The following is a 57,671-nucleotide window of genomic DNA, read 5'->3' as shown; positions in this document are numbered from 1 at the left end:
AGCATAAGTTTCCTCGATAAATATAATTATGACAAAATCTCTCCAGGATAAAATTACAAGGATTGTGCTATGAGTACTGAATCAGAACAATTGGCAGCAGCAAACGAAAGGGCCGCTGCGGCCAGTGAAAAACTAGCTGCGCTCCAAGATGTGCTAGGAAATCAAACTAGCAAAGCTGGGAAGGCCTTTGGAACCATGGTCGACGCCTCAGGTAGTTTTATAGGGGCCATGAATGCTGGTGCTCAGGGAATGAGCGCCTACAGTGGACTTGTTGCTGCTGGTGGAAAAGCTCTGGGTCAGCTGGCAGGCGAGTCGACCATTGCTGGCAAAAGCCTAGGTGCTCTGGCCGGAGCATCCAGCAGTTTGATAACAGCTATCTTCAAACAGAGTGATGCACTGTTCAAGAGCTATCAAGATATCAGTCAAATAGGTGCTGCTGGAACTTCTGGCATGCAAGGCGTGTTCGACAACATGCAAAAATTTGGTTACAGCATAGAAGAGCTGCCCAAATTTGGAGCATTGCTGGCACAAAATTCAGAAGCTTTGGCTGCATTTGGTGGCACAGTAGAGCAAGGTGTCAAACAGTTTGCCAATGTAGCTGAAGGAATTCAACGATCCGGTCTGCAAACTGAATTTGAACGCATGGGCATGAGTGTTGACAGCATCAACAAAGGAACCGCAGCGTATCTCAAAACACAGACCATGACCGGTGCCAGTGCTGCCAAGACCCAGGCCGAGCTCACCGCCGGAGCAGCAGAGTACATACGCCAACAAGACATACTGAGCAAGCTCACAGGAAAATCAGCAGAAACTCTACTTAAAAACGAAGAAGCCCGCATGGCAGATCAGCGTTATAATGCTGTTCAGAGCGAACTGGAAATGAAGGCCGAAGAAGCCAGAGCCTCAGGAAACGAAGCAGCGGCCAAAGATTTTGAACGACAAAAATTACAAAATCAACAGTTGGTGGAATCAGTGCCTGCTGGAATGAAAAAAGGTGTTCAGGATCTGTTGTCAGGAGTTGCTACAACCAAAGAAGCACAGGCTGTGGCAATGACCAACAACAAAATGGCTCAACAAATTCAATCTGGCAAGTTTGAAGCAGCTGACGTAATGACGACCGGAGCACAAGAATCTGCTGCCAATAGAAAGCGTAATATTGCTCTGGGTAAAACAGGTGTTATGGATGATACATTTGGTGCTGGGATGATGCAGGCGCAAACAGACATGGCGGCCAAGGTAAGAACAGGAGTTTTAACCCCTACACAAGCAACCGCAACTGCCGAAGCAACTCAAAAAGGACAAAGAGAAACGCCAGAAGCAGCAGTGGCCAATCAGGTGGCCATACGTCAAGCTCAGCAAGAAGTAACTCGCGGCATGAACAGCATGGTGCAGGTTGGGGTACATCCTGCAACTGCTGCACTAAAATCCTTTACTGCCGGGCTTGAAGCAGTGGTAACAAGAATGCCAGGAACCGGAGACAAAACTGGCATAAGAAACACTCCAGGCCGCGGCGATGTAAAAGGCACTGGATTGCAAGGCAATCTAATTGCTCCAGAAGTAGCTCAACAAAATAAAGAAACAATGGCCAAATTTGCAGGCGCAGCCAATGCACCTGCAGCAGCCATGGCAGGCATGATTAAAAAAATGGGGCAACTTGAAAAGACTGATCCAGCTACGTTGATGGCTGTGGCAGCAAAAGAATCATCAAGAAATCAATCAGCAGCATCCGATCAATCAGCAGCTGAAACTGCTAGACTAAAAACAAAAACACAATCTGTGGTAGCTCCGCAGCCACCAGAAAAAAAATCTAATCAGTCAGAACCAGTGATACCTGATCAATCAGCAGCTGAAACCGCTAGACTAAAAGCAACAACAGCATCTGTACAAGCAGCCACACCGGCAAAGACACAATTCAGTATAAGTTCTGCTATGGCCAGCATAATTGAAAAAACCAATCTAGGCAAAACTCAGTACACAGGTCCCAACTCTACATTGCCAAGCCCTGTGGGTGATACCACTCCCACAGGACCTGCTGCTGCACCAGCAACAGCAGCCACCACCGATTCGGGCATGCTGACCACCAGCCTGAATGAACTGTTACAAAGCAACAGATTGCAACAGGCCAGCCTGGACGAACTGGTTGATCTCAGCAGAAGAAGCCTGGCCCAGGGTGGCAAGTTAGTTCAGGTTGCAAGACAATAGCGGTAAATAATGTACTATGAGATTTTATGTTTACCAGTATCTAAGAGAAGACGGTATTCCTTACTATATTGGTAAAGGAAGCGGAAAAAGAATGAATGTTAAACATTCTACAGTAGCATTGCCCCCAAAAGACCGTCGGGTGATTGTCCAGGATGGACTTACAAATGAAGAAGCTAAACAATTAGAAGCCACACTTATTCAAAAGTATAAAAGAAAAATTGATGGCGGAGTCTTAGATAATATTAAAATAAATCAATGGGCATGTGCAGTAGGGTGGAAACATTCAGAAGAAGCCAAAAGAAAAATTAGTGATGGAAATCGTGGAAAAAAACGAACACCAGAGCAACTAAAAAACTACAAAGGCACAGTAACAGCAGAACATAAAGAAAAAGTTAGATTGGCAAATTTAGGTAGACCCGACGATGGTCGATATAAAAAAATGAGTGTTACAAAAAGCAAACACAGATGGTTTACTAACGGCAAACAAACAATAATGACAGAACCTGGCCAACAACCAACCGGCTTCGTGCCAGGAAGAAAATTACATGGCTGATAACACACAAGCAACTAAGGGTACCTGGAGAAAGTATTTCAAAGTCGCTGATCTTTCTGGACAGATGAGCCCTATTTCTGGCAACAAGGAACAGGGCCTGCCGGGCTATCCCAAAAATGATGGCCGAACCTCTAATTCTTCGGAAACTGATTTCAGCTTCCGCAACTATGCCAGCCGACTGCCTGAAGTGTATTCAGGCCATCCCAATCGAATTGAACGTTACAATCAGTACGAAAACATGGATTCAGATTCGGAAGTCAATGCATGCTTAGACATTATCTCTGAGTTCAGTACACAGCTGAATGAACAAAACGACACGCCGTTTGAAGTGACCTACAACGATGATCCCACAGATCATGAAATAGAAATCATTCGCAAGCAGTTACAACAGTGGGTCAAGCTGAACCGGCTGGATCAACGCATCTTCAAACTGTTCCGCAACACTCTCAAGTACGGCGATCAGGTGTTTGTTCGTGATCCGGAAACGTTTGAAATGATGTGGGTGGACATGAGCAAGGTTGTGCGTGTGATTGTGAACGAAAATGAAGGCAAGCGTCCTGAACAGTACATTATTCGTGACATCAATCCCAACTTCCAGAATCTGACTGTGGCAGCCAAAACTACCACAGACTTCATGGTCAATCCGTCTTCAGGTGGTGGTGGATCCGGCGGCCCTGCCATGCAAGGCGGCGGCTACACAGCACCAAACTCAGCACTGAGTGGCGCTTCTAGATTTAGCCGTGCAGTGAATGAAACCTGTATTGATGCCAAGCACGTGGTTCACATGAGCCTGAATGAAGGCCTGGATGTGTTCTGGCCTTTTGGTAAAAGTATTTTAGAAAACATCTTCAAGGTATTCAAACAAAAAGAACTCTTAGAAGATGCCATGTTGATCTATCGTGTGCAACGTGCGCCCGAACGACGAGTGTTCAAGATTGACGTGGGCAACATGCCCAGCCACATGGCCATGAGCTTTGTGGAACGTGTGAAGAATGAAATGCACCAACGACGTATTCCCACATACGGTGGCGGCGGTCAAAACATCATGGATAGCAGCTATAATCCGCTGAGTATCAACGAAGATTTCTTCTTTCCGGTGGGAGAAAACGGCCGCGGAAGCACAGTAGATGTACTGCCCGGAGGACAAAATCTCGGCGAAATTGACGATTTAAAATACTTCAACAACAAGATGGCCCGTGGTCTGCGTGTGCCATCAAGCTACTTGCCCACTGGTCCAGACGACTCAGATCGCACCATGCAAGACGGCAAAATAGGCACTGCCCTGATACAAGAGTACAGATTCAACCAGTATTGCGAGCGACTACAGGCCTTGATCATGCAGAAACTGGATGATGAATTCAAGATGTTCATGCGATGGAGAGGCTTTAATATTGATGCTGGCCTGTTCCAGATCAAGTTTAATCCGCCGCAGAACTTTGCCAGCTATCGTCAAAGCGAACTGGACAACACAAGAATCACAGCATTTGCCAGCCTGGAACCATTGCCTTACATGAGCAAACGTTTCATGCTGGAACGCTTCTTGGGCTTGTCACAGGATGAGATCCAGAAAAATGACAAGATGTGGAAAGAAGAACGTGCCACACCTGAACTTCAACCCTCCCAAGGCCAGGATCTACGTGCGGTGGGTATTACCCCAGCAGGCATTGAAAGTGACGTTGCCATGGGTCAAGAAATGTCCAATATCACGCCACAAGGTGCAGAAGGTGCCGGAGCACCAGGTGGCACCATTGGCACTACGCCAGCAGCACAGCCTCCAGGTGCAGGTGCAGCAGTTCCGCCAGCAGCATAAATATCTGTATGATTCTCAATGAGCTTTACCACAAGTCGCCTGCTGCCTATCAGGATGTTGCAGCAGACAACACCCAACCTCATATTGGGCAACTTAGAAAAACCAAGCTCACTCTCAAGCAGTTGAACAAACTGCGAAAAATGAATGACACCCGAACCTTTGAGTACAATGAGAAGCTCAAAGACATTCGCACACAATACGCACCTCCTGCCGCTCCTCCAGCCTAATATAGCTGTATTAATTGACAGAAAAACTGTCATAAACAACACATTTTTCTCCAAGATTGTAAATATAGATATACGTTTTGCCGGGTGGCAAAATTACCCAATATCTTAACAGGAGCTATTTAAATGAGTAAAAATCGTTTCGAACAACTGATCGAATATGTCATCAATGATGAAGACGCCAAAGCCAAAGAACTTTTCCACCAAATCGTTGTGGAAAAGAGCCGCCAGATTTATGAAAATCTCATGCAAGAGGAAGATCTTGACGAAGACAATGCCATGGGCGAAGAACCCACTGAAATTGACACAGACATGGACGAAGGCCACGACATGGGCGGAAGCCAAACTGCCGACCTAATCGACGATGTTGAAGCTGAAGAATCGGGCATGCAAGAAGGCGAAGATGACGAAGAAATGGACATGGGCTCTGACGACATGGACAGCGACATGGGCTCTGACGATATGGGCAGCGACATGGGCGGAGACGAGCCTGCCAGCAAAGACGATATCATGAATTTAGAAGACAAACTGGACCAGTTGATGGCTGAGTTTGAAAACATGATGGGTGGCCAAGACGGCGATGCCGCTGACATGATGGGTTCTGACGACATGGGTGCCATGGACGACGATGAATACGAAACTGAAGGCATGATGGAAAACATCACCCTCAAGCAAGTTCATCCTAAAACAACCACTCAAGAAGAAGGCAACGGCAAATCAGGTCCTGTTGCATTTAACTCAGGTGCAGCTGGTATGGCCAGCAAGCCTGTGCGTATGACTGGTGACACTGCACAAGGTCGCACAGCTCCTACAGCCAAAGACATGATTGGTAAAGTTGGCAACAGCCCAAGCCAGTCTACTCAGTCTCCCAAAGCAGCTACCAAGCCGCACACAGCACAAGCTACTGGTGTAAACACCAAGAGCCCATTGCCTGGTGGACGTAGAGGTTAATTGACAATGCGTTACCTACAGGAACATCTCAACTTCAATCAGGCCAAGATTCGCGTCTTGGTCGAAGATGATGTTCACGGTGGCAAAACACTGTACATGGAAGGTGTATGTATTGAAGGCGGAGTTCGCAACGCCAACGAACGTGTGTATCCTGTACAAGAAATTTCTAGAGCAGTTGAATCTGTCAACAAACAAGTGCATGAAGGCTATTCTGTACTGGGCGAAGTAGATCACCCAGAAGATTTGAAAATCAATCTTGACAGAGTTAGTCATTGTATCGACAAAATGTGGATGGATGGACCTGCTGGTTATGGTAAGTTAAGAATATTACCTACACCTATGGGCCAGCTGGTAAAAACCATGCTGGATTCGGGTGTGAAACTCGGCGTTTCGAGTCGTGGTTCCGGCAACGTGAACGACGGCAACGGACAAGTCAGTGACTTTGAAATAGTCACTGTAGATATTGTTGCTCAGCCCAGTGCTCCAAATGCATATCCCCGTGCAATTTATGAAGGACTTCGTAATATGAAGTACGGTCATAAAGTGTTGGAAATTGCCAGAGAAGCAGGGACAGACAGCAAGGTACAGAGATACCTGACACAGGAAGTAAAACGCCTGATTCGGGATCTCAAAATTAAGGAGTAAAGCATGCTAGATGCAATCAAGCCATTGCTAGATAGCGGCCTAATCAACGAAGACGTCAGTCAAGAACTCAACGAAGCTTGGGAATCTAAACTGACAGAAGCACGTGAACAGGTCAGAGCAGAACTACGTGAAGAGTTTGCGCAACGCTATGAGCACGACAAGACAGTGATGGTTGAAGCCTTAGATAATATGTTAACAGATAGACTCTCTGGTGAACTCGAAGAGTTTGCTCAGGAGAAAATGGCAATGCGGGAAGACCGCGTGAAGTTCCAGTCTAAGATGAAAGAAAATGCCACCAAGTTCAACAACTTTATGGTAACAAAATTATCTGAAGAAATTGGAGAGTTACGTAAAGACCGCAAGATGCACAGTGAAGGACTAGAAAAACTAGAAAGCTTCATGGTGCATGCCCTGGCTCGTGAGATTCAAGAATTTACCCAAGACAAACGTGATGTAGTGGAAACAAAAGTCCGCTTGGTACGTGAAGCTCGTGGTCAACTTCAAGATCTCAAAGCAAGATTTGTAAAAGAATCTGCACAAAAAATGAGTCAAGCTGTTAGTCAACATCTCAAGACTGAACTGGGTCAGTTGCACGAAGACATTAAAGTTGCTCGCGAGAACAATTTTGGTCGACGTATTTTTGAAGCGTATGCTGCTGAATTTGGTGCTACTCATCTCAATGAGAAAGCCGAAGTTCGCAAGTTGCAAAACACCATCGCCACAAGAGAACAACAACTGTCAGAAGCTATCAAACTCAGCCGCCGGGCCAAGGTCCTGGTTGAGTCCAAAGAACGTGAAATACGTATGATCAACGAATCCAATGTGCGTCAAAACACTCTGGAAGAGTTGCTTTCTCCTCTCAACGAAGAGAAACGTGAGACCATGCGTAATTTACTCGAAAGTGTTCAAACAGCTAGACTGAAGAACGCTTTTGAAAAGTATCTACCAGCTGTGCTAGCTGAAGGCAAATCCGCAAAAGCCCGCCAGGTGATTGTGGAAAATGTTTCAGAAGTCACTGGTAATAAAACTGCCCATCGCCCAGACGACGACACTGCTGACAACAGCAATGTTATTGCCATCAAGCGCCTGGCAGGGCTGTAATTTAAATAAGGAGACTTAAATGTCACAACAATTATTGGAAGGTCGCTGGGACGAGACCAAGGAAGCATTGCTTGAAGGACTGAATGGTTCTAAGCGCAATAGCATGAGCGTTATTCTTGAGAATACACGTAGGTACTTGAAAGAGAACGCAAGTAGTGGTTCAACCGGCTCAGGCAACATTGCAACACTTAACCGTGTTATTTTGCCTGTTATTCGTCGTGTTATGCCAACTGTTATTGCTAACGAGTTGGTGGGTGTTCAGCCCATGACTGGCCCTGTTGGTCAAATTCACACTCTGCGTGTGCGTTATGCCAACACAATGAACGACACCAGTGCTGCTGCCACAAGCACAGCCGCTGGTGAAGAAGCATTGAGCCCGTTCAAAATTGCTCAGGCCTACTCTTCAGCAAGCAGTACAACAGCTGGTATTGTTGACCCAACACAGAATATCTATAGTGGTGCCAACACAACAGTGCTTGAAGGTTCCGGTGGTCGTCAGATCTCTGTGCAAATCTTGAAGCAAGCTGTGGAAGCCAAAACTCGCAAGTTGCAAGCACGTTGGACTTTTGAAGCTGCTCAAGACGCACAAGCCATGCATGGTATCGACGTAGAAGCCGAAATCATGGCAGCTCTTGCACAAGAGATCACAGCTGAGATTGACCAGGAAATCTTGTTGAGCCTGCGCTCACTGGCCACTACTGAGTTCACATACAACCAGGCTACCGTATCCGGTACAGCTACATTCGTTGGTGACGAACATGCTGCTTTGGCTGTTCTTATCAACCGTGTTGCCAACTTGATCGCTCAACGCACTCGTCGTGGCGCAGGTAACTACGCTGTTGTTAGCAGTGCTGCACTCACAGTGTTGCAATCAGCTACAACCAGCGCATTTGCACGTACCACAGAAGGCACATTCGAAGCACCTACAAACACCAAGTTTGTTGGTACCCTGAACGGCGCAATGCGTGTGTTTGTTGATAGCTATGCTAGCGATGCAACACCTGTGTTGGTTGGCTACAAAGGAAGTTCGGAAGCTGACGCACCTGCGTTCTACTGCCCATACATTCCGTTGATGAGCTCTGGTGTTGTTCTTGATCCAACAACATTCGAACCAGTCGTGAGCTTCATGACACGCTACGGATTCATAGAATTGACCAACACTGCCAGCTCGTTTGGCAATGCTGGAGATTACGTGGGCGAAATTGCCGTTTCTAATCTTAGCTTTTCTTGAGATTGGATATGTACTTGCATTAAACAAGTATGTAAACAAATCAAAAAAGGGCCGCAAGGCCCTTTTTTGTTGATTATACCTTGAACCAGCTGAGAAACTTGTGCATGCGGTCAACCACACTGTCCCAGTCACCCTGACGAGGTTGACGGAACAGTCTAGCACTGGGATACCAGGGCGAATCTTCACGACCGGTCAGCCAACGCCAGCAGTTGCCATAGGCATTGAGTGGAATCCACACAGGACGACCCAGTGCGCCAGCCATGTGTGCATTGGCAGTGTCCACAGAAATCACCAGATCAAGATGATGCATGAGTCCGGCTGTGTCTGCAAAGTTGCGTATGGTGCCCGGAAAACACACAGCACCTGCTGCTGTGATGATTGCCGTTTCTTCGTCGGTGGCATCCATCTGTAGATTGATCCACTGGTGTTCAGGATTGCGACGGATCAGGTCAGCCATGTGGGCCACAGGCATGCTCTTGTGCTGATGTATCCAGCTATCCTTGCGGCCTGACCAGCACACACCAATTCGCATGCGAGTTTTTGACCCCAGTCGACCAGCCCAGATGTTTGCGTTCACAGGATCAGCTGCAATGTACTGCAACTGATGTGCAATATTTTCCAGAGTCATGCCAATCACTCTGGGAATGTCCATCATGGCAATCCAGTAGTCAAATTCACCCAGGTCCTCACCGGGTTCATAGATGCCCACAATTGTTCCTGCCGGTTGCGGAAACAGGGGTTTGACACTGGGATTCAACAGTAATTTTATTTTCACACCGGTTGAGTGTAGATTGGCAGTGAATCGTATGAACTGTATTTGATCACCCAGCCCTTGTTCGCCTATGATCAGCAGGGTTTTGTCTTGAAGATCCTGCCCGGTCCATTCGGGTTGAACCAGTTTGGGTTTGGTGCCGTCGAGGTGTTCAAATCGCCAGCGTGATTCGTACAAGGGCCAGCCACGAGCATAGTCCCCGTTGAGTAGATAGGCCACTGCAAGATTGAACTCTGAAGTGACGTCAGCAGGATTGATGTCATGTGCTGCATGTAGAAAAGGAATGGCTCGGGCAGGATAACCCATTTCTCTCAGCACATTGCCATAGTTGTTGAATGCAGCACTGTGATTGAAATCTTCGGCAAACACCTGTGCGTAACATTTTAATGCTTGTTCAGGATGATTCTCTGTGCGATGTTGATTGCCTTGGTCAATAAGTTCTTGATGGTTCATGGGATATTTAAGAATACCGCAGCCCTACACAAAATAAACCGTTTTCGCTAAATACAAGTCAACGCAATACTGCGTTTTATGCGGTGATTTACCCTGCCGCGTAGCGACTAGAACTCGCATCGGACTTCTTTAAGGAGAAAAAAATCATGGGTCGTCCTCTTAAAATACAAAAATTATCCACCGGCTCCGGCAGTGGTGGCGCCAGCGTGGGTGTGGATCTTGGCTATCCAAACTTTGGCTCGCTCACAGTACCGGTGTTCAACTCACCGACACAAACACTCAATAACGCACAGTATGTGGGTGTGGTAGGTGGTGCAGCCCCCACAGATACTCCCAGTGCTACCAATCCTAGAGTTGTGGTCACAGTGAATATCACCTTGGCCACTGGTTCTGCAGCAGGTTCTGCCACTGGTTATATCATACGCCAAAAAGGCAGCCACAAGTACCTGGTGGGTGATGCAACCAGCCGCACTGCTCTGGTCTCGGGCAGTGCCTACATAATTGTTGTGATTGGCAACACAGACTGGACTGCTTATGGTGCTCCCAGTAGCTATGGTGTTGGCACAATCTTCACGGCCACAGCGGCCCTGGGCAGCACAGGCACAGGTAGTGTGAATCTGGTTGGTGTGTGTATACTCAGCGATTCTGGATCTCCTACCAATGGAAACATGAGCATTGCCTACATAGACAACGCCAGCTCTGATGTGTACATCAGCAAACTTACCAACCACTTTATCCTGGGCTGGGAAGGTGGTTCCAACTATGATGCAGCATCAGTCACAGGCGATCTTCGTAGCTTGGCCAACTTCTTTACAGATGAAGGCACCATGATCAAATCTGGCACCACAGGCGCTGCCAACACCGGCAGCGTCTCAGCAGGACAACAAAACCTCTTGAATCTGGCACTGGTAGAAAACACCACTTCCTAATAGATTTGGGTACTGAATCCTCTCAGCTACATACTGGGAGGATTTTTTTATGAGCGTAGCATTTGTATTGGGCAACGGCCAAAGCCGATCAGTTATTGATTTGACCAGAATTCAGCCTCTGGGACCGATCTATGGCTGCAACGGACTGTATCGAGATTTTGAGCCCGATTGTCTTGTGGCCACAGACAGACCCATTGCAGAACACATACAACGTTCGGGCTATAGCAAAAAAAATAGATTTTACACTCGCAGACCCTTGCCAGATCTGGGCGCACACCAGGTTCCAAAAAAGTATCATGGCAACAGTTCAGGTCCTATTGCATGTGCCATAGCTGCGTCAGATGGGCACAAACGCATATACTTGTTGGGCTATGACATGTCTGGCACAGCAGCCAGCAAATTCAACAATGTGTATGCAGGAACAGAGTTCTACAAGGCCGCAGATTCAGCTCCTACCTTCACAGGCAACTGGATCCGACAACTGGCCGCAGTTGCCAGAGACTTTTCTCGAACAGAATTTGTGCGTGTGTGCGGCACAACCACTGCTGAAATTACCGACTTGAAAAGCATAGATAATTTTTTGCACATTGATCTCAAAGCCTTTGTACACCGGATAAACACCGGCGAAAACCTGTAATCTCCCTACAACCTTGGCCTTGCTGGCTCTGGTAAATACAGCAAGAAACTCTACAAATGACCCAAAATGTTATTGACATTGGCGCAGTACCCGACGACGGGCAGGGCGACCCGTTACGCACCGCGTTTGCATTTACCAACGACAACTTCAGTCAGATTTTTGAATCAGGACCGGTTGGCTCAAATGTAAAAATTGCCAACAATACCATCACCACCACGGTGATAAACAGCAACTTGATATTGAGCCCTTCGGGCATTGGCAAAATTCAGGTCAACAACACACTGCTGCCACGAATCGACAATGTGTACGATCTGGGCAGCTTGTCTCAAAGATTCAACACCATCTATGTTGGCTCCGGTGGCCTGGATATCACGGGTGGCATTGTTGTCAGCGGTAATATCACTGCTGACTATTTTATCGGCAATGGATCAGCACTCACAGGCATTGTGGCCACCACAGGCAGCAGAGTTGAAAACGGCAACAGCAATATCAACATACCTGCTGCAGGTTCCAATATATTTGTCACAGTCAACGGAACTGGCAATATTGTGGTATTTTCCAATACCGGAGCCTATGTTGCAGGTGCAGTAAGTGCAACAGGCAACATCACAGGTAATTATATCCTGGGCAACGGTGCGTTGCTAACCGGAATCAATGTCAACTACAGCAATGCCAACGTTACTGCATATCTGCCCACATACACAGGTAACCTGGTAAGCCTAACAGGGCCAGTAACAACCACAGCCAATGTCACAGGCGCTAATTTAAGAACCAGTGGACAAATCACAGCCACAGGCAACATCACTGGTGGCAACGTAGACACCAACAGAGTCAACGCTGCAAACATCACTGTTGGTGGACCTGTCTCTGCAACTGGCAACATCACGGGCAATTATATTCTGGGCAATGGTGCGTTGCTGACAGGTATCAACGCCAACTACAGCAATGCCAACGTTACTGCATATCTGCCCACATACACAGGTAACCTGGTCAGTTTAACAGGGCCAGTAACAACTACTGCCAATGTCACTGGTGCCAACATTCGTGCCACAGGACAAATAACAGCCACAGGAAATATTACTGGTGGTAATGTTGACACTGGCAGAGTCAATGCAGCCACAATCACTGCAAGTGGCAATGTTTCAGGTGCATACTTCCTTGGTGATGGTAGTCAATTAACAAATTTGCCTGCAGGAAATTACAGCAATGCAAATGTCACAGCATATCTTCCAACCTATACTGGTAACCTAGTTAGTCTTGCTGGTCCAGTAACAACCACGTCCAATATCACTGGTGCTAACATTCGTGCTACAGGACAAATAACAGCCACAGGCAACGTCACAGCAGGCAATGTTGATACTGGCAGAGTCAATGCTGCTACGGTCACTGTTGCCGGGCCAGTCAGTGCAAGTGGCAATGTTACTGGTGCATACTTTTTGGGTGATGGTAGTCAGTTAACCAATCTACCTGCTGGGAATTACAGCAATGCCAACGTCACAGCATACCTGCCCACATACACAGGTAATCTGGTCAGCCTAACAGGTCCGGTCACAACCACAGCCAACATTACTGGCGGCAACTTGTTAACCAGTGGTCAAGCCACAGTCACTGGCAATATCACAGCAGGCAATATAGACGTCACCAAAGTCAATGCTGTTACTGTTACAGCCAGCGGATTAATCAGTGCTGTCGGCAACATCACCGGCAACAATCTGATTGGTACCACCGTAACCGGAACCACTGTCACTGCCACTGCCAATGTGGTTGGCGGCAATATCACTACAGCCGGACAGATTTCATCTACAGGAAACATAACAGGTGGTAATCTCAGTGTTCCTGGTGGTACAGTCTCAAGTCTCACAGTTAGTGCCACAGGAAACATTCGTGGCGGTAATCTTGTTACACCTGGATTTATCACAGCCACTGGCAACATCACTGGCGGCAATGTAGACACTGGCAATATTCATGCTGGCAATGTAAATGTTGATAGTGTTGTAAGTGCCCAGGGCAATGTGTATGGCGATACCTTTGTTGGTAACGGCTTAGTAATTTTTGGAAATGCTTCACTAGGCAATACGTCTGTATCTGGAACCATTGGTGCCACTGTTATCAGTGCTTCAGGCAATGTGATTGGTGGAAACTTACTGACCACTGGCAAAGTCAGTGCCAGCGGCAATGTGTCAGGCAACTATTTTGTTGGTAACGGTGCGTTACTAACAGGCATTACGGTATCAGCTGGATCATCACTGTTGAATGGCAACAGTAATGTTGTTGTGGCCACCAATGGCAACGTCACAGTTGGCGTAAGCGGAATCAGCAACATAGCACAGTTTGCCAACACCGGTGCATATGTCACTGGTGTTATAAGTGCCACCGGCAACATAGCAGGCAGTTATTTGCTTGGTAACGGTGCATTCATCACAGGATTACCAGCAGGATACAGCAATACTGATGTGGCAGCCTTCCTGCCAACATATTCGGGCAACTTACCAAATTTAACTGGACTGGTATCAACCACAGGCAATATTAGTGGCAATTACTTTATTGGTAATGGTAGTTTATTAACCGGTGTAACAGCATCTGGAGTAAGCGCCAACGCACTAACGGGCAACACCCTGAGTTCAAATGTATTGAACTCGAGTCTGACATCGGTTGGAACTCTAAGCAATCTGAGCGTAACCGGAAACACAACTAGTGGTAATTTATCAACTGGTGGATTAATCAGTGCAACTGGTAACATAACCGGCAGCAACTTACTCACTGCTGGATTGATATCCGCAACTGCTAATGTTACTGCTGGTAACATTAACACAGCGGGATTGATAACAGCAACCGGCAATGTTAGTGGCAATTACTTTATTGGTAATGGTAGTCAACTAACAGACGTCGCGGCATCTAGTGTGAATGCCAATGCACTAATTGGCAACACTCTAAGTTCAAATGTATTAAACTCAAGCCTAACATCAGTTGGCAATTTAGTTAGTCTAAGTATAGTTGGAAATACAACTGCAGGTAATTTACTAACAGGCGGCTTGATAAGTGCAACTGGTAACATTACAAGTGCTGCCAATATTTTAGGTGGCAATGTTGTCACAGGAGGCCTAATATCAGCAAGTGGCAATGCCACTGTTGGTAACTTAAGCACAGCAGGATTGATTACTGCAACTGGTAATATTTCTGGCAACAATATTTTTGCCACAGGACTTGCAAGTGTCACAGGCAATGTGATTGCTGGCAATATCAATACTGGTGCTATTAGACCTGTCAGCGGGCCATTAACAATTACCACTGCGTCGGGCAATTTGAATCTGCAACCAGCAGGCAATATTGTGTTGGCCAACACCTATATCAACAGTGTGGCCTATCCAGCACAAGATACTGATGCTGCAACAAAATTATATGTTGACAACATGGTGTCAACTGCTATAGCGTACCACACACCTGTATATGCAACTACCACTACCACTCTGGCTTCTAGCACAGGTGGTACAATTACATATGCTCAGCCCAACGGAGTAGCCAATGGTGTTGGGGCAACATTAACTACAACTGGCTCATTCAATCTAATTGATACCAGCAATGTTCAAACACTGGGCACACGTATCCTGGTTAAAGATCAAGCTGATGCAGTACAAAACGGCATTTACACCTGGGCCAATGCCACAGCAATTGTACGAGCCACTGATGCAGACGAATATGGTCCAGATAGTTCGCAACAGATAAGTCTAAACGATTATTTCTTTACCAGCACTGGTAATGTCAATGTTGGTGCGGCTTTTATAGTTAATGCACCGCTGGGCACTATTACCTTTGGCACAAGCAACATTACTTTTGCTCTGTTTAGTCAAACAACTGCCTATACTGCCAACGTTGACGCTGGACTAAGTCTAACTGGTACTGTATTCTCAGCCAAAGTTGATCTTAATACCACAGCATTTGATGCTGGTGGAAATATTATTGTCAAAGCCGGTGCCAATCTTACCACACCCAATATTGGTGCTGCAACCGGTGCAAGTCTAAGTTTAATAGGCAATGTCAACAGTGGAAATGTCAATATCAGCGGCTTGATAAGTGCAACCGGTAACATTACAAGTGCGGCCAATGTCACAGGTGGTAACATCCTCACTGGAGGATCAATAAGTGCAACTGGCAACATCACTGCTGATTATTTTTCTGGCAACGGTGCAGGACTTTCTAATGTTGTTGCTTCTGGCGGTGTGGGCAATACTATTACACTGGGCACACCCACAGACGGTAGCCTAACAGCCAACGTTGCTTACCCTGGATGGACCACAGATACTTTTGTTACAGATGGTCTGGACGATCTAAATCAGGTGTCATTGAACATTGCCAACAGCACCTATGTGGGCAATGCCTATATCATTGCCAATGTTTATTCTGGGCCCAGCCCGTTGACCGTGGCATTCACTAGTTTTTACATTGGTAATCCCAACAGTTTCTTGTGGCAGTTTGGAGATGGCACAGCCAACGCTACCACAGACAATGCGGTTCATACCTTTAGCAATACGCTAGGCGGAACTTTTACTGTGAACTTTACCGCCTTCAATACCAATGGAACCTACAACGGCAATGCGGCCAATGGTGCCAAAGGGTCCACTAGCAGTGCCAATATTTCAAACATTGTACTGTACACTCCGAGTCCAATACCGTCATTTACTCTGAGCAGCAACAGTTTCAACACAGGCAACACCATAACCATAACCAACACAAGTGAATATGTGGTCTGGTATGATCTGAGTTTTGGTGATGGTACTGCTAACTTTAGTGCTGGTCCGGGATTAGGCAATACCTCATTTACCAATGTAACTCATCAGTACAATTCTGTGTCATCCAACGCAGACAGTTTGTACAGTGCAGTTTTAAGTGGCACCAGCAATACCGCAGGGCCAAGCAATGTTACTGTGGTGTCATCGGCCAGCAACGTCAAAGTTTTTGCACCTCAAACCGGCAATGTGTTTGTCACAGCCAATCGGGCCAACGTGATCAACGGCCTAGGTGGTATAAGTTTCCGCAACGACTCAAATGGCACGCCAGGAAACACAGCCAGTTTTGGCGCACAACAATTGTACAACTTCAACTACGGTGACGGCAATATCAGCAACGTCAATGTGGGCACAGGTATTGCAGGTAACCCAGCAGCAGCCAATGTCACAAACACATTTGTATTGAGTGCTGCCAACCAAGCTGGCAACGTTTATCAACAGTTCACAGCCAATTTGTACTTGTACACTGGTTACAGCAGCAGCCCGGCCCAGAGTGGCAACATCACAATCACAATAGAACCTCAGGTACGTGGCAACTATATTGGAACCACAGCCAACGTTGTAACTGATGCCACTGCCAACACAGGCAATGCCAAAGTAGGATACCTATATACTGACTACAATACTTCCAACAGATCAACATTTACATTCCAGAACACCAGTCAGAACAGTAATCTGGCCAACTGGTCCTGGGGTGATAGCACATTCAGTAATGGTGTGTCAAATGTGGGCAACACGCTGCACACCTACAACAGCACTGGTGCGTTCACAGTGGCACTCACAGCCAATGGCACACCCAATGGTATAACCAATACTGCTCAAAGCAACACTATCTCCAATGTTGGTTATATTTTTATTGCTGCCAATCCCACAGCACCCACTAACCTTAGTGGATTCTCCAACTTGGCCATAGCCAATGCCAGCCAAGGAACCAGTCCGTTACTGGCTGCTGGGGCAACAGATGCTTCAGGCGGCAACATTGTGGCCAATGGTGTCAGTGTCACACGTTTTGCAACAACCACACCAATTGTTACTGCTGCTAATATTATCAATGCCAACACAGGCATCAGTTCAACTCAGTTGACAGCCAACCTGTTTGCCTATGTCAACAATGCCGCGGCTGGCAATGTGACATTTAGCAATGTGAGCAACACAGTTGGAACCTCGGGTGCATTGGTAATCACTCAAGATCGAGACTTGCACGTGGCCAATGCTGCTGTGCCAAGCTACTTCTACAAGGTGTTCAATGCCAATATTTCGTGTGCCCTCAGCAGCTTGAGTACTGGTTACAACAACTACAAATTGGTAGATTCTGTGACAGGCAACACCAACTATGTGGGATTTGTCAAAGACAATTTGAATTCAGCACCTAGCTTGATCACTGCCGGTACCACCTTGGTTGAAGCCACAGCCGGTACCTATCGATATATTTCGGGTATTCCTTACTACAACACAGGATCCCCCACAATTACCATTGCCACACTGGCAGTGGCAAATTTGTCTGGACAAACATTTAGAAGTGCAGATCCGTTTGTGTTGGCCAGCGGAACAGTGATCGAAGGATCCGGAGCCATATTATCTGCAACACAGACCAAGGCACTTGGTACAATCAACAATGCTGGTAACAGCTTCTTGACAGGAGCCAACCTAAATGCCAATGTGGGTGTTGGGTCATCCTACACACTTGGCAACTTGACTGCCAATCTAACAGGAGCCAACAACAGCGTGGCCACTTTGCAGGCCAACATATTCAACGTGATTGGAACCAGTGCCACAGTGCAGTTGCCAGCAAATATACAGATGCACGCAGGTGCAAACTCTGGTATAAACGAACAGGCAATAACTTGTACGCCCACTGCCAACACACAAGCAGCCATACGAATAGTGATGAGCACAGCAGGCAACACTCCGGTGTTTTCTAATTCAACCAATTTTTACACTGCCAATGCTTGGTCTGGAGTACAAACCATTGCTGGAACACCAGAAGCTGTGGTTCGATACGGGGTGCTCAAACAGTATGCAGTTGATCTCAGCACAGGATATTTGCCAGTAGGACCAAACTTGTCAGTCATTGGCGGTCGCACCAGCACACAGTACTTTACTTTTGCATTTGCAAGACCAAGTCTGGCAAACTTTGATATTAGATTAACCACAACCACAGGTGTTGCGGGCGTATGGTTGGCTGCACCCGGAACCACAATAGACAAAAGCGGATTCTCGTCACCCACACCAGGGTTCCCAGGACCTACCAGTACCATCAACGGATGGCTGGAAGCATCTACTCAGTATGCTGGATCAGGAGTTCCTGGTGCAGCCACCGGCACCGGCGGCAACGGTTCAGATGGTTGTGCCGTGACCGGGGCGGATGTAATTCCATTAAATACAGCAATCTCTAACGTAGCTTACACAATGACCCTAGGATCTCAAAACGCCGCCAACAGCACTGGTACCAATATTCTAATTAGAATTGCATTAGCGGCCGGACAATCTATTACAGATCTGCAGATAGGAGTGGCATCTTAATGGCTGCTTCGTTCAACGAATCACAAAAGATTGACTACCTTTGGAAAAAGGTCGGCTACGGTGTAACCAAAACAGCCGAGCCCTCTTCCAAAGAAGCCTTCAACGAAAGCATTGCCAGTCCGCTGCTGTATCGCGGCGACCTTATCTGGACACAGAGTGGAGACATACCTGCTTCACCGCCTGCCAATACCACACCACTGGTGCAGGTGTACAAGGATGGCGGCGGAGCCGGATACAGTCCTGCAGTACAATGTACAGAAGACCTAACAGCACCTGACAATCAAACCTGGAAAACAAACTCAACCAATTGGATTCCCACACAGTTTGGTGACAACTACCTGGTACAGATATATGCTGGCGCCGCAAACATAAGCAATCCGCAAACAGCAGGTACCAAGTTGTTTGGTGCCGGTTCTGGGTCAGACGACACCTGGTTCTTTGACTATCAGTCAGGCGTACTAAACTTCAATGGTGCAACCATACCAGCAGCCATTGGTACTGGCACAGCCAACACAATTTATATTGTTGGCTACAGATACGTTGGTGAGTTTGGTGTAGATACCACATTTATCAGCAATGGTACCAGTAATGTAACTATCGCCACTGCCAATGCCAACATCACCATGAGTGTGAATGGCACGGGTAATGTGGTTGTTATTGCCAATACAGGTGCATATGTTTCTGGAGCAGTCAGCGTCTCGGGCAATATCACCGGCGGCAACATACTTTCGAACAATTACTATTATGCCAATGGTACACCAGTTCCTCCTGGAATAGTATACACTGCCAATACAGCACCACCTGTTAGCCCAGCACCCAAGGTGACTGATCAGTGGTATGACACTGCCAACGATGTGTTGTATCAATATCTTGATGATGGCACAAGCGATTACTGGGTTGACACAACCAGTCCTGCCTTTGCAGGTGGAGTAGTTGCCAACGTGGCAATTTCTGGCACCTTGGTGCCAGTTGCCAATGTCACCTATGACATTGGCACTAGCACAGTGTATTTCCGTAACACCTACACACAGAATCTTTATACCAACAATCGATTGCCTGCGTATAACATGCCCGTAGGTGCAGTGGTACAAACAGTAATGAGTCCGAGCCTCGGAGGCAGTATCACAAACAGCACCAGTTATGCTGACATCAGTTATGCCAATGTGACCATTACCCCATCAAGTGCAACCAGCAAAGTTTTTGTTATAGCCACTGGTACCACCAGTTTTACATCATTGGCAGGACAGGATGTCACAGCGGACGCTCAGTTGGTCAGAAGTTCCAGCACCAGTTTGCAAATACAAACATGCGGAACAACAGTTTCAGGAGGTGGTATTGGAGTCACAGGTTCTGTATCTTACAGTTATGTGGACACACCAGGCACCACATCACCAGTGACCTACAAACTACAACAAAAAGTGTCCAATGCCAGCAGCACACTTACTAGCACAAATATTTGGTTGATAGCCATGGAGATCACCGCATCATGATAACCGTGTTTCATGCTATACAGAGTCTGGTGCCCGGAGCAGAAGTCAGTGTGGGCATGTATGACAAAACAATAATCTGGCACAAGCCCGAGACGGCTCCAGTGACCACAGCACAAATACTTGAAGAGCAACGGCGACTGCAACAGTCCTATGACTGGAACATGTATCAACGGAATCGTGCTAGAGAGTATCCCAGTGTGCAAGAACAACTGGATGCCCTGTATCATGCTGGAGTTTTTCCAGCACCAATGGCAGCTAGAATACGGGCAGTAAAAGAAAAATATCCACGTCATCCAATGGGTGATTCACTGATAGCAGATCCACAAATTGTTGAAAATGCAGTGGCAAAACTAACAGTTGAGCAATGGCTGGCAGAAGAAACAAAAATGACTGATCAGGAATGGCTAGCCCAACAGCAATCAGCTAGCCCAATGTCTAGAGAGCAGTGGCTAGCAAGCCAACAGCAGATCAAGACCACGCATGCTCCAACATTGTTGCGAGATTCTCGCCCTACTATGACAGCAGAAGAATGGTTGGCACAGCAAACAGCCCAGACAAATGAGCCAATGATGACTAGAGAACAATGGCTTGAGCAACAAAAAACCGCTCAGCAACCGCGTCAAATGACCCGAGAACAGTGGTTGGCAGAGCAAGCAAACATAAAATAATACAGACTGTAATTTCTAAATCTGTTTTTTTTATAAATACATTATAACCAATACTAGGAGCGTAATCAATGGCATTTCCAACAACACCCACAAACGGTCAAGTAACCGTAGTTAATCAGATATCATATCAGTATTCCAGTGCAACCAACAGCTGGACTAGAATTTTATCCACAGCAAACGTTATTACTGCCAATACCATTGCAGTAAATGGCAACTTGACTGTGGGAGTGGACATTGTTGCCAGCGGCAATATCACAGCTGATTATTACTTTGGTAACGGTAGTCAGTTGACTGGAGTTGTGGCTTCAAGCGGCGGTTTTCCAATCTCAGCTGGCAACAGCAATATTGCAGCAGCAGCTAATAGCAATATTGCAATTACGGTCACAGGAACTCCCAATGTTGCTGTGTTTGCTCCAACTGGTGCTTTTGTAACAGGTGTTGTTAGTGCAACAGGAACCGTAACCGGTGGCAATTTGGCCACTGGCGGAACAGCTTCAGCAGCAGGAACCGTAACCGGTGGCAACATTGCCACTGGGGGAACAGCCAGTGCAGCAGGAACAGTAACAGGTGGCAATTTGGCCACAGGCGGAACTGCGTCAGCAACAGGTACAGTAACTGGTGGCAACTTGGCCACTGGTGGCACAGCCAGTGCCACAGGCACAATAACTGGTGGTAATCTAATAACTGCCGGACTAACACAAACAGGTAATTTTAGTATTACTGGCAATGTAATTGGTAACTTATTGCCCTCTGCCAACGCAACATTCAACCTTGGCGGTCCAGGACAATATTGGAAAGATTTGTATCTAAGTGGTAACACACTGATTCTTGGTGATCAAACACTCAGTTCAAATGCTACTGCAATTTTTACAGCCAATAATTTTAGTTCCAACAATCTGGCTGCAACCAGTGCAGTATCAGCAGGAACCACAATTAGTGCCGCAGGTACTGTAACAGGTGGCAATTTGGCCACTGGTGGTACAGCAAGTGCCACAGGCACAATCACTGGTGGTAATATTGCAACTGGTGGAACAGCAAGTGCCACAGGCACAATAACTGGCGGCAATGTACTCACTGGTGGACTGATAAGTGCTACTGGAACAATAACTGGCGGCGATACAATAACTGGTGGCAATCTGGCCACAGGTGGAACAGCAAGTGCTGCTGGTACAATAACTGGTGGTAACGTCTTAACTGGTGGATTGATCAGTTCAGCTGGTACAGTGACCGGTTCAAGTTTGTTGGGCACAGTTGTCAGCGCAAGTGGTAATGTTACTGGTGGCAATGTTGTCACAGGTGGACTGATCAGTGCCACATCAACAATTACTAGTTCAGCTACCGTAACCGGTGGCAATTTGGCCACAGGTGGAACTGCTAGTGCAGCAGGAACTGTAACCGGTGGAAACATTGCCACAGGCGGCACAGCTAGTGCCACAGGCAATATCACAGGTGGCAATGTCTTAACAGCCGGACAAGTAAGTGCAACCGGCAACGTAACTGGTAACTATATCCTGGGTAACGGTGCATCCTTGACCGGAGTTATCACCAGTGTGGCCAACATCAACAATGGCACATCAAATGTGACTATTGCTGCTGCCAACGCCAACGTCACAGTCAGTGTCAACGGCACATCAAATGTTGCGGTGTTTGCCACAACAGGTGAATACGTTACAGGTGTTGTTAGTGCAAGCGGTACAGTAACTGGTGGAAATATTGCCACAGGTGGTACATCAAGTGCAACAGGTACAGTAACTGGTGGCAATTTGCTAACTGGTGGATTAATCAGTGCTACAGGAACAATAACTGGTGTTGACACAATAACAGGTGGCAACTTAGCCACAGGTGGAACTGCTTCAGCAGCAGGAACTATAACCGGTGGCAACTTGGCCACAGGTGGAACTGCATCAGCAACTGGCAACATCACAGGTGGTAATGTACTCACAGGTGGATTAATTAGTGCCACATCAACCATCACAAGTTCAGCCACTGTAACCGGCGGCAACTTGGCCACTGGTGGAACCGCTTCAGCAGCAGGTACCGTAACAGGTGGAAATATTGCCACAGGTGGTACTGCAAGCGCCACAGGTAATGTCACTGGTGGTAATTTGTTGACAGGTGGATTAATTAGTGCCACATCAACAATCACTAGTGCTGCCACAATAACCGGTGGAAACATTGCCACAGGCGGTACTGCGTCAGCAACTGGCAATATCACTGGTGGCAATGTACTTACTGGTGGACTGATTAGTGCAACTGGAACAATAACCGGTGTTGATACAATAACAGGTGGCAATTTGGCCACTGGCGGAACTGCTAGTGCAGCAGGCACCATAACAGGTGGCAATATTGCTACGGGTGGTACTGCAAGTGCTACAGGAACTGTAACCGGTGGCAACTTGGCCACAGGTGGAACTGCAAGTGCAGCAGGTAACATAACTGGTGGTAATTTGTTGACAGGTGGACTGATCAGTTCAACTGGCAGCATTACAACAACATCTAATATCTCCGGCGGCAACTTGTTGACCTCTGGACTGGTATCAGTAACCGGCAACGTTATTGCTGGCAATGTTAATACCAGTGCTATTAGACCCACAAGCGGTGCATTGACAATCAGCACAGCATCGGGTAATTTAAACTTGAATCCTGCAGGCAACATTGTATTAAGTGCAAACACCTGGATTAACAACGTAAATTATCCAGCACAGTCTTCTGATGCAGCCAACAAAGAATACGTTGACAATCTTGCAACAACTGCTATCAGTTATCACGAGGCTGTGGTTGTGGCAACAACTACTACCCTGGCCACTACCACAGGTGGTACGATTACATATGCTCAACCCAATGGCGTAGGCAATGGTGTTGGTGCAACACTGACCACAACAGGATCATTTAATTTAATTGATACCGGCAATGTTCAAACCATTGGCACACGTATTCTGGTCAAAGATCAAGCCAACGCTGTGCAAAACGGTGTGTATGTCTGGGCCAACGCCACAGTAATTGTTCGATCTACTGATACTGATCAATACGGATCTGACAATGCAGAATCATTCAGTATCAATGATTATTTCTTCACTACTGGTGGTAATGTTAATGCAGGCTCGGCCTTTATTGTTAGTGCGCCAACAGGTGTAATCACATTTGGCACAAGCAATATTTCTTTTAGTATATTCAGTAGTAGTCAAGTTTACTCAGCCAATTCTGCAGCTGGTCTGAGCCTTAACGGCACAGTATTCTCAGCCAAGATTGACAACAATACCACAGCATTTGACGGCACAGGCAATATCATTGTCAAGGCTGGTGCTAACCTGACTACACCCAATATTGGTGCTGCAACAGGTACAAGTGTAAGTTTGACAGGCAATGTTCAAGGTGGCAATGTGGTCACAGGCGGCCTAATCAGTGCTACAGGCAACATTACTGGTGGTAATATTTCCACTGCTGGCACATTTGGTGCAGCAAGTCTGAGTGCATCAGGCAATGTCACCGGTGGCAATTTGCTGACAGGTGGATTGATAAGCTCAACCGGCACAGTAACTGGTTCCAGTTTGTTGGGATCTGTTGTCAGTGCAAGCGGTAATGTCACTGGTGGCAACGTCTTAACTGGTGGATTGATTAGCTCAACTGGTACTATCACAAGTGCAACCACAATAACCGGTGGCAACCTGGCTACAGGTGGTACTGCATCAGCAACCGGAACAATTACAGGTGGCAACTTGGCCACTGGTGGAACAGCAAGTGCAACTGGTACCGTAACCGGTGGTAATTTAGCCACAGGTGGAACTGCAAGTGCAACTGGTAATATCACCGGTGGCAACGTCTTAACAGGTGGTTTGATCAGTTCAACTGGCACTATCACAAGTGCAGACAGTATTACTGGTGGTAATTTGTTGACAGGTGGATTAATCAGTGCTACATCAACAATCACTAGTGCTGCCACAATAACTGGTGGCAACTTGGCCACTGGCGGAACAGCCAGTGTTACTGGTAATATCACTGGCGGCAATGTACTCACAGGTGGAATAGTTTCAGCAACTGGCAACGCTATCTTTGGAAATATTTCAACTTCCGGATCAGGCGGTAATATTTCTGGTGCCAATGTAATTTCAAGCACCACACTCAGTGCCACTGCAAATGTCATAGGTGGCAATGTCTTAACAGCCGGACAAGTAAGTGCTACTGGTAATGTTACTGGTAACTACATTCTGGGTAATGGTGCATCACTAACTGGTGTTATCACCAGTGTGGCCAACATCAACAATGGCACATCAAATGTGACTATTGCTGCTGCCAATGCCAATGTCACAGTCAGTGTCAACGGCACATCAAATGTTGCTGTGTTTGCCACCACAGGTGAGTTCATCACCGGCGTGTTAAGTGCAAGCGGAACAGTAACAGGTGGAAACATTGCCACAGGTGGTACGTCAAGTGCCACAGGCAATATCACAGGTGGTAATGTACTCACAGGTGGGCTGATAAGTGCTACTGGAACAATAACCGGCGTTGACACAATAACTGGTGGAAATATAGCCACAGGCGGAACTGCAAGTGCTACAGGAAATATCACCGGTGGTAATGTACTCACAGGTGGTTTGATCAGTGCTACATCAACCATTACCGGTGGCAATATTGCCACAGGTGGTACGTCAAGTGCCACAGGAAATATCACCGGTGGTAATGTACTCACAGGTGGCTTGATTAGTGCTACTTCAACTATCACAAGTTCAGCCACAATCACAGGTGGAAACTTGGCCACTGGTGGAACTGCTTCAGCAACTGGCACAGTAACAGGTGGCAATTTGGCCACTGGTGGTACTGCGTCAGCAACTGGTAACATCACCGGTGGCAATGTACTCACAGGTGGCTTGATTAGTGCCACATCAACCATTACTAGTGCTGCCACAATAACCGGCGGAAACATTGCCACAGGCGGCACCGCAAGTGCCACAGGCAACATCACTGGTGGTAATGTGTTGACAGGCGGACTGATCAGTTCAACAGGAACAATTACCGGTTCAAGTATACTGGGCACAGTTGTGTCTGTAAGCGGCAACATCACTGGCGGCAACATCAGCACAACCGGATTGATCACTACCACTGGCAACATTGCTGGTGGCAACATTCTGTCCAACAACTACTACTATGCCAATGGTCAGGCCATTGTGTTTGGTGTAAATTACACAGCAAGCACCACACCACCAGCCAACCCACTGGAAGGCTGGCAGTGGTACAATACTTCCACAGACGTGCTGTATGAATATCTCAATGACGGCACAAGCGATTACTGGGTTGACATAATTAGTCCTGCTTTTGCAGGCGGAGTAGTTGCCAACGTGGCAATCTCAGGCAGCCTGCTGGTAGCCACTACTAATGTGTATGATATTGGTGCTAGTGGACAAACATTCCGAGATGTGTATGCCACAAACTACTATGGCAACGGTGCTTCGTTGAGCGGTATCATTACCAGTGTAAGCAATATCAACAACGGCACAACCAACATGAGTGTGGTCAGCTCAGGCGGCAATATTGCAGCGTCAGTTGGCGGAACATCAAATGTGATGGTTATCACTTCGGCTGCTGTGTCAATCACTGGCGATTTAAGTGTAAGCGGCAACGCCACACTCAGCGGCAACATTCTGGGCGATAGAATCCAGAACGGAACCACACAGATTGATATCCAAACGCTGAATGGCAATGCCAACATCACTGTTGGTGGTGTAAGCAATATAGCTGTGTTCAGCACAGACCGAGTAACTGTGGGCGGTAACTTGTTGCCAAGTGCCAATGTCACATATGACCTGGGTACAACAACACAGCGTTGGAAAGATCTGTACTTGAGCAACAGCACAATTTATCTGGGCAACAGTCAGATCAGTGCCAACGCAACAGCGGTTATAATTACCAATCCTGCAGGCGGAACCACAGTGTTGCAAGGAGCAACTCCAAGTATCACAGGTTCAGTTGTCAGTGCAAGTGGCAACGTAACTGGTGGCAATATCTTGACAGGTGGACTGATTAGTGCAACTGGCAACATCACTGGTGGCAATGTTGCAGTCACAGGAGCATCTACTGCTGCAAATTACAGTGCAAGTGGTAATGTCACTGGTGGCAACATCTTGACAGGTGGCCTGATTTCAGCAACTGGCAACATCACTGGTGGCAATGTACTGGGTGGAGCCAATGTCAATGCTACAACACACACAGGTGCTACAGTTAGTGTAACTGGTGCTATCACTGGTGCTAGCTTGACAGTAGCAACTGGTAACATCACAGTTGGTAATTTGCTTATAAGTGGGGCAATTCAAGACTCTGCTCAATTGGATCTCCAGACCACTGCTGGCAACGCCAATATTGTGTTGACACCCAATGGTACTGGTAATGTCAACATCAGTAGCAACTTCATGCCAACCGGCAACGCCACAGCTAATATTGGTAGTGCGGCATTGAGTTTCAATAGACTGTTTGCTCAAGCAACATCAGCACTCTACGCCGACTTGGCTGAAATGTATGTGAGTGACGCCGAATACGATGCAGGTACTGTGGTAGATTTTGACGGAGCTCAAGAAATCACAATAAGTAACACTGATTCTAGCAAACGAGTTGCTGGCGTAATATCAACCAATCCTGCACACCTGATGAATTCGGGCATAGTTGGTGATATCACATTGCCAGTGGCACTGATTGGTAGAGTTCCAGTCAAGGTAACAGGTGTTGTACGCAAAGGTGATCTAATGGTGTCAGCAGGAAATGGTAGAGCTCGGGCAGTAACAATTGCAAGTCCAAAAGTAGGTACCATAATTGGCAAGGCACTGGAAAACTTCGCAGGCGGTGAAGGCATGATTGAACTTGTGATTGGCAAAAATTAAAAGGGTAGTAGATGGCCTTTCCCAGCACGCCAACTAACGGGCAAATTGCAGTAGTGGGTGGTATAGCATATCAGTATGCTACCACCCCTAATTCTTGGAGTCGAATTCTTTCGTCTGCCAACATCATCACGGCCAACGCCATCTCGGTCAACACTCTCACAGCCAATACTCTCAACGTCAACAATAACCTGTACAACATTGCCGGCAACATATCAGCCACAGGCAATGTGACCGGCAACTATATTCTAGGCAACGGATCGCTACTAACAGGCATAGCAGGCGGTGGCGGAACAAGTATTGCCAATGGCACGTCCAACATAACCATAACAAGTTCAGGTGGAAATGCCACTGTGAACATTGGTGGCACTGCCAATGTAGCTGTGTTTGCCACCACAGGCGAATATGTCACAGGTGTGGTCAGTGCTTCAGGCAATGTCACAGGCGGCAACCTACTCACAGGTGGCTTAATTTCAGCAACAGGCGCACTAACTGTGACCGGTTCAACCTTCTTGGCAAATGTTAGTGCTGGAAATATTGATGCTGGTACTGTGTATTCTGGTGGTAATATAACCACCAATGGCCAGATATCTGCGACTGGAAACATAATCACCAATGGCCAGATATCTGTTGTGGGCAACGTCACTGCTGCTAGTGGTTTATTTACAAATATCGTAAATGTAGCCAGCTTCACAGGTGCAGTGGTAAGTGTGTCAGGTAACATCACTGGTGGCAATGTAGTCACTGGCGGCCTGATCAGTGCCACAGGCAATGTTAGCAGCGGTGCATCAATTAACACAGTGAATTTGAGTGTTTCGGGCAATGTGCTTGGAAACTTGTTGCCAAGTGCTGATATAACATACAACTTGGGTAGTCCCACTCAGAGATGGAATACTCTGTATCTAGCAGGCAACACTATTGAGTTGGGTACTCAGAGTATCAGTGCCACTGCCACTGGTGTCAGTCTGGGGACTGGCGATCTCATTGGCGGCAACGTAACCACCACAGGGCTGATCTCAGCAACAGGTAATATCACAGGCGGCAACATACGTACAGGCGGATTAATTTCGGCCACGGGCAATGTCATAGCCAACAACGGCATGTTCACCACAATTGTGAATGTGGCCAGTCATACAGGTGCTGTGGTCTCAGTGAGTGGCAACGTTACTAGTGGAAATGTTAACGCAGATGGCCTAGTTTCGGCAACAGGCAACGTCACAGCCAACAATGGCATGTTTACCACGATTGTAAACACAGCCAGTCATACAGGTGGCCTAGTCTCAGTAACAGGCAATATAACAGCCAACAATGGCATGTTTACAACGATTGTGAATACAGCCAGTCATACTGGTGCTGTGGTCTCAGTCTCAGGTAATGTAACTGGTAATTACTTTGTTGGCAATGGATCGCTACTGACAGGCATATCTGGAGGAGGTGGCGGCGGAGCAAATATTGCTAACGGCACAAGTAATATCACTATCGCAAGTTCAGGCGGCAATGCCACTGTGAACATTGGTGGCACTGCCAATGTAGCTGTGTTTGCCACTACAGGCGAATTTGTTACTGGCGTAATTTCAGCCACAGGCAACATCACCGGTGGCAATGTTAATACAGGCGGATTAATTTCAGCAACAGGTAACGTCACTGGTGGTAACATATCAACTGCTGGTAATCTAACTTTCAGTTCAACTGCACAACGCATACTTGGTGACTTTGGCAACGCTACTATCGCAAGCCGGCCAATGTTCCAGTCAAGTACAGCAAATAGCAATACAATTTTAATAGTAATTCCAAGTGGAACTGGTAATTTAAGTAGTTTCAGTGCTTTAAACAACAGCAACACAACCAATACATCAACAATTCAAATAATTGCAGCCGCTGCTGACAGTAGACTTCAAGCAGGACAAATTGGTACCGGATCATACTTACCACTAACCTTTTACACAGGTGGTAGTGAACGAGCCAGGATTGATACCAATGGCAACGTGGGCATTGGTAATACTGCTCCAACTACCAATCTGGCTGTGGCTGGCACAGCATATGTTTCTGGCAACATCACCGGCGGCAATGTTAGTGGCACTTTATTAACAGGAACACTAGCAACAGCAGCACAAGCAAATATTACCTCAGTTGGTACATTGGGTGCGCTAGCAGTAAGTGGCAACGTCACCGGTGGCAACTTGACCACAGCAGGTATTATCACAGTGAACTCGAGTGCAGCGGTCACTGCCATTGTGAATGGAGCCGGCAATGCAGTGGGCAACATTGGCAGTTCAGGCATCTACTTCAATAGACTGTTTGCTCAGGCAACCACAGCACTGTATGCTGACTTGGCCGAAGTCTACAAATCAGATGCTGAATATCCTCCGGGCACTGTGCTGGTATTTGGCGGTGATCAAGAAGTAACTGTCAGTAACTCAAGTCATGATGCTAGAATTGCAGGGGTAGTATCTACCAATCCTGCTCACGTGATGAACTCAGGACTGGTTAGTGAATTCACTGTAGAAGTTGGCTTGATTGGTCGTGTACCTTGTCAAGTGATTGGTCCCGTTGCTGTGGGTGATCGAGTGGTATCCAGCAGTCGAGCAGGTGTTGCCGAACGCCTGGACATGCAGCACTATCAACCAGGTGTGATCATTGGCAAAGCAGTGGAAAGTTACAACGGCACCGGTGTTGGCACAATTGAAGTAGTGGTTGGCAGACTATAAGGTCTGTTCAATCTGCCGAATTTTTTGCTGTACAGCGTCTAGATTCACAGTGTTCCACAATCCAGGATGCAGCGGCCTAGGCCAGCGTCCTGTGCTGATCCAGGCATAGCCCACATGTTCATGATTTAGTTCAGGCACAAACTCCTGTTCCACCCGACACCAGAAGGTGTGATATTCAAACGCTGAATCAGGTGATGTGAATTTTTCAATAGGTATCAATTGCTTGTATTCGGGCATGGCACCCAGTTCTTCTGCACACTCTCGTTCCACTGCTGCAATTAGTGTTTCGCCGTACTCTACCTTGCCACCTGCCAGTCCCCAGGTGTCAGGATACTTGGAATCGTTGCGCAGTAGATACAGATATCTGTGTGTGTCAGGACAATAAAACCATACCCCCACTGCTTTCACAATATGAGGTTCCATGCGCCCCCGGCGTACAGGCCGTCAATGCTCTTGACCCATTTCATGTTGTCCCAGTAGTACTGGATACCTGTGGTCAGATTGACCACGTACTGAGCACCAACATCGTTTTGACTGTCAAATGCTATGATCCATCTTGCACCATTGTATTCCACAATGTCGCCGCTGTGGGCAATCAAGGGCTGAGCACCGGATCCACTCCAGGCAGTGGGATTGGTGCCCACGTTGGCAGCATTGCCGGTGCTTTCAGTCAGCAGGTATCTTTGTCCTGTCACCGCAGCAGGCAAGCCATCTCCTGGAGCAGCAGTCAAGGGATTGACCACAGAGTTCACAGGATCCAGAGTGTTTTGTGGTGCAGTGTCAGGATCAATGTTGAAGATCAACAATCGGTCATCAGCAGGATTCACAGCAACAGTGCCCACAATACTGGAATCTGGTGCCCAGGGATTGTCCAAGGTGACATAACTGATACCAGGTCTGAGAACTCCATACGCACTGACCACTGCTGGCCATGTGATTTGTGGATTTTCTACTATGGGAAATGTGAACGGTGCCAGGCTCAGGCGATCAGGATTCACAACCTGAGCAGGCTGCAACACCTGTAGTTGTCCATCCAACAGTAACACTTGATAACTGTATGGAGTTACCTTGACTCTGGTGCCCAGCAGCAGGTCGTTGTCCAGCAGCGCATTGTTGGCATCGCCGTTGGCATCAAAAATAGACGCAATCACACGTTCCACAACACCCAGCTTCTTGACCTTGGCCGGACTTGATATCCAGATTGGCAGGCTAAAAGTCAGAGTCATGTTGTCTATGGGATTTTCTGTGCCCACAGGGATAGTTCTTGAACTCCAGTTCACACGTTCAAGATCGCATGTGGTAAGACTGGTCCAGTCAATGTAGTTGTCCGTGGCCTGTATCTCCAGGCTAGGATTGAACAATGTGGCAATTTGTTCGAACAACTGCATCTTTTGATTGGTGTTGGTGGTCCATATGTCCAGGTTGATTGTCAACTTGTAGGGCACTGGCATCAGGCGTTCAATTTGAAAAGCATTGCCCTGTGTGGTTTCATAAGTTTCTGTGCCAGGATCATATGATCGCTGACGAACCATCATTTTGTTCACATGATAGGGTTCTTGCATTCTGGGTCGATCATAGTCCAGTCCTGTGATGTGAAAAGTCATCAAGGGAGAGGACGGCAGCGAGTTGGCAGAATTCTGTTGTATAATTGTCTGTGCTTGACGACTGGCATCACCGTAGCGTATGGGCACACGCACCAGATCCTTGATGCCTTGCTCATCACGCCCGTACTCAACTTCGAACAAGCTGAACATGCGGGTGAATTGCAACAGATATCTACGTATCTGTTCGTCGAAAAAAAATTGACTCATTAGTTTGTACCTGGTTAACTGGACTTCTGATATGGCTGTGTGGCTGGGTAGGGATTTGCAGTTTTATTACCGCCATCGTCGCCGTTGACAGCATCTGGTATCAGGGCTTGACTCAGACTCTGACGACTAGGTATGTTGCCAAGATCAGTGGAGTTCACAGTGTATGTATTGTTCACAAAGCCCGACCGCAAAGTATTGTTGTTGGCACCTGGTGTGAGATTGGTTCTAACATCGCTTTCGATCTTGATCCAGCTGGTGCCGTTGAATCTAAACAAGCGATTGGGGAAATAATCCAAGCGCAAAGCAAACTGTCCAGCAACAGCAGCGGGCGGAAAATTAACGCCAGCAGTCACAGGCAATCCGTTGGGTGCTTTGCCGTCACCGGTTAGATAGCCGGCAGTGTAGCCATCGCCGGTTGGAGTGTTGCCATCGTTGGCCACAGTGCGGCTGGCATCTGTGATGGTGTAATCTGCGGTGTAGGTTGCTGATTCAGGATTGGCAGGTGTACCATCTGAATTGGTGGCCACAATATAAAATTTAACCACATCAAATCCTGACTTGGGAACTTCTGCTTCGGCCTGAACCAGGATAGCATCATTCAGTTCTAGATCCTTGGGTCTAGTGCTTTGCCAATCAGCAATGCTGATGGGATTGATTTTTTCAGTCCAGTATTCTGCATTGGTTATCTCTGTGCCCGGAGGAACGTTTTTGTTTGATATGTAATATTTGTCGCCGTATAACACAGTTGTTCCACCTGGATAAAAATTGCCCGGATCCCAGATGTTGTTGGGTTCAAACGGCTGCTTGGTAATATCGTTGTACTCTTGTGCATTGACCATGGGCGTGGCCTTCACACGCCACAGGTGTGGTAGCCAGGTTTGGCTAAAGCCTTCGCTGGCAAACGATGCGTCTTGGATCACATACCACTTGGGCAGGGCTCGGGGTATGTCACTGTTCAAAGGATTGTAGTCGCGTAGACTGGGCAATTCCAGCACGTCTCCACTCATGAGTTTGCGACCCACGGTGTCTATCATGCGGTTGTAATGAAAGGTGATAAACAAGGTGTCGTTGTTCAGGAACAGGCCAAATTGTGTAAGATCAAAATCTATGTCTTGTGCTCGATAAACGCCACGCATGACATAGATGTCTTGATCGTATTTTCTATCTCTATTTTCCAACAACAACAGATCTTCAATAAACAACGGATTCAGTGTGTCATATTTAGGCAAGGTAGCATCCGGATTGCCTCCGTTGTCGCCTGTGGCCGGGCCCAGGTATTTGTGCAGATACACGTCGGCTCCGCCCACCTGATACATTTCGGCTATTGTTCTATCAAAAAACTGATAGTCGGCTGAGCGATTGGGTTTGTATAGTGATAATCTGGGCATGGTAATGTATTTATGGGTCAGTTGACCAATAATCCTGTTTGTGTTATAATTACTGCATTAGTAAGGAGTACCATGAAAACCACTGCCACTGCTCAGCCAGTTCGCGCCACTGTGCGTCCATTAAACCCACGCAGCGCCGATACCAAATTCATGGGCGATGAGCCCACCTGGCGTGTACAGCCCATTTATGATCGAATAAGTCAGTTGACCAAGGCGTTTAGCTGGTACAATTACTTTTATGGCAAAAAGGATGCCAGAGACATGGTGGTGAGCTACCTGGAAACTCACGGCCGCAAGAACGATGTGCGACTGCTTCGCGGTGTTCCGGATTCTGCACTGAGACTGACCACAGGCTGGATGTGTAGAATGAGCCAGGTGGGGCTGGACTTGACTGAAGCAGAACAGATTCAACTAGACAACATGCTGGCAGACACTCTAGGAACCACTCAACAAGCAGAAGTGGAAAAAACAGACACAGCACCTGCCCGCCAAACCATCCAGGATCGATTGCGGGAAAAACTTACAGAATGTGCAGGCGAGCTGGAAGGTTTGTTTGACGATTTTGTGGTGTCCGGTGCCAAGATGAGCGCAGACATCAAGCCCATTACTATCATCCGTGGCAAAAATGTAGCACCACAAATGGTAAATGAAATTGCCACAGACTGGAAACGCAAACTTGTAGAATTTGAAACAGTGATTGGCGGCAAGGATGCTCAACTAGCAGAAGGCTACAGCAACTTCACCAAGATTCAAATGCGCGGCATTGTGAAGTTTTGTGAAGCAGTGATCAATGACTGTGGCGCATACGTGCAGATCAAGAAGGTTGACCGCAAGCCACGCAAGGCCAAGGCCATTAGTCCAGAAAAACGTGCAGCCAAGTTCAAGTTTCAGGCAGAAATTGTGGATCTCAAAATCAAAGGACTTGCTCCTGCAAACCTAGTGGACAAGAGCGAAGCCTGGCTGTATGACAGCAAGAAACGCAAACTGATCCATGTGGTAGCAGACTCGCATGTGGGCACATTTACTGTCAAGAGCAACAGCATCATTGGTTTTAGCACCGCAGAAAGTGTGCAGAAAACTGTGCGCAAACCAGCTGACATTGTGCGGGCCATGCAGGCCGCTGGCAAGCCTGCTGCTAGAAAGATCTACAAAGATCTAACCACTACAGAGACACAGTTTAACGGACGTGGAACTGAGAACTTGGTTATACTGAAGGCGTGGTAAAAGACTAAATATAGGGCACGGAGCCCCTAATGGTCGAACAACAATCTATTGATTTAATCACGCTAAAAACCAATCTCTTTGAGTATGTGCGCCTACAACTGGGCCATCAAATCATTGACCTTGAACTTGATCCTGCTCATCTAGAAGCAGCGTATCAAAGAACTGTTGGCACCTATCGCCAACGGGCCAACAATGCCTACGAAGAAAGCTACAGCTTTATGCAGTTGGTAAATCAGCAGAACATCTACACCTTGCCACAAGAAGTGCAGAGTGTTAGACAGATTTTCCGGCGCAGTTTTGGCATTGCCTCGGGGCCAACAGGTTCTAATTTTGATCCGTTTAGTCAGGCACAGATGAATGTGTACCTGATCAACTTTAACCAATCAGGCGGCCTGGCCACCTACGATTTTTACACCCAGTATGTGGAATTGGCAGCTAGAATGTTTGGCGGCTTTATAAACTACACCTGGAATCCTGTCACCAAAAAACTACAACTTATTCGCAGCCCAACCGGCTACGGTGAAGTGGTCCTGTTGTGGACCTACAATCTCAAGCCCGAAATCCAGTTGTTGGGCGACTTCCAGATCCAACAATGGATCAAGGACTACATGGTAGCAGCCAGTAAAATGATCATTGGTGAAGCCCGTGAAAAGTTTGGCACCATTGCCGGCCCCAATGGTGGCGGTACTCTCAATGGTGCAGCAATGAAGGCCGAAGCACAGGCACAAATGGACAAGTGCATTGAAGAGCTCAAACTGTATGTGGATGCTTCTCAACCATTGACCTTCGTTATCGGCTAAACTATCTCTTGTGGCACGAGCCACTCTGTGTTATACTTGCAGTATGGCAGATTTAATGATCGATATTGAAGGACTTGGCACAGGTCCCGACACAACTATTTTGACTATTGCAGCTCAGAGTTTTGATCCGCTGGATACAGGCTATCATGAACGACACTACTATGCCAGGATTGATCTAGAAAGTCAACAAGCCCGCAGCATCCAACAAGGCACCATAGACTGGTGGGCCACCCAACCCACAGCAGCACGGGACGAAGCATTCAACGAACAAGACCGTATTCCTCTGGACCAGGCACTGGATGAACTGGCCAAGTTTATCTGGCAGAGCCGATTGATCTGGGCCAACGGTCCCACCTATGACATGAACATAATTGAGCATGCCTACAAGAGCTACAACAAGCCTATCCCGTGGCAGTTTTACGTGGTTCGCGACAGTCGCACCATATATAGTTTGTGGCCTGAGCTGCCCCGTCCTGCTACCAGTCATCATGCACTAGAGGATTGTCGCCGTCAAATTGACATGCTGCAAGCCACACTAAAACATCTGGACGTAAAGGAATTAAAATGATCATAGGAGTTGTGGGATTCATAGGCAGCGGTAAAGATACCATTGCAGATTATCTAGTTAACATACATCAATTCCGTAGAGAAAGTTTTGCCAACACACTCAAAGACGCTGTGAGCCATGTGTTTGGATGGAACAGAGAACTGCTGGAAGGGCGCACCAAGCAAGCCCGCGAATGGCGGGATCAAATTGATCCTTGGTGGGCAGAACGTTTAAAACTGCCCAAACTAACTCCACGTTGGGTGCTGCAATACTGGGGCACAGAAGTTTGCCGTCAAGGGTTTCATGACGATATCTGGATTGCCAGCTTGGAAAACAAACTGCGTAACTCCACAGACGATATTGTGATTAGTGATTGCCGCTTTCCCAACGAAATTAAATCAATCAAGGCAGCAGGCGGCATTGTGGTGCGTGTGACCCGTGGACCTGAACCTGTGTGGTATGATGCAGCCGTCAGCGTAAATCACGGACCCGACGGCAACTCTAACTGGACCATCAGCAAAGTCAAGCTGGAACGTAGTAAAATTCATGCCAGCGAATATGCCTGGGCAGGCACAAAGTTTGATGCTGTGTTGGACAACAATTCCAGTCTAGATCACCTGTATGAACAGGTGCAGCAGCTGGTAACTCAACGATCAGCCTGAAGTTGATTAGGAACCCAGGGTATATCAAGCCGCTTTACTTCCTCCATGCAGTTCAAACAAACTGTGCGTAAGTTCCGTAAATCACTGTGATTTAGATTTCCGTCCAGATGGCAAACCAGCAACTGAGAATTATATCTAGCCTTGAACCCACAGCGATCGCATGTGGGTTTTTTCTTGTATCCGTCTAGTTGCCACCGCGGTTTTGGGGTCTTAATTTTTTTGTTTCTTCTAATGCAGTGGTCGCATTTGGTTCGATAGTGTACAATCTCGTTGCGGGTGTAGTTCACAGCTACTAGGCGTTGATTACAAGTAGAACACATGGGTCTCATGGGGTATTTACCATACAAACCTTTGCAAAGGGCAACGCAACACCACTGGTTTTGTCATCATCCGATAAATATCTACATAAGTTTTTAAAGGAGCCAAAATGGCACTAGTATCACCCGGAGTTCAAGTCACTGTAATTGACGAAACAAATTACATTCCTGCAGCCACAAACTCAGTACCTTACATGTTGATCGCCACAGCGCAAAACAAAGTTTCAGGTTCTGGCGTGGATGTTGCAGCTGGCACACTAGCGGCCAACGCAAATAAAGTTTATTTGGTCACTAGTCAACGTGATCTATCAGCTACATTTGGCAATCCGTTTTTCTACAAAACCACAGCAGGTACGCCAATCAATGGTTACGAGCTCAACGAATATGGTTTGTTGGCTGCTTACTCTGCCTTGGGTATCACCAATCGTGCGTATGTTCAACGTGTGGACATTGATCTTTCCGAACTCACAGCCAGCCTGGTTCGCCCCACAGGTGAACCCAATGATGGCACATTCTGGTTAGACACTGCCAACACTATCTGGGGCACATTTGAATGGAACCTGACCACTGGTGCATTTAGCAATCAAGTGCCCTTGGTTATTACCAATACGTCGGACCTCACCAGCGGAGTTCCTTCTCAAGATTACGGCAGCATTGGAGATTACGCTGTGGTTGCAACCAACGTTGCCAATCCTATATATTACAAAAATGGCGCAGCAGCTACAACTCAAACCACTGCTACTGAATTGTCAGACTTGTACAATACCTGGGTCCTGGTTGGGTCCAATGACTGGAAACTGAGCTGGCCAACCTTGACAGGCGCCAATGCTGTGACAGCGGATTTAACAGCCAGCAACACCATTGTGATCAATGGTTCAAGTGTTGCTGTTCCTGTAGCTCCCAACAATGATATTGCTGGTCTTAGTGCAGCTATCAATACTAGAAACATCCTTGGTGTTTACTCAGCAGTCATAGACAACAAACTGTGTTTATTTGCTGATGCCAGTGCCACAGCTGACAATTCCACAGCCGACGACGGTATTGTTGTTGTTAACTCAACAGGTTCCACAGCAGGACTGCTAACTACCCTGGGTATCACTGCCAACGTTGCCAATTATGCTCCTACCCTGCAACAAAGTGCCAACTTCACTGTGCCACGCTGGAGAACCACAGACGATCAACCTAGACCCACAGGCAGCGTCTGGAACAAGATCACCAGCAGCAATCTTGGAACTTCAATGGTTGTGAAAAAATACAGTATTGCACTAGGTGCATTTGTACAACAATCTGCCACAGTATATGCCAATGATCAGAGTGCCAATGCAACACTGGACCCCACAGGCGGCGGCAAAAATATTGCTGTTGGCACAACATACACACAATACAATGTGAATCCAGAACTCAGCGGAGTTGCAGCATATCCCTACAACAACACCTACACTCTGCAGGTATTTGAGCGTGTGTCCCAAGGAGCCACAGTAATAACAGGCAGTACATTCACACCCTCATTCACAAATGGTAACCAATTTACTATTCAAACATCTGTAGCAAATTCAACCAGCCTAACTACCGCTGTGACTGCTACCATTAGTGGAACTACTGCTGCGGCATTTATTACTGCGGTAAGTTCTGCTGGAGTTCCGGGTGTGAGTGCAGCAGTGGATTCAACTGGTGCCATTGTGTTCACACAAAGCATCGGCGGTGTGATTGTGCTGGACAATGTGGGTGCCGGTACTGCTTTGAGCAACGCTGGTTTTACCACTGCTACCACTGGTTGCCGCAGTTCTGTTATAAACAACGAAGTTACTCTGTTGCTTAGTGCATGGCAAGCATTGGATTACACGGCCAGCCCAACTGCTCCGGATCAAGACCCAGCTGATGGCCGTTACTGGTATTTTTCTACCACCAGCCAGGTTGATATCATGATTCAGAGTGGAACAGGATGGGTTGGATATCGAAACGAAACCAATGACGTTCGTGGCGACAATCTTTCTCTAACTGATCCTGCAGGACCACAAATCTCTGCCACAGCACCTACCACACAAAGTGATGCCACTGCGTTGGTGTATGGTGATCTCTGGATTGACACTAGCAATCTTGAAATTTATCCTGTGATCAAACGTTGGCAAAATGTTGAAGGTGTGGATCAATGGGTCCTGGTCGACAACACTGATCAAACCACTGAAAATGGTGTGTTGTTTGCAGATGCTCGTTGGAGCCCCACAGGTACTGTGGATCCAATTACAGGTGCCTTGCCCACAATTGTGAGCCTGTTGACCAGCAACTATCTAGACGTTGATGCACCTGATTCTGCACTGTATCCCACAGGCATGTTGTTGTTCAACACACGTCGTTCCGGCTTCAATGTCAAGAGCTTCCAGGTTGATTACTTCAATGCTGCTGATTTCACCTACCCAACCTGGAGTAACAGCACTAGCTATGCTGTGGGCACTGCGGTGTTGTATAATGCAGTACTGTATGTGGCTATCCAAGCCAGTACCAATCAAAATCCGGCTACACAGCCTGCATCCTGGAATCTGCTGGTAACCAATAGCTGGGTCACAGCATCTGGCAACAGAGCAGATGGAGCACCCAACATGGGTCGCCTGGCACAACGTGCATTGGTTGTAGCAGCACTCAAGTCAGGTATTGACACCAGTATCACAATTCGTGAAGAACAAGCAGTGTTCAATCTATTGGCATGTACTGCATATCCAGAATTGATTATCAACATGTCTGCTCTCAGCAATGAGCGCAACAACACCTGCTTTGTGGTTGGCGACACTCCCATGCGCCTGGACGCCAACGGCACTGAACTGGTTGCCTGGGCCACAAACAACAGCGGAGTTGGTACATTTGCCGGCGATGGCTTGACCACCAGCACACCATATGCTGCTGTGTTTTATCCCAGCTGCCAGACCACAGATCTGGGCGGAAGCACAGTTGTGACAGCACCTAGTCACATGATGGTACGCACTATTATCCGCAGTGACGAAGTGAGCTATCCGTGGTTGGCTCCGGCTGGCACACGTCGCGGCGTGATTGACAATGCAGCCACTATTGGTTACATCAACAGTCAAACTGGAGAGTTTGTGACCATTGGCAACAATCAAGGTCTACGTGACATTGAATACCTGAACCGTATCAACCCAATCACGTTTATTCCGGGTGTTGGTATTACCAACTTTGGCAACAAGACCATTTATGATACTGGTAGTGCTCTGGATCGGATCAACGTGGCCCGACTGGTTGCATTCATGCGTGGCAGATTGGAAGAAATTGGCAAGCAGTTCTTGTTTGAACCCAACGATCAAATCACCAGAAACGAAATATCCAACGCCATCAACAGCTTGTGTATTGACCTTGTGGCCAAGCGTGGTATCTATGACTTCTTGGTGGTGTGTGATGATTCCAACAACACACCTGCCAGAATTGATGCCAACGAGCTCTGGGTTGATATTGCTATCGAACCTGTGAAATCTGTTGAATTCATTTACATTCCTCTGCGTCTCAAGAACACAGGCGAACTTGCTGCAGGCTCTGTGGCCACAGCAACCACTGTTTAACATATCGTTAGACTAGTAAATGGGGTGGCAACACCCCATTTTTTTTGGCCTCAACTGAGGTAAATAACTGCATAGGAGATTACAAATATGGCCGTTGCATCATTAACACGAATGACAGTGCCCTTGGCAAGCGATCAAAGCGCGAGCAACCAAGGCCTGCTCATGCCCAAACTCAAATATCGCTTTCGAGTAATATTTGAAAACTTTGGTGTGAGTACACCACGAACAGAATTGACCAAGCAGGTAATAGACTTCAAAAGACCTACCATGACGTTCGATAACATTGAGATACCAATCTACAACAGCACACTGCATCTAGCAGGCAAGGGCAAATGGGCTGAGATCACATGCAATCTACGTGATGATGCGTCAGGTGCTGTCAGCAGATTAGTCGGCGAACAGCTACAGAAGCAAATGGACTTTTTGGAAATGGCCTCGGCTGCTTCTGGTATTGACTACAAGTTTACCACACGCTTTGAAGTGCTCGATGGCGGCAATGGCGCTGCCGCACCAATTGTGTTGGAAACATGGGAATTGTATGGCTGCTATCTGAAAAGCGTGGACTATGGCAACATGGCCTACTCTGAAAGTGCACCAGCAACTATTGCCATGAATATCATGTACGACAACGCCAATCAAACACCCAACGGCACAGGGGTTGGATCGACAATTGCTAGAACTGTCAACGACGTAGTAACAGGATAATCAACTATGGCTTTTGGCCAGGATTTCCTCAAAGGCTTTTTTGGTGGGCAAGGTCTCAAAGACTATGCCCATGCTTCCAAGACCTTTCGTACCAATGGATATGAGTATGCACCACGGAACAAGTTTTTGTTCCACTGCTACTTCAATATCAACACGTCCGAAGTTCGTCCGTTGCAGGCAGTGTTCTCAGAGACTGAAAAAAGCACAATTGGTCTCATGGTCAAGACCATAGAACTGCCAAAATTCAAAATGGACACAGAGGTACTGAATCAGTACAATCGCAAACGATTAATTCAGAAAAAAATCAATTACGATCCTGTGCAAGTGACCTTCCACGATGATGGCGGCGACCTGACTCGAAGCATGTGGTACAACTACTATGCCTACTACTACAAAGATCCCAATCAACAGTATGGCGGAACCAGCAATCAAAATGGCAGCATTGGTGCAATTCAAAGCCTGCCAGGATTCAGCTACAACAATCGAGATATCTATGCCAATGACCGACCAGTCAACGACTGGGGTTTTATCGGTGAAGGCTACAATCAAAGCAATTCAGGCAGCGGCGGAGTTGGCTCAGGCGGAGACCAAAGTTCTGGCAAGCCTCCCTTTTTCAAAGATATCACCATCTATGGCATGGATCAACACAAATGGGTCAGCTATGTGCTGATCAATCCTTTAATTCAAAGCTGGAATCATGACATCTACAACTACAGCGAAGGCGCAGGAGTCATGCAAAATACCATGAGCATACAGTACGAAACTGTGAAATATTATTCGGGTGCCATTGGTAAAGTTCGTCCTGATACCAATGTGAGAGGGTTTGCTGATCCGGCCTACTATGACACCATACGATCAAGCATATCTAGACCAGGCAGCACCAGTACAGTGCTGGGCCAAGGCGGCCTGTTGGATGCTGGCATTGGCATTGTGCAAGATCTGCAGAGTGGTGGTGTGGCAGGTGTGATTGGTGCTATACAAACAGCAGGCACCGCCTACAACACATTCAAAGGTGCTGATCTACGATCTATTGTGAATGAAGAAGCCAATCTTGCTCTCAAAGATATATTGAGAAACAGTATTCCTGCAGCGGTCCGGCAACAGCCCGGCGGCAACGGCGGATTTGTGTTTCCAAGATCACCAGGACAATCTTGATCATGGGCGACACAGTCAATGCAATCAATACCAACGTAGATCTCACAGTAAGAATCTTTGATCAGTTCTACAGTTACGAACAGTTTGTTGCTGTGGAAGAATACGATGTTGTGTACAGTTTTTTAAGATCAGTGTTTACTACCGACCAGGCTGCGGGCAATTTCACAGTGTCGTTGTTTAGAATTGCTGCCGAAACTAGAACCAACGTGCTGAGTATCCTAGCAAATCTTGAAGGCCAAGGTCAGATACAACTCACACAGACTCTGGCCTACTATCTCAACAACATGAGAAGCGGCTCAACCCTGTTGGGCTTTGGCGCATCAGTGACCCCCAACTTCTACACAGCAAGAAACGTGCTGCCGTGATCACTAGATTCAGCCATGGCTAACTTTGCAAAAGGTGTATTTCAACCCAAGAATCCTGCCAAGTATGTGGGCAACAAGAGCCCTACCTATCGCAGCAGTTGGGAACAGGTGTTCATGACATTCCTGGACAACAACGACAACATCATGCAGTGGGGATCAGAATGCGTGGTAATACCGTATCGTCATCCGCTAGATGGTAAAATGCACAATTACATTCCAGATTTCTTGATCACATACCGCACCAAAAACAACACCACCCGAGCAGAACTGGTAGAGATCAAACCCAGAAAACAAAGTATCATTGAAGAAAAAATGAGTTCAAAGGAACGTGCTATTGTGGCAATCAACTACGCCAAATGGGATCAGGCCACCAAATGGGCCAAGCGCAACGGCCTTACATTCAGAGTTATTACCGAATCTGATATTTTCCACCAAGGTGGCAAGAAGTAAGCAACTGATGCAGATTGGAATCAGCGGCCGCAACTGCCGCTAAATACGTCATGTCCCTTCCGACCAATAAAAAACTTGAGGCCTTGTTTGATTTGCCAACCGCTGCAGACTCAGACGACACAGTGGTGTACACCACAGAACAGACTCAAGCAGCCATGGCCGAAATTGACACCACAATAGACAAGATTGATGCTGCTCTACCTGGTATTCGAGATCTTAGTTCATCAGACACTGAAATGGATGAACTGGCAAAAAAAGCCACAGACACCTTTGATGAACTGATGAGTCTGGGCATGCAGGTGGATTCAAGATTTGCTGCTGAGATTTTTGGTGTTGCAGGCACCATGCTGGGCCATGCACTCACAGCCAAAACAGCCAAGCTCAACAAAAAACTCAAGATGATTGATCTACAGTTGAAAAAAGCCAACCTGGATATAAAAATCGCAGACTCAGACACTGCACCGGCACAGTCGGGCCACGGCCACGTGATAACTCGCAACGAATTGCTGGATAGATTGCTGGGCGACAGAAAGACAAATGCCAAAAAAGGCTAAATATCACATAGGACCCTAATATGAAAAAATTTCATCAATATCTTTCCGAAAGCGAACGCACGTACAATTACCGGATCAAAATTCTGGGTGATGTGCCGCCAGGCTTTATCGTAGATCTCAAAGAAAAGCTCAAGCAGTTTGACATTGCAAAAATGTCAGAGAAAAAAACCACACCAGTGCAGCACCTGCTCAAGGACTTTCCTGGTGCAGAAAACGAAATGGTAACATCAGTTGATGTGAGCTTTAGATACCCTGCTATTGAGCCGCAGGTGCAACAGCTGGCACAGTTGTTGGGGTTCAACCCCAACAGAATCCGCCTGCTTACACAACCATACGTGGACAGCATTGACAAAGAGATCACAGACATCGAAGCACAAAACAAAGACCTGATACGGGACACTGCTTATCCTGCACCTGATGCGGCTCAACGTGCCTTGTCAAAGGACTATTCAACAGGCCCATACGATCATGCTGTATTAAAAAATGCATATCGCAGTGACTTTACTATTGCTGGTGGTCGAACTCCTCCTGCAAAAACCACAAATGATTTGCCACAGGGCAACACCAGCCCAATGACCAATATCAAACGTCAGCCCAAGCCGGCCACTGGCTACAACACAAGAGGATAAACCATGACATTTTTCTACGACCTAAACAAAAAACTTGACAGCATCCGTGCCACACCAGAAGTTAAAACCCAACAACTCAATGAGCAGGTCAGTTCACTGACTAAGATTCTCAACGAACGTGCTACCAAAGAAGGCATGGGTTTTCTTGGAGAAAAAGACGTTGAAGAAGCATACAATCCCAACAGTATTGGTGCTGAAAATCGCAGAGGTCTGGACGCAAGTCATGCAGCCAATCTTAGAAAGAAAGCTGCTGCTGGCGATGCCAAGGCTCAAGCAGCACTACAACATCTCAAAGACAAAAAAGAACGCATGAGCAATGACTTTAATGCACGTATGGAACGTGAAAGTGCAGGCATGGACGAGTCAGCATTACAAGCTGCCTTTGGCATAAAAAAATATACCAAACCGGGCATGGAAAAATTACAACAACTAGGCCGAGAAGGTGCCAGCGAAAAGACAAAGGCAGCGGCTCGTAAGAAGTTTGACCAGTATGATGAAAGCATAGACGAAGGTGATTTCAAACCAGACTTCCTGGACATTGACAAAGATGGCAATACAACAGAGCCAATGAAATCTGCTGCTCGTGGTGTTAGAGATGTGGACGAAGCAGCAAAATACCGTGATGCCAAATACAAAGACAAGTTATATACGCAAGAGCCTCCAGAGGCAGACCGAGATGATTCAGAAGACGTGTACTACAACAGAGTCAAGCCAGATGATTATCAAGGTGCCAAACGCCGAATGGGCGGAGTTGGCGACGAATATGAACGCACAGATCCATTGACCAAGGGATTTAGATATTCTGCTAAGAACAGCATCAACACACATGGCAAACGAAAAGGCCTTCCATCAAGAGATCAAATCTCCAGTTTAAAAAGCAGTATCAAGGCCGCAAAAGGTACACACACAGAACCCAATCTGCCCGAAGACCAAGGTAGCATTCCAATGACACCCAAGCAACAGAAGTTTGCCAAATTAGCAAAACCCTTTGACAAGATCACTTTTGCTGACAAGATTGTTGGTGCCAAAAAAGAAGTTGACGAAATGCTAGGCGATGTGGCTGCCGAAGCCATGCGTAGTGCATTGAGCCCAAAGCAAAAGAAATTAGATAGAAATCACAATGGCAAACTAGATGCCACGGACTTTGCTATGCTACGCAAAGGTGCCAAACAAGGTCGCAATAGTGACATGGAAGAAGCCAGCACCGGTAATGCGTTTGACTACAAAAATTTCAAACAACCCGAAAAACAAAAGCCCACCAGCTTTGTTCACAAAGGCACATACGGCACCGAATATGATGGCGACAAAGAAGACGCCAAGGCAATTCGCACAAAAAAACAAGCCGCTGCGGCAGCTGGACAAGGCTCACGTGGTCGCGGTCGTCCCAAGAACAATGCGTCAGCAGACACAGGCGAAGTCATGAAGCCAGACTTCAGTGCATTTGGAGACAAGGTCAAACTAAAACCATTCACTGGCAAAATTACCAGAAACAAGATGGTAGGTGAAGACGATCTGGATCCAAAAGACCAAGGCGAGTACGATCAAGAAGGCGACATGGCCAAGGATCAGATCAAGACTGTGGTACGTCATGCACAGGCCTTAGAAAAAATACTGGGCGACGATGACAACCTACCAGAATGGGTACAGTCCAAGTTGGCCAAGATTGAAACCATGATGACTGCTGTGGATGACTACATGCAGAATCAACAAGACGACGACATGGACATGGACGATGAGCAAGAACCCATTGCTGAAAAAGCAGTGAGCAAAAAGCAACAACGTTTTATGGGTATGGTTAGTGCTGCTAAGAAAGGCGAGAAACCTGCATCAAAAGAAGTTGCCAATGTAGCCAAGACAATGAAGAAGTCGGACGCAGAAGATTTTGCCAGCACCAAGCACAAGGGCCTGCCTGAAAAAGCAGCCAAGAAAACCAAAGAAGTAGATGAAACAACCAGTTCTGGTTCAGTGGCCACCAGTGATTCAGCTGCTCCTAAATCCAGCGGCGGCATGAGCTACGGCAAAGGCATCTACGACAGTTTGAATCGCAAACTGGAAGATATGATCTCTGAAAGCATGAACATCAACATGAGCATGAACAATGACGACCACGGTGGTCCAAGTCGTAGTCTCACAGTCACAGCCACAGACGAAGATGCAACAGCACTGGCCAGCATGCTGAGAATGGCAGGCATGGGCGGTGGCAATGACCACATGCCACACATGAACAACGGTGTGGTGCAACCAGATCAAATCAAAATCATGGACTTTGATGACGGCACTGATGACCTAGCAGCAGAACTCAGCAATGAGTTGCACGGTGGTCATGACAGTGATCACTCTGACACTTGCCCCACATGCGGATCAAGTGATTGCGGCTGTGATAATTCAGACACCATGGACGAAGCCTACGGTGACACAGACGCTACCGAGAATCACCCAGACTATCCTACAGAGGCCGAAGGCACTGATGATGCCATGATGTACTCAGGTGGCATAGACGGTCCCAAGTCAACTGGTCAGTCCACAGTTCCTGTAATTGCCAGCCAACAAGATCGTCAACATGCATATGAAGATGCTGCTGCTCTGCGCCGCATGATGGAAATGGCAGGACTGCCAGTGGCCGAAGCAGCACCACCAGTCAAGTTGGCAACACCACAGCATGTGGATGAGCCTGTGAGCCCAGCATCAGCTGCCGCAGCCGCTGACAAAAAGCCAGTGGTCAAGCCTGTGACAAAATCAGCAACACCACAAGCAGTGGATGAGCCAGTGAAACCGGTCAAAGAAGACCAGATGGCACACAGTCTCATGAGAGAACTGCACAACTTCAAGTATTGATATGACACCACAATTCCAAACCTATGCAGAGACCATGAACAGGCTGTCTGAACGGCATCCGCTGGCTCCTACCCCTGCAGAGGTACGCAATCAACCAGCGTTTATTCCTGGTGTGCTATCGCAAACCACAAATTTGTTCCGGCCGGTTGATGTTGCAGATCTAAACAAGGATAACAAATAATGGCCATCCAAGTCGTAAACGCAGTATCAAATGTTGCCTGGACCACAGACAAAGTGGAAATTGCCACAACACTTTCCAACGTTACATTTCAAGTCAATGTAACACAATTGACCTATACACAGGCCAATGGTAGACCCGCCAACGCCACCATGAGCACGCCAACTGGCAACCTGTATGCCAACGCCATACAAGTTCCTGGCAACTCAGTTCAGCAGTACTATGTGGGTGTGGGAAATTATCTCAACATCATCACAGGCACTGCATTCACTGCCACGGCCCTGGGCACAGCCTCATCAGCCACAGCAGGTGTCAACGGTATTGTTGGGTAATACTCAATGAGAGCACGAGAGTTTGTGACTGAGACTCATGCAGGAAAAATCAGCACTCGCAATCAAGCTGCCACAGTGGGACTCAACACGTTTCACGACAGTGAACGGGCCAACAGCGACTATACTCTCAATCGTGTGATGATGGCAGTGGCCATGGCAGACGGTTCTGGTAAACCGATCAAGATGGATTACAAGAGCTGGGCTGGCAAAGAAAAAACAGCACATCCTTATACTGAGGTAGAACAGAACATGCTCAAGCAGGCCTACAAGGCAGCTGGTGCTGCTTGGACTGACACCAACAAAGGTGACCTGAATAGTGGCGAGCATCCAGAGGTCAACGTTGCCAGTCCTGTGGTGGGATTTCGAGGATACCCCAGATGAGAGCACGAGAGTTCGTGACCGAAGAAAAAAACTTGCCGCCAGAGCAGGCAGATCCCATGAATCATGTGTTTGTGTTGCCCGGCGTAAACTCCTCAGACCCTTATGAAATATATAGATTTGGTGTGGCCATGGCTCGTGCCAGAAGCGATGCCGGAACTGATGGCATCACCGACCAACTACCCGCTTGGTCAGCAACAGCAGCATTTGGCGAACATGCAGTTGTGGCTGGGTTCAATGATTCTGTTGAACTCGTAATTGATCAAGCGTTAAAAATGGCCGGCTTGCCTAGTAAAAAAGTACAAATAAGTACGCCAAACAGCATAGAGCCTGCGTCGGTGAATCATACCAGCCCGGTCAAGGGTTTTGCAGGTTACCCACGCTGAAAAATATCTAGATCATGGCCAGTCCACCCCCACCGTACGACGATATCACTGGCATTAGCCGTGCAGTGATGAAAGACAACGCACAAGTAACCATAGAAAACTACAACGGCAATGCCAGGCCTGGCGAACTGGTAGTTGATCAAAGCACTGATCAAGTGTTTATTGGCAATAGTTCAGGTGCATTAACACAAATTGCTGCAGGCATTGGCAACGGTGGAGTCAGTGGATTACCTGCAGGCTTCTACCAAATGGCATACAATCCCACAACTGGTGAGATTGTGTACTACACTTGAAATATTAACATGAAACAACTACTCCTACTCTTGCTGATCGTGCCTGTGCTTGCTGTTGCACAACCCAAACAAAAGCCTGGAGTGACCTATGATGCTGTGATCACCAGAGTCATAGACGGCGACACAGTGGCTTTTCAAGCAGATTTTTTGCCTGCGCCACTCAAGAAAGAACTCAGTATCAGAGTGTACGGTGTGGACACTCCTGAAAAAGGATTTCGTGCAGCCTGTGCCAGTGAAGCACAGCGTGGAGAAGCTGCGAGTGCATTCACAAAACATGCTGTGGAATCTGCACAAAAGCGACAGGTTGTGTTGATGGACTGGGACAAGTATGGTGGACGTGTGCTAGGTGATGTCTTACTCAATGGGCAAAGTTTGCGAGTCATGCTGATACAAAATGGATTTGCTCGCGAGTACTACGGCGAAGCCAAAACATCCTGGTGCAATTAATATAATCAATTGTGGTTAGATTCAAGATAACTACTTGATCATGGCAAAACCACTTGAGACCGTACTGGTCAAGTCTCCTCATCGTCATCAAACATTCACAGATCCACAATTGGATGAGTTTTTGAAGTGTGCTGATCCTGTCACAGGGCCGCACTACTTTATGGATCACTTTTTCCATATACAACACCCTACACAGGGCAAAATGTTGTATCATCCGTATTCTTATCAAGTCAAACTGATTGATACCTATCATAACAATCGCTACTCAATCTCCATGATGCCACGGCAAACTGGAAAATCAACATCAGCAGCCGGCTACCTGTTGTGGTACAGCATGTTTGTGCCGGACTCCACTATCCTGGTAGCGGCACACAAATACACAGGTGCTCAGGAGATCATGCAACGCATACGCTTTGCATATGAACTGTGCCCGGATCATATACGAGCAGGTGTCACAAGCTACAACAAAGGCTCAATAGACTTTGAAAACGGTAGTCGTATTGTGAGTGCAACCACAACAGAAACAACCGGACGTGGTATGAGTATTACCTTGCTCTATGCTGATGAGTTTGCGTATGTGCGACCCACTATTGCACGAGAGTTCTGGACTAGTATCTCACCTACCTTGGCCACAGGTGGTAAAGCAATTATCACAAGCACACCCAACTCAGACGAGGATCAGTTTGCTTTTATCTGGAAAGGTGCCAACAAGACCGAAGATGAATATGGTAACCCTACTCCACTAGGCATAAACGGATTCAAGGCCTATCGCAGTTACTGGCAAGAGCATCCTGATCGCAACGAGTCCTGGGGCGAAAACATGCGAGCACAACTGGGCGATGATCGATTCCGCCGTGAGATTGGGTGCTTGCACGGCAATTCTGTTGTTAAAGTAAAAGACCCTAGTGGCAATATTGTAACTATATCTCTGGACAATTTAAAATCTTTATTGAGTTCGTAATCTTTGACGAAACGATAAATAAAGGCATGATAGAAAACAAATACTACCAATGGTATGTGAACATTATACAGAATGCGATATCACAACAAAGAGTTAAAAAGATTAACACTTATGAAAAACATCATATTATTCCTGACTCATTGGGAGGATTGAACAACAAAGATAATCTGGTATTGTTAACATTCAAAGAACATTTTGTTTGTCACCATTTATTAACAAAATTCACAGTCAACCGTGATCGATCTAAAATGATTTTTGCATTTTGGAGTATGTCTAACAAGTGGGGGCGCAAAAATACCACATATAGAATAACTAGCAACGTTTACGCTAGGTTGAAAGAAGAAGTAGCAACACTAATATCAAAAAATAATACAGGAAAATCCCATCCAGTAACAGACGAAACAAGAAAATTAATTTCTGAGTCTAAACTCGGTAATAAAAATCCCATGCACGGTAAAGCAGCACCCAACAGAGGAATCATGCGCCCGGGAGTCGGCGGCCGAAAAAAAGGAACAGCCTGGTCTGAATCAGAAAGAGTGTCAAGATTGATTCAGCGAAGCCAACCTGGATATTATGACTATTTAAAAAATCCTCAACGTGGTAAAAAAATAAGTGAGTCAACCAAAGGAAGATTAGGCGCAGCCGACGGCAAACAATGGGTCAATAATGGGCTAGTAGAAACATATGCATACACATGTCCGCCAGGATACATACTCGGAAGATTACCAAGACTACAAACAAATAAACAAGGTATGAAGTGGTATAACAATGGGACAGTAAATAGACAATTTAAAGACAACCTAGTCGAACAAGGATTTATTCGTGGAAGAATTAGTAAAAAACAATAAAGGTTATCAAATCTTAACAGATTTGGGCTGGGAGCCGTTTGACGGATTAGTGTCTCGCGGAAAAAAACAAACGCTAACTCTTCAACTTGAACAGTCGCATATTATTTTAACGCCCGATCATGGAGTATTTGTAACAGCTACAAAAAAAGTAGAAGCTAGAACTCTTAAGCCTGGACAATACATAGTAACAAATTTAAATAAACAAAAAGTAGTCTCAATTAAATTAAACAAAGATGAAGATGTATATGATATAATAAACGCTGGAAAAAATCAAAGATTTTTTGCCAACGATATATTGTGCGCAAATTGCGAATTTATCATCAATGACGAGACTCTGATTGCTCCTGCCAAACTTCTAGATCTTGACGGACTTGAACCCATGTACAAAACTGGCCAAGTGCGCTGGTACGAGCCAATTAGAAAAGATCAAGTGTATGTTGTGGCCCTGGATCCTAGCCTAGGCACAGGTGGCGACCCTGCTGCTATTCAAATCTTTGAAGCCAACACCACACGACAAGTGGGCGAATGGCGACACAACCGAACTCCAATTCCTGAGCAAATTCGTATTCTAGTAGATGTGATCCGGCACATAAATGAAACTGTGAACGATGAGAAAAGTATCTACTATTCAGTGGAAAACAACACCATTGGAGAAGCAGCACTTATTTCAATTGCAGAATGGGGCGAAGAAAACATACCGGGCTACTTCCTGAGTGATGTGTCAGGTCCTGCTGTGAACGGACGTAGAACCCGCAAAGGATTCAACACCACAAACAAATCCAAACTAAGTGCTTGTGCTAAACTAAAAAATCTTGTGGAATCTGGTAGAATGAAAGTGAACAGCAAAAGTTTGATTTCTGAATTCAAAAACTTTGTGGCACATGGCACAAGTTATGCTGCCAAACCTGGAGAAACAGACGATTTGATCATGGCCACAATCCTGGCTGTGCGCATGCTCACAGTGTTGCAGAGCTTTTATATTGAACTGGACTCGCACATGCGGGATCACGAGTCCAATATTATAGAACCCTTCCCGTTCATTTCTATGGTGCGTTGAGGTAAATACTTTATGGCACAAAATTCAATCTCAAGCGAACTCAACGATCTGTTAATCACACGTGATTTTGACGTCAACGCACTCAGCACCCGGACTGGTAAACCAGCAGTAAATGATCGTGGCGTACCTGACACAAATGAAGCAGACATGTTTAGTTTTGACTGGATTGGGCCCACTGGCAAAAACTACGGAACCATGGTGATCCTACTGGATCAATCAGGCGGTATGACAGTGTATTTTGGCGATAATCTTGGCCGCACCATGGACCCAGAAGACAAACTGGCCTGGTATGGTGACCCAGACACTGATAATTCAGGCTTTCTGGAACAATTGAAAAATTTTGCCATCCGCACCAGCAAGGTGCGTGGTGGATTTAGTTTGGAAAACATGAGCCGGCTCAAGTATGCTATTGCAGGACAAGCAGCCCTGACAGAAAGTTTTTACGGCACACGTAAAGTCAGCTATTCAGGACTGGCAACTGAAGCCAGACTTATGATCAAACATTCAAAGGTGCTGGACGAGAATGATGCTCGTTTCCGCTATGTGGAAAGTTTGTTTATTGAAACAGCCTTGGGCGAACGCTTTAGACTGCCATTCCGCAAGTTGTCGGGTGGACGAGCCATGCTGGAACATGTGCGTCAAGGTGGCAACCCTTATGATTTTCGTGGACAGCACATTAGTGAAACAGTGAGTCAAATCACCACACTGGGTCAGTTTCGCAGAGCACACCAGGGCCGTGTGTTTGAAGGTGCTGCTGCTGACTTGATCACAGAAACCAACGAATACTATCACAATCTCAATCGCAATCTCAAGAACATTGCACACCATCGCGGGTATGCACAGTATTTTGAATCCTGGAAGCCAGCTGAGATTTCTGAAACCGACATGGTTGTGGAAGATCTCAAGGGCCTGTTTACAGAAACACGCATTGATCCTAGAATAGAATCAGCCTTGCCCATGCTGGCAAAGATACAACGGGAAGCACAAGTCATGAAAGAAGCAGACATATTCGAATCCTGGGCAACCAATCTGGTAGAAGGTACCTGGGCCTTGCCGGACACTCCGGAGAAAATGGATCAGCTCAAACTGTGGCTGAGTGAACCGCATCCAGTTGGCCCAGATGCGTCTGATGCAAAAGATGTGTTGGGTGACTATATTGGCGACGACAACTTGTTTGATCAACTGGAAGAACTGGCTGAAGAAGATCCCGATGCAGATGCTGTTCCCTTGGTCATGGCCTGGATTGATCGCAATCGAGATGGATTTGCTGAGATTGCTGAATTAGCTCAAAATTTAGAAGCAGCCGCTGCACCTGCCCCTCAACCAGCACCACCTCCTGCTGCTGCTCCAGTTGCACCAGCCACTGCTCCAGCACCTCAACCAGCACCACCTCCTGTGGCAGAAGATACAGTGAGTCCACGGCTTGCAGGTGTGCAACAAACACAGCATGCTGATGGTACCAAGACTACAGACTATCAACAAGGACCCTTGCAGGCCACAAACAAAGTAGATGCACAAGGGCGCCCACTCAAGTCCACAGTGGGATACGATTCAGGCGTTGGCAAGTTTGGTGCTGAACAAGATCATGTTACAGGTATTCGTACCACAACAGCAACTCCTGCTGATCCAAAAGCTGATCCCAATGCCTTGCTGCCGACCGGTGCAATTGCAGCGGCTCGCGGTGTTAACCCAACAAAATTTGCAGCATTTCGAGCACAGCAACCGGGTGTTGTAAAAGAAGATCCGGACACAGGCATGTACGAATCTGATTTGGCAAGGATAAAATCTCTAGCTTTGCTCTTGTCGCAGAAAAACTGATACACTAAGTCAACTCAAGAAACTAGTGCATGGTAAGTAATACGTGAATATTGATCGTATTGTATTAACAACCTTTCCAGGATACTTTTTTTCCCAAATCCGATGCCTGCATAGCATACAACAGTATGCCGCAGGTTTTCCTATTGACATCATCATTGATGATTTTGATATCCAGCACTGGCCCACGTATGTGACCGATTGTGAGCTGTACATCACGCAGTGTTTTCCTGAGATGGACATCACCTTTCATCAGTTCAGTGACTTTGTTGGGCAGAGTCGATTGAGGAACGGGGGTTGGTTTAGACAGCAGTTGGTGAAACTTTATCTAGATCAGTTTGTCACTGGTGATCGCTGGTTGTTGGTGGATGCTGATGTGGTATTCACACAAGATATCAGACTTGACACTATCAGTGCAACTGTGAACAACCTTCCAGATCCAATCACAGTGGGCAATCGATTGTATGTTGAATTCATGCTTGGAACCGACCAGCCCTGGGTAGTAAACAAAGATGAATATTGGTGTCTAAGTTCAGTTCCTTTTAGACTACTACAACGAGATCTGTTGCAAGGACTAAGAACACATGTGGAATCTCTATATGGCAAATTGTTATTTGACTTGCATATTGAGCTGTTTGAAACAAATAGATTGGTAGCATTTGATCCAGAATCTCAAACCATGATCATGAGCGAATTTCAATTGATAGAAGTGTTTAGGCATAGATACTATCATACCCCATTGCCAATTGGTCGCACATGTTCCAGCAGTTTTGAACACTCGTCGATCAAAGATTGGAATACTGCAAGAATCTGGTTTGAGCAACAACTGCCGGTGTCTGAGCAGCACTGGAAATCACTAGAAAATTTTGGAAAATATCATGTCTAGACTTTTTACACTTGGGTGTAGTTTTACGCAATACTGGCGCTGGCCTACCTGGGCAGATGCTCTGGGTCGAGAATTTGACCACTTTGAAAATTGGGGTCTGTGTGGCGCCGGCAACAGCTACATACTCTGGAGCCTGATTGAATGTAACCAGCGCAACCAGTTGAATTCTGACGACGAAGTTTGGATCATGTGGACCAATACCAGCCGGGAAGATCGTTATGTTGGTGAGCGTTGGCTAGAAGGTGGCAATGTGTATTGGTCAGCCGGCAGCTCGTTGCCTGCGGAATATGTAAAGAAGTTTGCATGCGAACGTGGATATCTGATCAGAGACCTTGCCAATATTGCAGCAGCCAAGCAGCTACTGGATCACTGGGGTTGCAAATACAAATTCTTGAGCATGGTTCCTTTTGCACATACCAATGAACATAATGGTCTAGGCTATAACCCTGACGACGTCAAACAAGAAAATCAAGACGTTCAAGAACTTTACAAAAACATTTTGGACTTGATTGGGCCCAGTGTGCTAGACACAGTGTTTGACGGTGCCTGGAAATCACGACCCGGCATCAAATGCAACTTTGATCCAAAGCAACGAGACTTTCATCCCACTCCAGCAGAGCACGTGGAGTATTTGCAAAAAGTTGCACCGAGTCTGCTGAGTCAATCTACTCTGGACTGGATGGCAGTATGCAATCAACAAGCAACAGATCAGCTGTTAGAATGGCGAGAGCCTAATAGACCAAGGAGACTGTAATGGATTTTATTACCACAGGCCCCAGCCAATATCGGGTGCAGCATGACAGTTGGATGGACGGTGGTGGCACCTGGTTTGGACAAGAATACATAGATATTGTTCAACAGCGTTATTCCGGCCAGACATTTGAACGCTGTTATGAATGGTGTTCTGGACCAGCTTTTATAGGATTCAGTTTGTTGGATCATGGGCTATGCAGCAGCTTGTGTGTGAGTGACATCTATCCTGATGCGATTGTTCGAGTGCAGGAAACTGTAAAAATACATCAGTTGACCAATGTCAGCGCCTACTCAACCAGCACAGTTGGAGGATTACCCGATCATGAAATGTTCAACCTGGTTGTAGCCAATCCTCCACACTTTCTGGCATGTCCCGGGAATGACCATTATCAACGTATAGCAGTGGATCAGGATTGGCTGGCACATCAGGAGTTCTTCAAAAACATTGGACAGCATCTGGCACTCAACGGTGTTATTCTACTTCAGGAGAATCAAGCCGGCTCCTTGAATCGAGAAAAAGACTTTGCAGCATACATAGAATCTGCTGGTCTGAAAATAACAGATGTTTTTGATAGTCCAGCACACTACACTCCCAATCACTACACCCAAATCTACTACATAGAAATTAAACAAAAATAATTTGTCTTTTGTGTTGACTTGACTAAATAAAACAAAGAAGGGTGTGTAGTGGCATGCTCTTCCGTAAGCAACTAGATAGGCAAAGTTCGCTACCTTTGGTGGTAGGAAACACAGACAAGCTGTGTTATAATAACTTGTAGGCAGCATTTAAGTAGATCTTAAATTTTTAAAATCATATTAACGCACAAGAAAGGCAACACAATATGGCATCATTAGCAGAAATCCGAGCACGGCTACAGGCCGCAGACAGCAACAAAGGTGGTCAATCCACTGGCGGCGGCGATAAATCAATTTACCCACACTGGAACATGGAAGAAGGCAAAGAAGCTGTACTTCGTTTCCTGCCAGACGGTAACACAAAAAACACATTCTTTTGGGCAGAGCGAGCAATGATTCGACTGCCATTCAATGGCGTCAAAGGTGAGATGGACTCCAAACAAGTCATGGTGCAAGTGCCATGCGTTGAGATGTGGGGCGATGCTTGCCCAATCTTGGCAGAAGTACGCACCTGGTTCAAGGACAAGAGTCTTGAAGACATGGGTCGCAAGTACTGGAAAAAGCGCAGTTACATTTTCCAGGGCTTTGTACGTGAGAATCCCATTGGCGACGATAAAACACCAGACAATCCTATTCGCAAGTTTATCATTGGACCTCAGTTGTTTACCTTGATCAAAGGTGCCCTAATGGATCCTGAGTTGGAAGAATTGCCAACTGACATGTTGCGTGGCTTGGATTTCCGCATTGCCAAGACCAGCAAAGGTGGATATGCAGACTACAACACATCAAAATGGGCTCGTAAAGAATCGGCCTTGACCGAAGCTGAACAAGCTGCTGTGTCCACTCATGGCTTGTATGATCTCAGCACATTCTTGCCCAAGAAGCCCAGTGCAGTTGAGCTCAAGGTAATCAAGGAGATGTTCGAAGCGAGTGTAGATGGACAGCCTTACGACACAGAGCGTTGGGGTCAGTACTTCCGCCCTGCTGGTGTCAACGCACCTGCTGGTGGCGCTGCCGCTGAAGATGCTCCTGCACCTGCGGCACGTACAGCACCTGCACCTGTTGCAGACTTTGACGAAGATGTTGCTGCGGCGGAAAAATCTTTTGCTGCTGAACCTGTTGCTGTGCCAAAACCAGCACAGAAAGCCG

45 protein-coding genes (1 of these 45 running past the window's edge) are annotated in these 57,671 nt (G+C 46.8%); 40 read left to right on the top strand and 5 right to left on the bottom strand.

Annotation, left to right across the window (positions count from 1 at the left end; genetic code table 11):
• Positions 1-5, bottom strand: the 5' portion of a protein-coding gene (locus ABW391_RS00225) for a T4 family baseplate hub assembly chaperone (RefSeq protein WP_353479818.1). The gene continues 832 nt to the left of window position 1, outside the view; the window shows 5 of its 837 coding nt (coding positions 1-5); it begins with the start codon at positions 3-5; the stop codon falls past the left edge of the window.
• Positions 6-69: 64 nt separating this feature from the next.
• Between ABW391_RS00225 and ABW391_RS00220 the strand changes: the two genes are divergently transcribed.
• The 8 genes from ABW391_RS00220 (at position 70) to ABW391_RS00185 (ending at position 8,717) form a co-directional block, all read left to right on the top strand.
• A complete protein-coding gene (locus ABW391_RS00220) occupies positions 70-2,202 on the top strand; it encodes a hypothetical protein (protein WP_353479817.1) in 2,133 nt (710 codons plus the stop codon).
• A 16-nt stretch (positions 2,203-2,218) separates the two neighbouring features.
• Positions 2,219-2,755 carry a hypothetical protein gene (locus ABW391_RS00215; protein ID WP_353479816.1) on the top strand — a complete coding sequence of 179 codons (537 nt, stop codon included), beginning with the start codon at positions 2,219-2,221 and terminating at the stop codon, positions 2,753-2,755.
• The gene (locus tag ABW391_RS00210) at positions 2,748-4,565 is read left to right on the top strand and encodes a portal protein (protein ID WP_353479815.1); all 1,818 of its coding nucleotides are present in this window, start codon (positions 2,748-2,750) and stop codon (positions 4,563-4,565) included. Before ABW391_RS00215 ends, ABW391_RS00210 begins: the two co-directional genes overlap by 8 nt.
• Positions 4,566-4,573: 8 nt before the next feature.
• The gene (locus ABW391_RS00205; RefSeq protein ID WP_353479814.1) at positions 4,574-4,792 is read left to right on the top strand and encodes a hypothetical protein; all 219 of its coding nucleotides are present in this window, start codon (positions 4,574-4,576) and stop codon (positions 4,790-4,792) included.
• 123 nt (positions 4,793-4,915) lie between these two features.
• Positions 4,916-5,740 carry a hypothetical protein gene (locus ABW391_RS00200; protein WP_353479813.1) on the top strand — a complete coding sequence of 275 codons (825 nt, stop codon included), beginning with the start codon at positions 4,916-4,918 and terminating at the stop codon, positions 5,738-5,740.
• A 6-nt stretch (positions 5,741-5,746) separates the two neighbouring features.
• Positions 5,747-6,385 carry a hypothetical protein gene (locus tag ABW391_RS00195; protein WP_353479812.1) on the top strand — a complete coding sequence of 213 codons (639 nt, stop codon included), beginning with the start codon at positions 5,747-5,749 and terminating at the stop codon, positions 6,383-6,385.
• Positions 6,386-6,388: 3 nt separating this feature from the next.
• The gene (locus tag ABW391_RS00190; protein ID WP_353479811.1) at positions 6,389-7,486 is read left to right on the top strand and encodes a hypothetical protein; all 1,098 of its coding nucleotides are present in this window, start codon (positions 6,389-6,391) and stop codon (positions 7,484-7,486) included.
• A gap of 19 nt (positions 7,487-7,505) precedes the next feature.
• Complete coding sequence (locus tag ABW391_RS00185) at positions 7,506-8,717, top strand: hypothetical protein (RefSeq protein WP_353479810.1); 1,212 nt, start codon at positions 7,506-7,508, stop codon at positions 8,715-8,717.
• Positions 8,718-8,790: 73 nt separating this feature from the next.
• Here the strand turns inward: ABW391_RS00185 and ABW391_RS00180 are convergent, their stop codons facing one another.
• Positions 8,791-9,942: a glycosyltransferase family 9 protein gene (locus ABW391_RS00180; RefSeq protein ID WP_353479809.1), complete on the bottom strand. Its 1,152-nt coding sequence runs from the start codon at positions 9,940-9,942 to the stop codon at positions 8,791-8,793.
• A 146-nt stretch (positions 9,943-10,088) separates the two neighbouring features.
• Between ABW391_RS00180 and ABW391_RS00175 the strand changes: the two genes are divergently transcribed.
• The 7 genes from ABW391_RS00175 to ABW391_RS00145 all read left to right on the top strand — a co-directional run bounded on the left by ABW391_RS00175 (position 10,089) and on the right by ABW391_RS00145 (position 30,544).
• The gene (locus ABW391_RS00175) at positions 10,089-10,871 is read left to right on the top strand and encodes a hypothetical protein (protein WP_353479808.1); all 783 of its coding nucleotides are present in this window, start codon (positions 10,089-10,091) and stop codon (positions 10,869-10,871) included.
• 49 nt (positions 10,872-10,920) lie between these two features.
• Positions 10,921-11,508 (top strand): hypothetical protein, encoded by a 588-nt coding sequence (locus ABW391_RS00170; RefSeq protein ID WP_353479807.1) that lies wholly within the window; start codon positions 10,921-10,923, stop codon positions 11,506-11,508.
• A 56-nt stretch (positions 11,509-11,564) separates the two neighbouring features.
• Complete coding sequence (locus tag ABW391_RS00165; protein WP_353479806.1) at positions 11,565-18,815, top strand: hypothetical protein; 7,251 nt, start codon at positions 11,565-11,567, stop codon at positions 18,813-18,815.
• Positions 18,815-20,305, top strand: a complete 1,491-nt coding sequence (locus tag ABW391_RS00160) for a hypothetical protein (protein WP_353479805.1) — start codon at positions 18,815-18,817, stop codon at positions 20,303-20,305. Before ABW391_RS00165 ends, ABW391_RS00160 begins: the two co-directional genes overlap by 1 nt.
• A 56-nt stretch (positions 20,306-20,361) precedes the next feature.
• Complete coding sequence (locus tag ABW391_RS00155; protein WP_353479804.1) at positions 20,362-20,973, top strand: hypothetical protein; 612 nt, start codon at positions 20,362-20,364, stop codon at positions 20,971-20,973.
• Positions 20,974-21,041: 68 nt separating this feature from the next.
• Positions 21,042-27,839, top strand: a complete 6,798-nt coding sequence (locus ABW391_RS00150; protein WP_353479803.1) for a beta strand repeat-containing protein — start codon at positions 21,042-21,044, stop codon at positions 27,837-27,839.
• 11 nt (positions 27,840-27,850) lie between these two features.
• A complete protein-coding gene (locus ABW391_RS00145; RefSeq protein WP_353479802.1) occupies positions 27,851-30,544 on the top strand; it encodes a beta strand repeat-containing protein in 2,694 nt (897 codons plus the stop codon).
• Here ABW391_RS00145 and ABW391_RS00140 read toward each other — a convergent pair.
• The 3 genes from ABW391_RS00140 to ABW391_RS00130 are packed head-to-tail and all read right to left on the bottom strand — an operon-like array spanning position 30,539 to position 33,743.
• Positions 30,539-30,967 (bottom strand): NUDIX hydrolase, encoded by a 429-nt coding sequence (locus tag ABW391_RS00140; RefSeq protein ID WP_353479801.1) that lies wholly within the window; start codon positions 30,965-30,967, stop codon positions 30,539-30,541. The two genes, ABW391_RS00145 and ABW391_RS00140, sit on opposite strands and share 6 nt — an antisense overlap.
• Positions 30,949-32,355: a tail sheath stabilizer and completion protein gene (locus tag ABW391_RS00135; RefSeq protein WP_353479800.1), complete on the bottom strand. Its 1,407-nt coding sequence runs from the start codon at positions 32,353-32,355 to the stop codon at positions 30,949-30,951. Before ABW391_RS00135 ends, ABW391_RS00140 begins: the two co-directional genes overlap by 19 nt.
• 14 nt (positions 32,356-32,369) lie before the next feature.
• Positions 32,370-33,743 (bottom strand): magnesium transporter CorA family protein, encoded by a 1,374-nt coding sequence (locus ABW391_RS00130; protein WP_353479799.1) that lies wholly within the window; start codon positions 33,741-33,743, stop codon positions 32,370-32,372.
• A 72-nt stretch (positions 33,744-33,815) separates the two neighbouring features.
• Here ABW391_RS00130 and ABW391_RS00125 point away from each other — a divergent pair, with 72 nt between their 5' ends.
• The 25 genes from ABW391_RS00125 to ABW391_RS00005 all read left to right on the top strand — a co-directional run.
• A complete protein-coding gene (locus ABW391_RS00125; protein WP_353479798.1) occupies positions 33,816-34,967 on the top strand; it encodes a hypothetical protein in 1,152 nt (383 codons plus the stop codon).
• Positions 34,968-34,996: 29 nt separating this feature from the next.
• The gene (locus tag ABW391_RS00120; RefSeq protein ID WP_353479797.1) at positions 34,997-35,767 is read left to right on the top strand and encodes a hypothetical protein; all 771 of its coding nucleotides are present in this window, start codon (positions 34,997-34,999) and stop codon (positions 35,765-35,767) included.
• A 10-nt stretch (positions 35,768-35,777) separates the two neighbouring features.
• Positions 35,778-36,335 (top strand): 3'-5' exonuclease, encoded by a 558-nt coding sequence (locus ABW391_RS00115; protein WP_353479796.1) that lies wholly within the window; start codon positions 35,778-35,780, stop codon positions 36,333-36,335.
• On the top strand, positions 36,332-36,976 hold the full coding sequence (locus tag ABW391_RS00110; protein WP_353479795.1) for a nucleoside/nucleotide kinase family protein: 645 nt from the start codon (positions 36,332-36,334) through the stop codon (positions 36,974-36,976). Before ABW391_RS00115 ends, ABW391_RS00110 begins: the two co-directional genes overlap by 4 nt.
• 427 nt (positions 36,977-37,403) lie before the next feature.
• Positions 37,404-40,859, top strand: a complete 3,456-nt coding sequence (locus ABW391_RS00105) for a phage tail sheath C-terminal domain-containing protein (RefSeq protein WP_353479794.1) — start codon at positions 37,404-37,406, stop codon at positions 40,857-40,859.
• Positions 40,860-41,126: 267 nt separating this feature from the next.
• Positions 41,127-41,564: a hypothetical protein gene (locus ABW391_RS00100; protein WP_353479793.1), complete on the top strand. Its 438-nt coding sequence runs from the start codon at positions 41,127-41,129 to the stop codon at positions 41,562-41,564.
• A gap of 6 nt (positions 41,565-41,570) precedes the next feature.
• Positions 41,571-42,719: a hypothetical protein gene (locus tag ABW391_RS00095; RefSeq protein WP_353479792.1), complete on the top strand. Its 1,149-nt coding sequence runs from the start codon at positions 41,571-41,573 to the stop codon at positions 42,717-42,719.
• 2 nt (positions 42,720-42,721) lie between these two features.
• A complete protein-coding gene (locus ABW391_RS00090; RefSeq protein ID WP_353479791.1) occupies positions 42,722-43,084 on the top strand; it encodes a hypothetical protein in 363 nt (120 codons plus the stop codon).
• A gap of 15 nt (positions 43,085-43,099) precedes the next feature.
• Entirely contained in the window at positions 43,100-43,534 is a 435-nt protein-coding gene (locus ABW391_RS00085; RefSeq protein ID WP_353479790.1) for a TnsA endonuclease N-terminal domain-containing protein, read from the top strand.
• A 50-nt stretch (positions 43,535-43,584) separates the two neighbouring features.
• The gene (locus ABW391_RS00080) at positions 43,585-44,088 is read left to right on the top strand and encodes a hypothetical protein (protein WP_353479789.1); all 504 of its coding nucleotides are present in this window, start codon (positions 43,585-43,587) and stop codon (positions 44,086-44,088) included.
• Positions 44,089-44,108: 20 nt separating this feature from the next.
• Positions 44,109-44,717 carry a hypothetical protein gene (locus ABW391_RS00075; protein WP_353479788.1) on the top strand — a complete coding sequence of 203 codons (609 nt, stop codon included), beginning with the start codon at positions 44,109-44,111 and terminating at the stop codon, positions 44,715-44,717.
• Positions 44,718-44,720: 3 nt separating this feature from the next.
• Positions 44,721-47,552, top strand: coding sequence for a DUF3008 family protein (locus tag ABW391_RS00070; protein WP_353479787.1), 2,832 nt, complete (start codon positions 44,721-44,723; stop codon positions 47,550-47,552).
• Between the two features lie 180 nt (positions 47,553-47,732).
• Entirely contained in the window at positions 47,733-48,062 is a 330-nt protein-coding gene (locus ABW391_RS00065; RefSeq protein WP_353479786.1) for a hypothetical protein, read from the top strand.
• A 6-nt stretch (positions 48,063-48,068) separates the two neighbouring features.
• Positions 48,069-48,443 (top strand): hypothetical protein, encoded by a 375-nt coding sequence (locus tag ABW391_RS00060; RefSeq protein WP_353479785.1) that lies wholly within the window; start codon positions 48,069-48,071, stop codon positions 48,441-48,443.
• A complete protein-coding gene (locus tag ABW391_RS00055) occupies positions 48,440-48,826 on the top strand; it encodes a hypothetical protein (protein ID WP_353479784.1) in 387 nt (128 codons plus the stop codon). Before ABW391_RS00060 ends, ABW391_RS00055 begins: the two co-directional genes overlap by 4 nt.
• Positions 48,827-48,840: 14 nt before the next feature.
• Entirely contained in the window at positions 48,841-49,119 is a 279-nt protein-coding gene (locus ABW391_RS00050; protein WP_353479783.1) for a hypothetical protein, read from the top strand.
• Positions 49,120-49,128: 9 nt separating this feature from the next.
• A complete protein-coding gene (locus ABW391_RS00045; RefSeq protein WP_353479782.1) occupies positions 49,129-49,566 on the top strand; it encodes a thermonuclease family protein in 438 nt (145 codons plus the stop codon).
• A 40-nt stretch (positions 49,567-49,606) separates the two neighbouring features.
• On the top strand, positions 49,607-50,527 hold the full coding sequence (locus ABW391_RS00040) for a terminase large subunit domain-containing protein (RefSeq protein ID WP_353479781.1): 921 nt from the start codon (positions 49,607-49,609) through the stop codon (positions 50,525-50,527).
• A gap of 26 nt (positions 50,528-50,553) precedes the next feature.
• Positions 50,554-51,375 carry an HNH endonuclease signature motif containing protein gene (locus tag ABW391_RS00035; RefSeq protein WP_353479780.1) on the top strand — a complete coding sequence of 274 codons (822 nt, stop codon included), beginning with the start codon at positions 50,554-50,556 and terminating at the stop codon, positions 51,373-51,375.
• Positions 51,350-52,432, top strand: coding sequence for a phage terminase large subunit family protein (locus ABW391_RS00030; RefSeq protein ID WP_353479779.1), 1,083 nt, complete (start codon positions 51,350-51,352; stop codon positions 52,430-52,432). The genes ABW391_RS00035 and ABW391_RS00030 overlap by 26 nt, the downstream gene beginning before the upstream one ends.
• A gap of 12 nt (positions 52,433-52,444) precedes the next feature.
• Complete coding sequence (locus tag ABW391_RS00025; protein WP_353479778.1) at positions 52,445-54,250, top strand: hypothetical protein; 1,806 nt, start codon at positions 52,445-52,447, stop codon at positions 54,248-54,250.
• Positions 54,251-54,293: 43 nt separating this feature from the next.
• Complete coding sequence (locus ABW391_RS00020; protein ID WP_353479777.1) at positions 54,294-55,133, top strand: DUF6492 family protein; 840 nt, start codon at positions 54,294-54,296, stop codon at positions 55,131-55,133.
• Positions 55,126-55,887, top strand: coding sequence for a hypothetical protein (locus ABW391_RS00015; RefSeq protein ID WP_353479776.1), 762 nt, complete (start codon positions 55,126-55,128; stop codon positions 55,885-55,887). The genes ABW391_RS00020 and ABW391_RS00015 overlap by 8 nt, the downstream gene beginning before the upstream one ends.
• Positions 55,887-56,525: a hypothetical protein gene (locus ABW391_RS00010; RefSeq protein ID WP_353479775.1), complete on the top strand. Its 639-nt coding sequence runs from the start codon at positions 55,887-55,889 to the stop codon at positions 56,523-56,525. The genes ABW391_RS00015 and ABW391_RS00010 overlap by 1 nt, the downstream gene beginning before the upstream one ends.
• A 203-nt stretch (positions 56,526-56,728) precedes the next feature.
• Positions 56,729-57,671 (top strand): hypothetical protein (locus ABW391_RS00005; RefSeq protein ID WP_353479774.1); only part of this gene is annotated, 943 nt, incomplete at its 3' end.

It is taken from the genome of Haliscomenobacter sp., assembly GCF_040403615.1.
Lineage (GTDB): Bacteria > Bacteroidota > Bacteroidia > Chitinophagales > Saprospiraceae > Haliscomenobacter.
The sequence above is the reverse complement of the archived record's forward strand: the minus strand, read 5'-3'. Positions and strand labels throughout refer to the sequence as shown.

Coding starts and splice junctions, on each gene's coding strand:
- ABW391_RS00220 (WP_353479817.1), top strand. CDS start 70: ATGAGTACTGAATCAGAACAATTGGCAGCAGCAAACGAAAGGGCCGCT.
- ABW391_RS00215 (WP_353479816.1), top strand. CDS start 2,219: ATGAGATTTTATGTTTACCAGTATCTAAGAGAAGACGGTATTCCTTAC.
- ABW391_RS00210 (WP_353479815.1), top strand. CDS start 2,748: ATGGCTGATAACACACAAGCAACTAAGGGTACCTGGAGAAAGTATTTC.
- ABW391_RS00205 (WP_353479814.1), top strand. CDS start 4,574: ATGATTCTCAATGAGCTTTACCACAAGTCGCCTGCTGCCTATCAGGAT.
- ABW391_RS00200 (WP_353479813.1), top strand. CDS start 4,916: ATGAGTAAAAATCGTTTCGAACAACTGATCGAATATGTCATCAATGAT.
- ABW391_RS00195 (WP_353479812.1), top strand. CDS start 5,747: ATGCGTTACCTACAGGAACATCTCAACTTCAATCAGGCCAAGATTCGC.
- ABW391_RS00190 (WP_353479811.1), top strand. CDS start 6,389: ATGCTAGATGCAATCAAGCCATTGCTAGATAGCGGCCTAATCAACGAA.
- ABW391_RS00185 (WP_353479810.1), top strand. CDS start 7,506: ATGTCACAACAATTATTGGAAGGTCGCTGGGACGAGACCAAGGAAGCA.
- ABW391_RS00180 (WP_353479809.1), bottom strand. CDS start 9,942: ATGAACCATCAAGAACTTATTGACCAAGGCAATCAACATCGCACAGAG.
- ABW391_RS00175 (WP_353479808.1), top strand. CDS start 10,089: ATGGGTCGTCCTCTTAAAATACAAAAATTATCCACCGGCTCCGGCAGT.
- ABW391_RS00170 (WP_353479807.1), top strand. CDS start 10,921: ATGAGCGTAGCATTTGTATTGGGCAACGGCCAAAGCCGATCAGTTATT.
- ABW391_RS00165 (WP_353479806.1), top strand. CDS start 11,565: ATGACCCAAAATGTTATTGACATTGGCGCAGTACCCGACGACGGGCAG.
- ABW391_RS00160 (WP_353479805.1), top strand. CDS start 18,815: ATGGCTGCTTCGTTCAACGAATCACAAAAGATTGACTACCTTTGGAAA.
- ABW391_RS00155 (WP_353479804.1), top strand. CDS start 20,362: ATGTATGACAAAACAATAATCTGGCACAAGCCCGAGACGGCTCCAGTG.
- ABW391_RS00150 (WP_353479803.1), top strand. CDS start 21,042: ATGGCATTTCCAACAACACCCACAAACGGTCAAGTAACCGTAGTTAAT.
- ABW391_RS00145 (WP_353479802.1), top strand. CDS start 27,851: ATGGCCTTTCCCAGCACGCCAACTAACGGGCAAATTGCAGTAGTGGGT.
- ABW391_RS00140 (WP_353479801.1), bottom strand. CDS start 30,967: ATGGAACCTCATATTGTGAAAGCAGTGGGGGTATGGTTTTATTGTCCT.
- ABW391_RS00135 (WP_353479800.1), bottom strand. CDS start 32,355: ATGAGTCAATTTTTTTTCGACGAACAGATACGTAGATATCTGTTGCAA.
- ABW391_RS00130 (WP_353479799.1), bottom strand. CDS start 33,743: ATGCCCAGATTATCACTATACAAACCCAATCGCTCAGCCGACTATCAG.
- ABW391_RS00125 (WP_353479798.1), top strand. CDS start 33,816: ATGAAAACCACTGCCACTGCTCAGCCAGTTCGCGCCACTGTGCGTCCA.
- ABW391_RS00120 (WP_353479797.1), top strand. CDS start 34,997: ATGGTCGAACAACAATCTATTGATTTAATCACGCTAAAAACCAATCTC.
- ABW391_RS00110 (WP_353479795.1), top strand. CDS start 36,332: ATGATCATAGGAGTTGTGGGATTCATAGGCAGCGGTAAAGATACCATT.
- ABW391_RS00105 (WP_353479794.1), top strand. CDS start 37,404: ATGGCACTAGTATCACCCGGAGTTCAAGTCACTGTAATTGACGAAACA.
- ABW391_RS00100 (WP_353479793.1), top strand. CDS start 41,127: ATGACGTTCGATAACATTGAGATACCAATCTACAACAGCACACTGCAT.
- ABW391_RS00095 (WP_353479792.1), top strand. CDS start 41,571: ATGGCTTTTGGCCAGGATTTCCTCAAAGGCTTTTTTGGTGGGCAAGGT.
- ABW391_RS00090 (WP_353479791.1), top strand. CDS start 42,722: ATGGGCGACACAGTCAATGCAATCAATACCAACGTAGATCTCACAGTA.
- ABW391_RS00085 (WP_353479790.1), top strand. CDS start 43,100: ATGGCTAACTTTGCAAAAGGTGTATTTCAACCCAAGAATCCTGCCAAG.
- ABW391_RS00080 (WP_353479789.1), top strand. CDS start 43,585: ATGTCCCTTCCGACCAATAAAAAACTTGAGGCCTTGTTTGATTTGCCA.
- ABW391_RS00075 (WP_353479788.1), top strand. CDS start 44,109: ATGAAAAAATTTCATCAATATCTTTCCGAAAGCGAACGCACGTACAAT.
- ABW391_RS00070 (WP_353479787.1), top strand. CDS start 44,721: ATGACATTTTTCTACGACCTAAACAAAAAACTTGACAGCATCCGTGCC.
- ABW391_RS00065 (WP_353479786.1), top strand. CDS start 47,733: ATGGCCATCCAAGTCGTAAACGCAGTATCAAATGTTGCCTGGACCACA.
- ABW391_RS00060 (WP_353479785.1), top strand. CDS start 48,069: ATGAGAGCACGAGAGTTTGTGACTGAGACTCATGCAGGAAAAATCAGC.
- ABW391_RS00055 (WP_353479784.1), top strand. CDS start 48,440: ATGAGAGCACGAGAGTTCGTGACCGAAGAAAAAAACTTGCCGCCAGAG.
- ABW391_RS00050 (WP_353479783.1), top strand. CDS start 48,841: ATGGCCAGTCCACCCCCACCGTACGACGATATCACTGGCATTAGCCGT.
- ABW391_RS00045 (WP_353479782.1), top strand. CDS start 49,129: ATGAAACAACTACTCCTACTCTTGCTGATCGTGCCTGTGCTTGCTGTT.
- ABW391_RS00040 (WP_353479781.1), top strand. CDS start 49,607: ATGGCAAAACCACTTGAGACCGTACTGGTCAAGTCTCCTCATCGTCAT.
- ABW391_RS00035 (WP_353479780.1), top strand. CDS start 50,554: ATGATAGAAAACAAATACTACCAATGGTATGTGAACATTATACAGAAT.
- ABW391_RS00025 (WP_353479778.1), top strand. CDS start 52,445: ATGGCACAAAATTCAATCTCAAGCGAACTCAACGATCTGTTAATCACA.
- ABW391_RS00015 (WP_353479776.1), top strand. CDS start 55,126: ATGTCTAGACTTTTTACACTTGGGTGTAGTTTTACGCAATACTGGCGC.
- ABW391_RS00010 (WP_353479775.1), top strand. CDS start 55,887: ATGGATTTTATTACCACAGGCCCCAGCCAATATCGGGTGCAGCATGAC.